Origin of the sequence: Bacteroides sp. 14(A), from assembly GCF_000526555.1 — a bacterium.
GTDB lineage: Bacteria > Bacteroidota > Bacteroidia > Bacteroidales > Bacteroidaceae > Bacteroides > Bacteroides cellulosilyticus.
Genome location: NZ_JAGH01000002.1, coordinates 1,211,099 through 1,268,769, shown reverse-complemented (window position 1 = coordinate 1,268,769; position 57,671 = coordinate 1,211,099). Strand labels below are relative to the sequence as shown.

Here is a 57,671-nt window from a genome sequence, read left to right as displayed (position 1 = left end):
TCTCAGTCCTACGGGAAGAATAGAAGGTAAAAATCTGGATGAAAAAGCAATTGAGAACAAGCTAAAAGAGATTGCTGAAAAAGAAAAGGAGAAATCACTCACCACTAATCACTAATAAACACGTGCTAATCAAAGTTTTCGGAGCGGCTGTGCAAGGCATCGACGCAACTCTCATCGCCATCGAAGTAAATAGTTCAAGAGGTTGTATGTTCTATCTTGTCGGACTACCGGATTCGGCCGTCAAAGAAAGCCACCAACGTATCATTTCCGCGCTACAAGTGAATGGATACCGGATACCTACCAGCAATATCATCATCAATATGGCACCGGCTGATATCCGCAAAGAAGGTTCCGCCTATGACCTCCCACTTGCCATTGGTATGCTTGCCGCCGGAGAAGTAATCCAACCGGATAAGCTGAACCGCTACCTGATGATGGGCGAACTGAGCCTTGACGGTAGCCTGCAACCCATCAAGGGAGCTCTGCCCATTGCCATCAAAGCACGTGAATTAGGATTCGAGGGAATCATAGTACCCAGACAGAACGCTCTTGAAGCGGCTGTAGTCAATCAGATTCAAGTATATGGAGTTGAAAACATCAAAGAGGTAATAGAATTCTTCAATGGGAAGCAGGAACTCACTCCTACCATCGTCAACACCCGCGAAGAGTTTTATGCACAACAAAGTAGCTTTGATCTGGACTTCGCAGATGTAAAAGGACAGGAAAACGTAAAACGTGCACTGGAAGTGGCAGCGGCAGGGGGACATAATATTATTCTGATTGGTGCCCCGGGAAGCGGAAAATCCATGCTTGCCAAAAGATTACCATCCATTCTTCCCCCGCTGTCCCTGGGAGAGAGCCTTGAAACTACAAAAATACATTCTGTGGCAGGAAAACTGCAAAACAATACGGGGCTTATTTCAAAACGCCCGTTCCGCGATCCGCATCACACCATCTCCACAGTAGCCATGACTGGTGGAGGCAGTTACCCACAACCGGGAGAAATCAGCCTTGCCCATAATGGTATTTTATTTCTGGACGAATTGCCGGAATTCAATCGCAGCGTACTGGAAGTCCTCCGCCAACCGCTGGAAGACCGAAAGATCACCATTTCCCGTGTGAAAAGCAATGTGGAATACCCTGCCAGTTTTATGCTGGTAGCCTCTATGAACCCATGTCCTTGCGGATATTACAATCATCCGACAAAAGCTTGTGTATGCAGTCCGGGACAAGTACAAAAATACCTGAATCGTATCTCTGGTCCTCTACTTGACCGCATCGACCTACAAATTGAAGTAGTTCCTGTACCTTTTGAGAAAATGTCCGATGCACATCCGGGAGAAGCAAGTTCCATCATACGGGAGCGTGTAATCTCCGCCCGACAAATTCAGGAAAACAGATATGCAGATATTCCGGGCGTTTACTGTAATGCACAAATGAGCAGCAAACTACTTTCCCTATATGCTCGTCCGGATGACAAAGGTCTTACCTTACTAAAAAATGCGATGAACAGGCTTAATCTTTCCGCCCGTGCCTATGACCGTATACTAAAAGTGGCACGTACCATTGCCGACCTTGAAAACAGTGACCTGATACAGCCCTCACATTTGGCAGAAGCCATCGGATACAGGAATCTGGATAGAGAAGACTGGGCGGGATAATCCAGAAAAAAACAATAGTTCACTATTTTCCCCCTAATTTGCATCATTTTCTCCCTAACTATAACTTCATTGGCTTAGATTTGCAGTAATCAAAATCTAAAATACTATGGAGGCAAAGACATTATCCCGTTTTTTCCCAAAGTTGTCACTTATAATAAAGGACAACATGGAACGACCGCCTTTATTCTTTACATTACATCTATCCAAAGATAGTAATATAAAGCAAATATCCTTTTGTCTTCCATTCATCTCAACTAATTGTATATCAAAATGTTACAATAATCTTGTAATACACTTGAAATATATCTGTAATAAGTACAGCCTACTTTTGCAGCCAGAATAATATTTATAAATATACAGAAGAAGAGAACATAATTTATAACTAAAACTTTATTTTATGCTGAATGTACAATTAAAAAGAAAAAGGACATTTGCGCAAAGCGTGCTCTTTGTAGTGTTCTTGCTAAGTAGTACCTTAGCATTTGCCCAGAACAAGGTTACCGGTACTGTTACAGACAAATCCGGTGAGCCATTGGCAGGCGTCAATGTATTAGAAAAAGGCACCACCAATGGTTGTATCACCGATCTTGACGGTAAATACTCTATAGAAGTGAAAAGAGGGCAAACCCTCATATTTACTTTCATTGGCTTTACTAAAAAAGAGGTTCAAGTGAACCAAAGCGCTATTAATGTAATAATGGAGGAAGATTCCCAAACATTAGATGAAGTAGTAGTAGTGGGATATGGTAGCATGACGCGTAAGGATGTTACCAGCTCTATCACAACAGTGAAAGCAGATGATTTGAACGTAGGTGTCTACACTAATCCGGCGCAACTGCTACAAGGAAAAGTTCCGGGATTGACCATTGCCAATACCAGTGACCCTAATGGCTCGGCATCTATCTCTCTGCGTGGTACATCTTCTTTACGCGAGGGTGCAGCCATGGAACCATACTACGTAATCGATGGCGTCCCGGGCGTCAGCCTGTCGCTTATTGCTCCGGAAGACATTGAAAGCATCGATGTTCTTCGTGATGCCAGTGCCACAGCCATCTATGGTTCAAAAGCCGCTAATGGTGTAATCATTGTCACCACCAAGAAAGGTAGCAAGAATGGTAAAACCAATGTAAACTACAGTGGTTATGTAGCTATAGATAATACTTTGAAAACTCTGGACATGATGAATGCCAGCGAACTTCTGGCCTATGCCAACGCAAATAATGTCGACCTTTCCCCCTACTACGATGTAAACAACCCGGCCGACACCAATTGGCAGGATGAAGTATTGCGTTCCGGTTTCAGCCACAATCATAATATCTCCATCAACGGTGGCAATGAAAAAACCACCTATAGTGCATCTCTCAACTACATCGACCGAGAAGGTGTTGTGAGAGGAACTTCAATGGATCGCATCACAGCCCGTTCTTTCTTGCAAACCAAAACTCTGAAAGATCATCTGGATTTGTCGGTTAGTGTAAATGCAAGCATAACCAACAAACAAACGGCCTCAACCGAAAATCAGGGACGGAGTGTACTGGATGCCATGTACTATTACAATCCGCTGGTTCCTGTAAAGAATGCAGACGGTTCCTGGTACGCTAATACAAGTATCTCACAAAGTTATAACCCGCTGTCAATGGTCTATGAAGATCAGTACAAAACAAAAGAGAAAATGTTGCAAGGTATTGCCAAAGCAACCCTTCACATCATTGACGGACTAGATTGGAATCTGAATCTTTCTTATCAAAACGAACAGTATATTTACAGTAACTACAATACTACACAGTCACAACTTCCCAACATCTCTTCCCGCCACGGTCAGGCTTCACGCAGCACCAAGGAAAACATCAAGAAGCAGATGGAAACTTACGTCAATTATGACCATGTATTTGCCGACAAACACAAACTGGGTTTGATGGCCGGTTACTCTTGGGAGCAGAACGATGATAATGATGGCTTCGGCTTAACTGTATACAACTTTTACGACGATTACCTGAAATATTACAATATGGGATTGGCCAACAATATGGATATTGACGGTATTAATAGCGACAACAAACTTTCAACCCTGCGCATGATTTCATTCTATGGCCGCGTAAACTACAGTTTTAACAGCAAGTACCTGTTCCAAGCTACCATACGACGCGATGGTTCTTCCGCTTTCGGCAAGAACAACCGCTGGGGTACATTCCCTTCCGTATCATTGGCATGGCGCATTACAGAAGAAAATTTCATGAAGAATCAGAAAGTGTTTGATGACCTGAAATTCCGCATAGGCTATGGTGTAAGCGGTAACTCACTGGGATTTGACGCCTATACCGCACAGCAAACTTACGGTGCATCGGGTTGGTTCACTTACGTGGATCCCGTCACAGGATCATCCTCCAGCTACCGTACACTGGCCGCTACCAAAAATGCTAATCCAGACCTGAAATGGGAGCGTACAGGCATGTTCAACGTCGGTATTGACTTCGGATTCTTCAACAACCGACTGACCGGTACCATCGAATACTACGACAAGCGCACAAAAGATCTGATCTTTGATTATACAGTTTCTACCAACCGTTATCCTTACGGCACAATGACTGCGAACGTAGGTGAGATTAGCAACAAAGGTATCGAACTGACTATCAACGCCACCCCTGTAGTAACAAGAAACTTTACCTGGAGCACTACTTTGAACATTTCACACAACAAAAATAACGTGGAATCGCTGTCTAATGATACTTACTCAGTAAATTACAAAGACTATGGTAACCCGGATTTGGGAGGTTATGCCACCACTAACGTGCAACGCCTGATGCCTGGTAGTCCTGTAGGACAGTTCTACCTTTGGGAATGGGCAGGATACAACGAGGCAGGCGGTTCCGTCTTCAACGACTATGACGAAGACGGCAATCTGGTAGGCACCACCGATTCTCCTAACGACGGCGACCGTCGCAAGGCAGGTTCCGCACAACCCAAAGTAACCTTCGGGTGGAACAATACTCTCAACTATAAGAATTGGTCACTGACCGCCTTCTTCCAGGGCATTGCAGGAAACAAGATTTTCAATGCCACACGCGCTTTCTACAATAACGTAACTCTGCTCAATACAGGTAAGAATATCTTAAGCGAAGTGGCTACCATGCAAAAGGCTACCGATACACGTGCACAAGCTCCTTCCGACCGTTATATCGAGAATGGATCTTATCTGCGTCTAGCCTCTTTATCATTGGGCTACGATTTCGGTAAACTGGGCGACTGGGTAAACAGCCTGAAAATTTATGCTACCTGCAACAATGTGTTTACATTGACCGGCTACAAGGGCGTCGATCCAGAAATCAATCTTGGCGGTTTACAGCCGGGTATCGACTGGCGTAATACCACTTACCCCCGTACCCGCACCTTTATGTTTGGTGTAAATATTAACTTCTAATCTCTTAAAAGAAGACATAAATATGAAAACAAGATACATTATTTCCAGTGCCCTGATGGCACTTGCAACCGTCGGTTGCACTGACCTGGACGTGGACATCAAATCGGTCTATACGGAATATCCCACTGATTCGGAAATTGCTATAGAAGCTAGAATCAGTAATGCTTATTTCGCCTTCCGCGATGCCATTGGCCGTCGCTACGATGAAGGTATCTCATGCAACTCTGATGAATATACAGCAGTCAGCTTTGGTGGTGACTACTTAAATGACCGCGACATGGCAAACTTCTCACTTCACAGTGTAGATCAGGATGCCTGCAAAAACCAATTAAACGTTTATAGCGAAATTCAAGGTGGTATAACTAAATGTAACCAAATTCTCATGGATTTGGGAGACGAAAATGTATCGGTTTCCGCCCCTGTACGTGCAGCGCGTGCTTTCTATACTTTTTTGCTGATGGACAATTGGGGTGACACCCCCATCATTGACTATCGATTACTGGGAGCAGATGGAATAGTAGACCGTTCTCCACGTGCCGATGTAGCCCGTTGGATTGAGACCGAACTGCTGGAAGTGCGCGATGACTGCCCTACGGAAGTATCTTCCGAAACCTACGGCACACCCACCCGTTGGATGGTAGACGCTCTTCTTGCCAAGCTATACATCAATTGGAATGTCTATACGCAAGATGTCACCAGTGCCAGTTGGTCATCTACCGCTACCAATGAAAAGCTGAATGATTGTGTTGCAGCGTGTGATGATGTAATTAAATCCGGTTTGTTTGATTTGAGCGACGATTACAAAAAGAAGTTCATGTATGACAACGGCCCACATATCAAAGATTTCATCTATGCAATGCCATTCGATGCTATTACCCAGACAGGCATGACGTACGCCCGTTTCCGCACTTGGCGTCAAGGACAGAAAGATAACGGCTTTTACTCTGTTCCATTGGCTTCTTCCGTAGGTGGCAACATGGCACTAACTCCAGAATATGCAGAATTATTCTGTCTGCCGGGCGACCGCCGCAACGATGTAATTGCCGGTGATGCGAATGCAGAGACATTTGATGTTTATCAGTACGACGCCACAACTGGTGAAAAGACGAATGTACGCAACACTTATCAGGGCACTCCTGTCGTTTTCACCAAAAAGATTACACTGGCTACACAAGATGGAGACCTCAATACAGGTAAAAATCTAACCGGATGGGTTCAAGGGTATAAATCCATCAAATTCTTCCCCAACGTAGAAGAAGTGAATGCCCATAGCCGCAACCAGAGTAACGACATACCTATCTTCCGCTATGCAGATATTTTATTGATGAAGTGCGAAGCCATCGTTCGTGGTGCATCCGCCACCAACGGAGACACCCCTCAAAGCTTGTTTAATCAGATTCGTTCGTATGTAAATGCTCCCACGATATCTTCCACCCCATCATTGCAGGATATCCTCGATGAACGTGGACGTGAATTCCTGGATGAACACTGGCGTCGCAACGACCTGATTCGTTTCGGTGACTTCGAACGCGAATGGGGCTTCAAGTATTTGAACCCGAATGCCAATGCTTTGACCAACCGCTTGTTACCGTTAAGTCGTGACATTTTGAATGTCAACACCAATTGGAAACAAAATAACGGATATTAAGTAATTGTTTTCTTTTAGAGTTTCTAAAACCTAAAGCCCCGCATTGCAACTGATACACCCAAATTAGTCAGTTGCAGTGCCTGGCTTTTTCATTCAAACAAAAACTTCTACCAATGAAAACCAAACTAATCACACTATCCTTCCTATTGTTATTCTCAACAAATACTTTTGCACAAGATACCGGACTTACCAATTACGTCGATCCGCGTATCGGTTCCGAGGGACTGGGCCGTGTCTTCATCGGTCCTTCCTGCCCCTACGGAATGGTGAAACCCTCACCGGACTGTACCCCACGTCCCAACAGCGGCTGGTTGCCCATGCCCGAACAGGTGGACGGCTTCTCCCAAGTACACGTTAGCGGAACAGGTGGCGGCCCCAAATACGGAAACATCCTTGTAATGCCTTTCTGCAACGGAATGGACCGCATCAATCACATCGACCATCGCAAGGACGAAACAATAAAATTAGGATATTACTCCACCCAATTCCAGTCTTCCGGCATACAAACAGAAATTACCACCGCTCCCAAAGCATCGTTCTATCGGTTCACCTACCCCAAAGACTCCCTGAAATCACTGGCCATCGATGCCGGATTCTTCTTAGGTGAAAGCCCCGTACCCGATGCCCGCGAAGCTCAGCAATTCGTAGGTTCCGAAATACAAATCGTCTCCGACCATGAAGTCATCGGCTACACCCGTATTCGCGGCGGATGGAACAATGGCCGTGCCTATACAGTCTACTTTTACGCAGAAACCGACAAGCCTTTCGTAAATACAGCTACCTGGAAAAGCGATAAGATCACAGATGAGAAGTTCCAATACGACTCACATCAAAAGACCGGAGCCCTGTTGCGCTTCAACTCTTCTGAAGACGTTATACAACTGAAAGTAGGTATCTCTTTCCTCAGCTCACTGAAAGCACGTCAGAATGCCCATACTGACATTCCTCACTGGTCATTCGAAACTGTACACAAACAGTTACTGGCCCAATGGGAAGATTTACTCCAAAGAATTGAAATCTCTCCCCGCACCCCCGAAGCACAGAAACGTATGTTCTACACCGGCCTCTATCATACCATGATTATGCCTGTAGACCGCAGTGGAGAAAATCCTCTCTGGGCAGATGACGAACCTTATTACGATGACTTCTACGCCATCTGGGACACTTACCGCACTTCTACTCCACTCATCACCCTGATAGACCCGAAACGTGAAACAGACATCGTCCGTTCACTTATCAACATCTACAAACGAGACGGCTACATGCCCGACGCCCGTAGCGGTAACAGCAATGGTCGTACCCAAGGCGGTTCGAATGCTGAAATCGTAATAGCCGATGCTTTCGTAAAAGGTCTGGAAGGAATAGACTACGAACTCGGTCTGCAAGCCATGCTGAAAGATGCAACCGTCTGCCCCGGCGACCGCCATGAAGCGGAAGGGCGTGGCGGACTGATCCCCTATCTGGAACTCGGCTATATCCCCTACGGCATCCCCCGCGCCGGAAACCGCACCGTAGAATATTCTTATTGTGACTATGCCATCGCCCTAGTTGCCAAAGGTCTGGGAAAAGAGGATCTTTACCAACACTACCTGAAACAATCCGGAAATTGGAAGAATCTCTGGCGTGACGATTATGAACATGCCGGTGCCAAAGGCTTTATCCTGCCCCGTGATGAAAAGGGCAATTGGCTGGATGAAATCACTTTCGGAAAATCCAAGATACAAAAACCGACTTTTACCTATACCCCCGTCACCTTTGAAGGCCCCTGGTACACTCCCTGGTGGGACATGTTCTTCTATGAAGCTTCTTCGTGGGAGTATTCTCTGAGTATTCCGCACGATGTTCCCGGACTGATTGAGAGATGCGGCGGTGCAGAGAAGTTTGAAACACGTCTGGATATTTTCTTCGACAAGGGCTTCTTCAATGTAAACAATGAACCGTCTTTCCTCTCCCCCTGTCTTTATCATTGGCTGGGAAAGCCCTACCGGAGCAGCGACCGTATCCGTGAAATCATCTCCAAGAACTACAACGATGGTCCTGTCGGACTACCGGGAAATGACGACTCGGGTGCCATGTCGTCCTGGCTTGCTTTCCACATGATGGGATTATATCCCAATGCCGGACAAGATTATTATCTTATCAACACTCCTTTATTGGAAGAAACAATCTTCCGGCTGGATAACGGAAGGACTTTCCGGATTTCCACCCAGGGGCTTTCGGACAAGAACAGATACATACAATCCGTCACACTGAACGGAGCAGCTTACCCTTACTCAGCTATACGGCATAAAGACATCATTGCCGGTGGTGAACTAATCCTGAAGATGGGAAAGAAACCAAGTGAATGGGGGCAGCAATTATTGTTGAACGAAGAAAACAAGAAATGATGAAGAAACACATAATTCTATCCGTCTTATTGTGCCTGGGCTTCACCGGAAGCCTGTTGGCACAGAGCATTGTACCCGATACGCTGCTATTTGTATTCAAACTGCACGGACAGACACGGAAGTACGAAATGTCTTTCCGCGAAAAGCAGGATTCAATCTGTCTGTATTGGGGAATAGAACGCAACCTGAAATGGCAATCGGGAAGTTATACCATGGGACCTAAGTCCACAGAGCAGGCCGTACAGCTCAGTTTCCTGCAACCGGAAGACGGTAAGCACGTACAGCTCTCTCCGGAGGAAACGGTTTACTTCCTTTCCCGCTCCGCCTATAAACAGCTGAAGGAACAGAATACACTTGTATACAATCAGACAACATACTCCGTTCTGGATAGCAATGAGAGAGCTTTGGGTTATCCACTCATTCATGTAAAAGATGCTGTGGAAGGATGCGAAATGTGGATACTGGATAATCCAAAACTTTCGTTAGTATGGAGAATGCGCAACAACCCGTTAGGGATTAACTGGGAAATAAGTACTCCTAAATTACCTTCCCTATAAAAGACTTTATTTATCACATAATCCCCTCATATAGAAGGTGGCATCTTTCGTTACAAAAGATGCCACCTTCTATCAACAAGCTTTCAGAATTCGTCATCCACTCCATCCAGTCAGCTACGTGAAAGGTTCTGTATATAAATATCCAGACTATCTGTAGCAGATAAAGCCAATTTAATCTTAATACGTTGTTTAGCCTTCAACACAGATCGGGGAGTTATATTAAAAAGGATCGAAATTGTTTTATTGCCCAATCGGGCACGAACTAAATAGCACAATTTCAACTCCCGAATATTCAATTGATAAGAAACCAAGTCTTCTGACAAACACCTGCACTCCATTCTCTATATGAAACACCTGTTCTTCCTCTCCTCTAGTCAGACAATGCAGATGAAACAACGCCCCTTTCGGCATATTATCTTGTTACATCCATTATTCTCCAACTTAGTAATGACTAAAAAATAACTTGGTACAGATTATGCTGGTTTTATTAGGTAACACTTAAAAAACAACTTGGGACGGATGAACTCGGGACTATAAAGTTATTCAAGAGTTTCGCAAGTAGCCTGAAAGGTTACATGCGAAACTTGAGTAAAGTTACTTTCTTACTTTGTCAGGACATACTTTTATTTTCATTTTTATCTTTCAGTTCTTCAGCCTATTCCCGAATCGCCTCATTTATAAGCTTTACGGCTGAAACCTCCGCTGAATGAGCTGAACCATCCCGGAATCACTCAGTGATGCGACCGATATGTCAATATGTCAAATTGACAAATTGATAATTCTAACGTGCGAGAATGCTTTCTTTCAGTACTGTCGGAGGGGAAGAAGTGAAAAGCGCAAGGAGAACGTTTAGCAAAAACGTACAATGATTACTGTCTGCAAGAAAAAGAATCACTATGATCTTTTTATCTACCGATCCGCTTTAAATAGTCTTTATAATTAACAGTATTACTGCAAAATGAAACTTGCCGGATGGTTGGGGCTCGTGTTCAGATAGAACAGAATAAACCGGTTTTGGAGAAGGCTACACCCTTTCCTCCGGATGGTGTCACCCTTTTTGCAGGATAACTACACCCTTTTGGGCAAAAGGTGTAGCCATTTTGCAAATTACATAGTTAGTTGTGCTCAATTACATTATTAGTTATACCTTATTACATGGTTAGTTATGCTCAATTACATGGTTAGTTCGAGGCAAACAGATGGTCTGTTTCAAGGAAAATGAGGATTCATTGAGCCAGAAGAGTCTGTTTGCATCAAGCACATGTTAGCGGAATGCACATAATAATATCTTTATGCTTGCATAATGAGAATATTAGCATCATTATTATTATTCTATTAAGTCCGTTCGTTGCACACTTGCGAAACTCTTAAGTCGTTCATCAACAATAGGCGTGACCCACCTATATATCGGACCTGTTGGATCTATAGATCGGACGTGTCGCATCTATAGATCCAACGTGCCGCATCTATAGATCCAATGGCACCCATATATAGATACTAGAAGAACCGGCTGAAAGACTGAAACTAAAAATCCTGTAATTATAGTTTGCCAGTATATCCGTTTGACGGAATTCAGCCATTTGATGTTGACACAAATCTAAAAACTGATGACAAACAAAGACCCATTGATGAATCTCTATCATCAAAACAAATTTCCCATTCAACCGGATCAGAATCCGGGTTGAATGGGAAATATATTCTTTAGATTTCGTTTCCTATTCTATCACAAGAAGAGTAGCAGAATTACTGATTACTCCCACCAATTGATATTGCCGTTTTCCACTGCTGCCTGGAAATTCGGATACTTGATTTCAATGTTCTGCCGTTCATCAGTCCACTCACAGGTAGTCGGGCAGCACAGTTTCCCTGGAGCTTTCCCCACTTCTGCCGGCAATATCACATCATTCACGCGAACGGGTATATCTTTTATATCGTTATATCTGTTCTTTAGTCGGAATATTACCGGAGCTTTTGCCTGCTTGTCATAAGTATTCACCATTGTGGATTGAGAAACGCCAAACAGTTCGTGTACTTCATTGTCTTCAATATACAAAGGCATTGTACCACCGGCTGCCTGTAAGGTCACCACAGTTGCACCATTCACGGTTACGGCATCAAATACAACATCATTGAAATCGAAATCTCCACCAGATATTGTAAGATCTTCCGCCATGATTCTTTGGGCTTTTATATATTTAGCCGGAACAATTCGTACGATCCAATCGCTATAATCTCCATCCGGTGGAGTGTTTTGATTCATATAGCACTCAAAATCAAGTCCAACATAATAATCTCCTTCATAGAATATTATTATATGTTCATCATATCTGGTGCCTCCTTCGCCCTTATAGCTGAATGAACTTGTACCGCTGTCATACATAAACATGATACTTCCGGCTGATTTATTGAAATTGTAAACTTCATCCGGAGTCCCATTCTTCTCCTTATGTACAGCCAATTGATTCATATTGTCCTTATTTCCATAGTAGACATGCTGAACAAAGAAATCCGACCAATTCACACTCTCTATAACAGTGGCCTTTGAAGGATCTTTGAAAAGCTCTACAATTTTGTTTATTTTCTCAGAAGTAAGATCATCACTTGAGGGAACTTCCACGAAGTCCTTCCATTGATTGCTATTAGGATTGGAACTACGTGTTGTTGCCCCTCCAAATCCCCAATTCTGATTAGAAGCAATTGCTCCATACTTTCCTACAAAAGCTGCTTCATACTGAGCAAGCTTTACATCTCCTGCTTTGTCCGGATCGTATAGACTATCGGAACTACAAGAATACAAGGCGCCTACAATGACACTTAAAAGTCCCAACTTAAGAATTCTATTCATACGCTTCCTGTTTTTTATGTTAAACGATTCTTTTATTGCCTGTTACTTTAAAGTAAAAGCATATTCTCTGATACAAAGATATATATATTTTGCACAAGTTGTATTTATTTTAGGATAAAAAATACAACTTTTAGTCAAAACAGGAGTTGATTGCTCTATAAACGCTGAGATTGGGTGGTAATCCTTTATATATTCTTACTTTACGGCTATTCTTTTCCTATTATCTCCGCCAGGAAAGTTTCAACCTCTTTCCATGAATAATAAGGAACCATTTTGCTCTTCAGCGGCAGTGTCACTTCACACTCGTTCAACAGAAATTTCACCAGTATATCATTCTTCTTATCGCGATAGAAAATCAGTTGAAGATTAGCTCCCATAGGAGAAACCCGGTAATCTTGCCAGGCAAGATGAAACTTCTCCATATCCACCTCCTGATTACTACATCCTTCTATCTGCATCAAAGCAAGCAGACGAATGAGATGAGTATCATGCCCGAAACGGAGATCGGCCGCAGGGGTTCCTTTCTCTATGGCGGCATCCGCACTTTCCAGGATATTACGCAGCAAAGGTACGGCACAACGAGGCATCAGGCCGCCATTGAGCGGAGCAGCAGCATTGCAAACATACATGCGGGCATTCACTGTCTTCCAAACTCCTACTAATTCCTCATATTCAAAGATATCATAGAAAGACAAATCCAACTCAACATTCTGCATATCAGCGGCAATCCAATAAAGGCTGCGCATCATGGCGTCTTGATCCGTTATCGCTTCAGGCTTCACAAACAGGGAGGCCATCAGACGTTCGGGACGGACGTTCTTTTTTTCAAACTCTCTGAAGCTACGCCTCCACGGAGCCTTCTCAGAAGCAAATTTCTCACCTTCGGGGGATGTATAGGCGATATAATCCATATACCGATGGTAAGCTCTACGGTTTACTTGCAGGCCAGGATTCAGTTCTTTCAGGCGTTCGGTGAAATAACTCATACTCATGGCACAACGCAGGGAAGTGGATGAGCGGGCGTCAATGAAAGCATCCCCCCGAAATACTTGCGGAAAGTTATGATACATCCGTTCGGCTATCTCACGGTGCTGGCGCTCGCCAAGTGGGGTGATACTTCCACTACATCCGCGGGCATCTTCCCAAACCTTATGCAGACGTTCGCGGACATCCACGCCAAGGGGGGTCAGTTCGGAACATTGATAAAGGGAATCAAAGACGCAGATAACTTCCGTATAACGCTCATCCGCCGTCATCCAGCGGGAACCGTGACGACCGTAGTGACTGATGTAGAAAGGCTCATAACCAGCAGGAGCAGGAGTATAGGTGGATGAAGGAACAGGATAAGCATAATAAATACTTCCTGTCTGCTCCGGAGTTAATGCAGACTGGGAACGAGCTGTGAAAGTACACAGCAAATACAAGATAAAAATTATGCTTTGTCTCATCTTCGTGACGAATTTAAGTTATTAATATGAATCAGTAGCTTGTAGCTTATCACTTTTATTTCTTTATTTTCAGATTACGAACATCCCTCTGCCCAATGCCTTCTGCTGCCTGATCGGGACGGATATCTCCCCAAGTAACGGTGCAATCATCTATCAGAATATCAGATGCCGTATCGATATAAAAACCATACGTCTTATCATGGATAAACCCTTCGCCCACACACGGACGTTTATCATAGATACCACCCTCATAAGCCGTACGCTTTTGCAATAGCAGGTCTACGTCTTCAAAGTAGATATGATTCACTTTGTCTTGTGTATCCCCACCTACAAAGATGCCGTTCTCGCTGGTGCATTTGATATTTGTGAAGTAAATACGGCTCACCTCTCCGCAACGTCCTTCGGTAGCTCCCTTCGGGAAACGCCAGCCGGCATCTTTATGATTGCCTACGGCACGCGGATAGGAAGTCACGTAAATAGGTTCCGCCTTTCCCCACCAGACATCGGAGAAGAACATGCAATCCACAATCATATTAGAGAAAATCACATTGGTAACCGTTCCTTCATCCCGGTTCTGAATACCGATGCCACGGTTACTGTTCTTGATGATACAGTTATTGAACAGTACATTATTAATCTTATCCATATTTTCCGAACCTATCTTGATGGCACAGGAACGGGAAACCATAGTACAGTTGGTTACAACTATGTCTTCGCACGAACCGTATTCTTCAAACTCACGACGATTCTTCAGACAGATGCAGTCATCACCCGATTCGATATGGCAATTGGCTATACGTACATTCTTGGAATGGTCTACATCGATGCCGTCACCGTTGCGTATCTTCAAGTTATTCAGGATAGAGATGCCATCGATGGAGACATCGTTGCAACCGATGAGATGAACCGTCCAATAGGCACTGTTGCGGATTGTCACATCACGGATCACTGTTTTCTCTATATTGATAAGCGTCAGTACATGCGGACGGGGATCAAAGTCGGTCACCGGTTTCAGTTCATAAGAGTCTTCCAGTTCCTTACCCATAAAGGAGACACCGTTTCCATCTATGGCTCCTGTTCCGGTGATGGATACCTCTTTCAGATCTTGACCATGAATCCACATCATGCCTTCACCACGATTATCACGGAAAGCGCTCAGTGTATAGGCAGCCTCATCAGGATTGGCAAGCAGACAGGAATTAGGTTCCAGATGCAGTTCCACAAATGAGGCCAGATGGAAAGGGCTGCACATGAAAGTACGCCCTGCCGGAACCAGTACCGTTCCGCCACCCGACTTGGAACACTGATCGATAGCAGCTTGTATGGCCGCGGCGTCATCGGTGACACCATCACCTTTGGCTCCGTATTCCATAATGTTATAAATAGTCCCTCCGGTCTTCGGAGTGCCGCATGCCCCTAACAGCAAGATGCTGCACAGGACAAACAAAAATGCTTTTGCTCTCATATAAGTTATCTTTCTTAAAATTAGTAAGCTACGGGCTACGAGCTGCAAGTTACGAGCTACAAGCTACGAGTGCTGCGCTATATAGTCCTATAAGCTATCAACTATTATTTTACACTAACATACCGGAAGGCACTTGTAGCTCGTAGCATGTAGCTCATCACTCAATCACCGTCGGCGGACAGTCTTCCGCTGCTGCTCCCCACTCTTTATTCGGTTTATCCCCCATCACAAACTCCATCACACCACCGTTCACTATATCCTGATGGGTAATGTAATTACGCGTATAAGGTTTTCCGTTCAGCGTTGCCGACTGAATATAGATATTCCTCTGCGATGCGTTACGGGCTTTCACCGTGAACTTCTTTCCACTCTCAAGATTCAGCGTGAAGCTGGGGAATGAGGGGCTGGCAAGTATATAATACGGAGTACCGGGACACACCGGATAGAATCCCATAGCGGCAAACATGTACCAGGCCGACATCTGTCCGGCATCGTCATTGCCGGAAAGTCCACCCGGTTCATTCAGATATTCCGTTTCCATAACGTGGCGGACAGCACGCTGAGTCTTCCAGGGTTCACCTGCATAATTGAACATATAAGCAACCTGATGACAAGGCTCGTTTCCATGCCAGTAACGTTGTTCACTGAACATGGAATCCAACTTGGTTACATACTTATCTTTCCCTCCCATACTTGCCATCAGTCCGTATGGATCTTGCGGCACGTACCAGGTATAGTGACAGGGGGCACCTTCAGTAATAAAACGGGCAAAATTAAAAGCATTGGCATCATTCAGAAAAGTACCATCGGCATGGCGCCCCTGGGCATATCCCGTACGGGGATCTATCACATTGCGATAATTGGCAGCACGCCGTATCAATACCTGGTAATCATCCGTCTTACCCAAAGCTTTTGCCATCTGTGCAAGGGCAAAGTCATCATAAGCATATTCCAAGGTACGTGATACCTGTTCCTTTGTATGAAAAGCATCAGGTACACCGTCTTCAAGAGGAATATATCCGTACTCCAGATAAGAGGTCAGAGCTCGACGCCCCATACCATTTTTATATTCATCAAGGTTAGAAGGAGTTTCAAAGGCATTCTTACGCATTCCTTCATAAGCCTTGTCCACATCGAAATTACGAATCCCCTTACAGTATGCATCGCTGATGGCGGAGATACAATGATCACCTATCATAGCGGCAGTATAGCTATTCCAACAAGGAAAGATAGGCAACCAACCACCTTGTTCATATTTATGCACCAAAGATTGCATCATATCTCCCCCCTTTGTCGGAAAAAGCAGATTGATCATCGGGTGCAGGGCACGGTAGGTATCCCACATACTATAATCCTCATAATACGTTTCTCCTTCAGGAAGTTGGCATATCGGAGTGCCATTCGCAAAAGAGGGATAACGGCCATCTATATCATTGAATGTATGCGGCAGAAAAGAAGCACGATAGAAAGCACCGTAAAACATTTCCTTGTCTGCAAGTCGTTCGGTCTCTACATCAATAGCAGAGAGATGTTTCTCCCACATCTGTCTTAGCTCTGTGCAAGTCTGTCCAAAGTCCCAATGAGGAATTTCAGCTTTCAGGTTCTTCAAAGCACCATCCCGGTCGGTAAAAGAGGAGGCAGCTTTCACCAATACCTCTTCACCTTCGGTCACATCAAACTCCACATAGGCACCTATCTGCGCCGCATCTCCTATCTGAATGACGCCGGGAGACAAAGAATCTCCCCTGAACACACCGTAATCCGTCAGCTTCTTTTGGAACTGAATGATAAAATATCCGCTATACCCTGCCGATTTTCCCCAACCCTGATAAATGCGGTGAACAGGATTATATCCGTAAATCTGATTGTTAAGGGTGTCGATGCAGATATATCCCTGACCTTCATCACTGTTAGGGTTTACCACCAGATAACCTTTTCCCGCTTTGCTGTATGTGAAACGGAAAATTGCGGAACGCGAACGCCCCGTCATTTCGGCATAGATATTCTCATCCGGCAGGGAAACCGTATAATAAGCCGGTGTTGCCGTTTCTTTCTCATGGGAGAAACGGGTGGAACGTGCTTCCGGCTGGCAACGCAATTTACCGAAGAGCGGCATCAACGTCATAGAACCGTAGTCCTGCGTACATCCGCCCACAATCCAGTGGGAGTTACGAAAGCCTTGCAGCAGAGTATCTGCGTAATAATAGGGTGCTATGCATTTCTCCTCCGTGTCCCGCGTCTGCGCAGTCCAGAAGTTCATTCCGTTGGGTTCGAGTACCGCCGGGAGGGTTTGCCCGTATTCTTCCGTATCCCTGCCAAACAACCCCGCTGTATGGGTCGCACTGGGGGCGGTACCTACACGAGTATCGATATAGGATAATCGCGACTCGTCAACAGTCCCACAACGACTGGTACACGAAGTAGTACCCGGCAGCAACACAGTTGCCAGTAACAGAGAATAGCATGTATAGATTGTTCGTCTCATCATTATTATATTTTTATATAGATTTTCTTTTTATACAATGGATAGCCGCACGCTCCCATCAGCAGTGTAAAGGCAAGGGCGTAAACGGCAGATGCCAGATAAGGATCAGTTATCAGAAAATGTACCCCTTCGTAAATCGCCGGCTTACTTCCGGTGGCGCCAATGACAATAGCCGCTACCTCGCTGAGTACGTAGAGAAACAAAGGGTTAACGCCGAATATTTCAAAGAAACGACACCAGTTCTTCTTTTCCTTCATATCAATGAAATAAATCAGCACAGACTGAAGCATGGCTGCCAATCCACATGTTACTAACACAAATGTAGGCGACCAGATACGCTTATTCAACGGTAGGGCTTCTGTCAGCACAAAACCGCATGCCATCAGAATAAAACCTGCAACAAACAATTTCAGTGTTTTCTGTTCCAAAGCTTCCTTAGCCAGAATGATTTTCCCACAACAGAAGCCGATCAATGTATGAGCGATAGCAGAAAGGGTACTGGTAAGTCCTTCCGGATCTATCGGGCTTTTATGATAAAGGTGGTCTGCACCTAATACATTCCGGTCTATGATAGCCAGAAGGTTTGTATCATCCGGTGCATATCCGTTGCCTATACAAAGCAATACGGCATATCCGGCAATAAGGCAACCAATGATCCAGCCGATATATTTATGATTGACATACAAGGCTACAAAGGAAACTACACAATAGCACAAGGCTATACGCGGCAGCACTCCCGTAAGCCGAAGATGGGCAAAAGGAAAGAAATCTCCATCACAAATAAAGTGAAACCAGTGAATAGCCCAGCCGATGCATAAAATAACAAGAGTACGTTTCAGTACCTTACGGACCACTGAACCAGATGCTTGAAAATGGAACTTGCTCAAAGCAATATAAGTGGAAACTCCCATGATGAACAAAAAGAACGGAAAGACCAGATCACAAAGAGTCAGCCCATTCCATGCAGAATGTTGCAAAGAATCATAAGATAACTTCCCACCGGAATTATTGACGAGGATCATACCGACGACAGTAATTCCGCGCAGCACATCAAGAGACAAAAGTCGCTTCTTCTGTGGGGAAGTGGAAATTGGGGGGTGAGAGTTTTCCATATACTTTCTAAATATCAATATGCACAGTTGGTTGTATCTCAGTTATACTATCTCATTGCCTTCTCAAACACTTCTTTCGCCACATCCACACAGCTTCCTTCAGGAACCGAACTATACGGATTCTTTGCCAATGTCCAGGGTTCTTCCATCGCATAATAATCCAGCTTAACTTCGGGTTTACCATCCAGTTGATCCTGAAGAGTTTGCCAATAGGCTGCCCAACGTTTATAATAGAAATCGCGCAGAATACCGTTCCATTCCTTATGTGCATAGTCACGCAGACCACCGTCATCAGCGCAAACACGATTGCCCCAAGTGGTTATCTGCACGCGGGCATTCCACTCGTACAGGTCTTTTTCTTCGGGAGTAGTCCCCAAATTGCGTGCCTGCTCTATCCAACGGCCTACACGGAATTCACTACGTGTACCCAGCAATTTATCCTGCAACAGCAATATATCCAGGAATTTCCGGGAGTCACGGGCAAAACTGCGTTTATCAAAGCTTTTGAAGTCAGCAATGGTCCGGTTATAAACAATACGTCCTTTATCGGAAAGAGACTGTCGTACGATGTCTACCAAGTCATATTCAAAGTTATTATTACCACGATATTTATCGGCTACTTCCACCATCAGCCGTGCTGCTTCTTCCGTAACGGTAGGATCATAATAGTTCTTCATCTTCGACCAGCTCGATGCCTGGAAGTTATTCAGCGAAGGACGTCCGCAGAAAATAGACTCATGAGGACCTTGTTGGTTATTTCCGAAAGGACAGTTATAAATGGTATTGGCAAGCAAAGTCCATGCTTTTTCTATCTTCTCGTCTCTTACACCATAACGGGCAAAGAGATAATCTTTCAGCCATTCTTCTTTCGTGAATTTCTCCGGTCGCCAGGGAAGTTCGCACATCAGTTCAAACATCATGGGGTTATTCTCTGCACCTTCCATGGTCAGACCTATTCCTTTCAGGTGAACAGCTAACGGATTATTCTTAGTCAGGTAGAAATTATCGAGTAACTGGTCCATACGACCGTGAAGTCCCACATTGCCACCGAAATTGAGCAACATACAGAACAGCCAATTGTGCTGTTCATACCCCTTGTCACGCTTCCAGATGGAAGGGATTCCCCACATAGGACGACATTCACTGAACAGGTCCAGTATCAGCAGATCTCCATTCTGCATATTCTTTATCATCTCGGGACGAGGATTCTCTGTCCAGCCCTGCACTACCCAGGTGGCTTTCGGATTCACTTTTTTCATAGCCGCCATAATAGCTTTCCCGGCCGCATCGAAATCTACTGAAGCGGCATTCTCAGCTTCATGAAAAGGGTCCATAGAATAATAATCGACCTTGCCGAAAAGCTTCTCCTGTTCCTGATAATATAAATCGGCAATCTCGGCAAAGCGGACATCGGTAGGTTGCAGGAAAGCAGGACGGGTAAAGCCGTTCCATAAATCAGACTTGGTCAGGTTCAGTCCCAACTTCTCATCAGCATCGTGGGGAACCATACCTGAATATCCCGGAAATACAGGTTTAATGCCATATTCGCGCATACGCTTCAAAATTTTCTTCTGCAAAGTTTCCTGCTGTACATACCAGGAATCCGGATTAGGTCCGCCCCATCCTTCCAGATTATTCATTGCCCACCAGGCAAGAAAAGCAGGGCCGGCAATGAATCGGTTAATTTCATCTTTAGAATATCCCAGTTTTTGAAGCATATTGAACCAGATACATTCCTGGCCTACGGCTGCCAAAGGGAGATTGATACCATGTAGAGCCATCCAGTCTATTTCTTTCTCCCAGCGTTCCCAATCCCAAAAGGCCATGGTGTAGGAATAGGTACAATAGTTGAAATCGTAACGGAGTGAGAGAGATGTTTCGTGACGCTCTTTTCGGGGGACAGGAGGAAGTACCTGCGGCAATTTCGCCTGCATACCATTCCATGACAGTTGGATACCGGCATAATATTTCAGATACCAGTTGATACCTGTCGCTATATTCACATAGTTATTACCCCGGACTACGACTTTAGTTCCTTTCTGGTCCAGTTCGAAAAAATCATCCGCACCTTTCTTGAATTCGATAACAAATTTCTTCGATGCTCCCTTATCAATTCTTTCGAGCAAACCGTTTATAGGGTTGGCTGATAACTGAACGGATAAGCCTACTATTAACAAAATGAGTAAACAGAATTTGGTTTTCATGGTATTCATTCTTCTGAGTGATGTGCAAAAGTAAGCGTTTATTTTTTTATGTAAGGAGAAAATAGAAAAGTTTGGGACGAATATAGTAAAGAATGACACACCTTCTTACCCCTTCTTCCCCAACTTCGAGCTCGGCAAATATCCGAAGAACTCTTTGAAACACTTCGTAAAATATTTAGGATCGTTGAATCCTACAGCATAGGCTATTTCGGAAACATTCACATCTCCCGATCCTTCCTGTATCATCCGTTGCGCCACGTTCAGACGGTAGTTCTTCATAAACTGTCCGATGGGCTGTCCCGTCAGGTCCTGCATTTTCTTGTTGACCAATGTCTTGCTGTAGCCCATGTCGCGTACAAAGCGTTCCAGGTTATATTCCGCATCGGCATAGTGTTCCTTCATCAGGTTGACCGCATTCGTAATGAATGTCTTGTCTCGCGATTCTTCCTTTACATGCAGCTCTTCCACATTACTGCTGGATGAGAACATCTTCTTATATTTCCTTCGCAGACTCAGTATATTACGGATACGAAGCCGGAGCACTTCTTCATCAAAAGGTTTGCAAAGATACTCGTCCACACCTATTTCAAAGCTTCTTTTCTCTTGTACGTCCGAGCGAAGCGCCGTAAGCATTAGGAAAGGAATGTGCGAAGTCGCCAGATTCTCCTTGATACGGCGGGACAACTCCATACCATCCATCACAGGCATCATCAAATCACTGACTATTAAGTCGACGGTATGTTTCTGAACGATTTCAAGGGCCTCCTGCCCGTCACCTGCCTCAAACAAACGATAATCCCCCACAAGCAGTGTGCGGATATACGAACGCATATCTTTATTATCTTCCACAATCAGGATAGTCTCTTTCTTCTGGGTATCCTCCGGTTGCAAAGTATCCGGTAGATATACACTATCAGGCTGTACCCACTCCCCATTCGTCTCTACCCGTTCTCCGGGAATCAGCGGCATCAACATACGGAATGAAGCCCCCTGCCTGTGATTATTGCGGGCAAAGATTTCTCCGCCATGCAAATATACAATCCGCTTGCACAGGAAAAGACCGATGCCTGTACCGCTCTGCCCGTAAACCGGATATTTGGTACTCTTCTTAGACTGGTAAAAGCGGTCGAAAATCTTTTCCAGATCTTCTACCACAAGGCCATGTCCCGTATCGCATACATTCATATAGAATAGTTTCTCCCCGTTCTTTCCTTTAACAGATGCCACAAATATGTCAATACGACCGCTATCCGGTGTAAACTTAATAGCATTCGAAACCAGATTCACCAACACCTTGCGCATATATCCTGTATCGATCATCAGAAAGGGATTCTCCAAACGGAAATAAGTACATATGTCGATATGCCTTTCCTTGGCAAAGACTCTGAAAGGTATCAGCAACTCAGACAAAAACTCGATAAAATTCGAGGAACGCTTATCCAGCACCACCTTGTCTATGTCCAGTTTCCGGAAGTCCATCAGTTCATTGACTAGAGAAAGCAAATACCGTGAATTTCGCTCGGCTATCTGCAACTGTGCCTTTACAGCCTCATCCTGCGTCTCCTTTAAAGCATGTTCAATGGGGCCATGAATCAGTGTAACCGGAGTACGGAATTCATGAGTAATGTTCGTAAAGAAAGCAATCTTCTCTTCCGTAATCTCTTTTACGTGTTGAGCCATGGTTTCCAACTGTTTGTTCTGGACAGCCAGTTCCTGCGTGCGCAGTTCCACTTCTTTTTCCAATCGCGCTTTCTGTTCACGATAACTCCGCATCTTCCGCTTATAGAATAAATAAATAGCAAGGCAAATAACTACGACAAGAAGCAGATAGAATCCAATGGATTTATAAAAATAAGGAGTAATCCCCACTTCTATGTCAGTTATTTCATCCGACCAACGCCCCAACTCATCCGTCGCACGCACTTGCAGGGTGTAGTTCCCCGGCGGGACAGCTGCATATCTTGCCATACAATCACCCGGTTGAGTTTCATTCCACTCTTCCTCGTATCCCTCCAGACGATAGGCAAAACGAATACGGCTGCTGTTTCCATAATTCTGTGTGGTAAATCCTACGGAGAAACGATTCTCCCTTTCATGCAGGAAAATACCGGAGGCAAGGGTGATATCCTTTTGCAGATAATCACCACTGGAAGGATAGATAATATTTCCTCCAATCGCCAGTGAAGAGAGTTTCACATGCGAATCCGCAGACGGCGAAGTTTCATTATCAGAATGAATAATGACCAGTCCGTCTATAGTAGCCATATAGATAAAGTCGTGCTTTGACGAATAATGGATGCCATTCCAGTAGAACTGAATAGCAGGCAGGCCATCAGCCTGCGTGTAGTTACTGAATGTCATCGACTGGATATTCAGACGGGACACTCCATCATTCGTAGTCAACCACAAGTTTCCCTTCCCATCTTCAGCCATACCGATAATTGTATTATTAGGCAACCCGTGACGTGTGGTATAGTTTTTAAAGACAAAATGATTATTCTTGTCACTCGTCAACTGATACAGTCCGCTTCCATTGCCACCCAGCCAGATAGTACCATTCTTGTCTTCCAAAATGCTATTAATCTTTTCCAGTTGTGTTGACTGTGGATTATCCAGTTTATACCGAAGATATTTATAATCAAAGCGCTTGTTCGACTTAGCAAAAGAAGCAAGGTCTACAATGAAGACACCTTGCGTGGTTCCCACCCACAAACGTTTATTTCTATCAATCAACAGGGCGTGAACCGCTTCGAACTCATTATCCGACTGATCGAATAATACACGGATGAAAGTATCTTTCCGCTTATCGTAGAAATGCACTCCACGTGTAGAGCCGAACCATATTCCGTGATTGATCACATCTTCACAGGCACTATTAATAAAGTCACCTTCCAATTCGGGAATATTCTCACGGGTATAGCGCTTAAAGGTACGGTTATTGGGAATATTCAGGTTCAGTTCGTTAATGCCCACACCCCAGGTATATGCCCACAAACGATTATCGGAGTCAATCAGCAGTCCGGTAATAGTGTTATTACTGATGGAAGTAATATCGTTAGGAGAAAAAAGATGATGGGCACAAGTCTTTTCCTCCTGATTCCATTTCATCAGTCCACGTTCTACTAATCCAATCCAAAGATTGCCGTCTTTATCTTCACCTACAGCATTAACAGGTGTAGGAGTATCTGTTTCTGTGACAGAAGTGCCGCATGTCCATAATTCTGTTTGCAAACGCTTCGGGGAAAGCAGGTTAATGCCTCCGGTTTCAGTACCCAGCCAGATGGTCTCTCCATCGGTGAACAGGCAGTTGATGGCATTACAGTTAATGGTTACTCCACCCCGGTCACTGGTCTGACGGATGAATGAAAAAGTATCCGTATCTTTGTTATACACATTCAGTCCATTCAGGGTAGATACGATCAGGTGCCCCCGTTCCGTCTGTTTGATATCCGTTATATAGGCTTGGCTCAACATTCCGGGACGATGAGTGGAATAACGATACCTCTTCAGGCTTCGTTCGGCATGATTATATCTGAATAGACCACGGTTAGAGCCAATCCACAAAGCATCCCCATCCGCCTGCATACAGGAAATCCGCCAATCTTCACTGAAAGAAACCAAACTATCGGACAAGATATCTGCCTTTAAGAGATGATCCGGTTGCTTCTCAACACGATATACCTGGTTGTCAATACCTGCACAAACTGTCCAGCCTATATCAAGAATGGCATGTACGGGAGATTCGCATTCGCTCTTCAGACGATACCAGGTCTTTATATCTCCCTGATCGTCCAAATCAATACACCACAGTTCTTTATTGCCGGAAATCCATAAATCTCCCTGTCTGTCTTTATAAATGGTACTAACGTTTTCATTCAATAACTTTTGCAGCGGACTATCCGGTGGAACAGGGAGTTTTACCAAAGCATAAGTATCCAGGTCGAGGATATCTATCCCACCTTCGGATGCAATCCACAATCGCCGGAAGTTATCTTCACAAATCTTATGGACAAAGTCATTCTTTAAGCGTATCGGTTCCGTTTGTGTACCATAATTCAAGAACTGATAACCATCATATCTGCCTATACCATAATGTGTGGCAACCCAGACGTACCCTCCGGAATCTTTAAAGATATCACTTACAAAGCTATAAGGCAGCCCTGCATTTTCAGTGATAAACTTAAAGTTGTACTGGCTGAAAAAGCGATCCGCACTTTTCGGAAAAAGCGCCAAAACATGTATCAGACAGATGAGAAAAAGGAAAATACGTTGTTTCATTTCTTTTCGATTCGGATACGCGCGTCTACTGCAATCACATATTTTTCCGTTGCCAGTAGTGGGTTGATATCCATTTCCTTGATCTCCGTTGCAAAACGCAACAAAGTAGAAAGGCGTACGATAATCTCGGCGAATTTATCTTCATTCACCCCCTTTTGTCCGCGTGTTCCCTTGATAATTTTGTAAGCACGAAGGGAATGAATCATGGAGTAAGCCTCTTCATACGAAAGCGGTGCCAGACCGGAAGAAACGTCCTTAAGCACTTCCACAAAGATACCACCCAAACCACACAGCACTACATGCCCGAATTTCTCTTCATACTTGGCGCCTACGAAAAGTTCCGTACCCGTCAGCATCGGTTGTATCAGGATACCTGTCACTTCGGGAATCTGCATCATACGTTCAAATTCAAACGCCAGATGCTCTTCTCCCTTGATATTAAGCACCACACCGCCTACGTCGGATTTATGAACAGGTCCCACCACCTTTGCCACTACAGGGAAACCTGTGCGACGAACAAAAGCCAGCACCTCGTCTTTATTGGCCGACACAAATTCCTCAACTATGGGGATGCCGGCAGCATGCAGCAATGCCTGTACATAATGGGGCTGAATATATCCATCTTCGGGGATAGAGTCTATAATACGACGAATACGCGGCACATCCACACCAAAGAGTTCGATCTCATTGGCGGCAGGCCGGGAAGCATTCATAATGCGAGACAATGCGGTACCCAATGTCACTTCGTCAGCAAAGTTCACATGCCCTTTAGCAAGGAAAGCGGCAACTTCCGCTCCGGCAGTATTGATGGAGGGAAGAATGGGAAAGATCGGTTTACTGCATGTCTGCATCTTCTCATGCAACACGTCATACATCTCGAACATGGTAACCAGTCCCGGTGTCCCGAAGATAGCCAGAACAGCATCAATATTATCAAATTTCTCTTCACAATATTCCAGGCAAAGACGCAAATGGTCGGGAGTTCCCGTAGCCAGGATATCAATCGGATTTCCTACAGCTGCACCGGGGAAGAGTTTACTTTTCAATTCGTCCACAACCGGGCCTTCCAGCTTGGGCACATTCAGTCCGCCTTTACTCAGCGCATCAGTCAGCATAACGCCCGGACCTCCGGCATGGGTAATGATGGCAAAATTCTTTCCTTTTAGTTCCGGTAGAGTGAAAATACAACCTACCGTCGTCAGTTCCTCGCGCGAATAACAACGTACAATACCTGCCTTACGGAACAAAGCTTCCACTGCCGAGTCCGAACTGGCAATGGCACCTGTATGCGAAGATGCCGCACGACTACCACTTTCACTGCTACCTGCCTTGATGGCAGCAATCTTACAGCCTTTCTTTATCAGAGAGGATGCATGGAACAACAGACGGTCCGGGTCACCGATACTTTCAATATAGAGCAGTTTTATTTTAGAATCTTTATCTGCCTGGAAATTCTCGTCCATATATTGCAGCACATCTTCCACACCTATCTGCTTGGCATTCCCCACAGACCAGACAGAATTAAACTGCAAACCTTTTGTTACGGCACTTTCCAAAATGAAAACAGCAGTCGCACCGGAGCTGGATATCAAATCGACTCCTTGAGGATGCAATTGCGGAATGGGTTGACTGAACACACTATGATGCCAGGTATTCATCAGTCCGATGCAGTTCGGCCCTATCAGGGAGGCACCGTACTTATTTACCGTTTCCAGAATACGGTCTTCCAGCAGAGCGCCCTCATGTGTCTCTTCACCGAATCCGGCGGAGAGAATAATAAACGCCCGTACCTGCTTCTCAGCTGCAAGCACTTCCACGGCATCAGGACACATCTGTGCGGGAATAGCGAGTATCGCAAGTTCCGTATCGGGAATGTCCTTCACATCAGCATAAGCTGTTACACCTTGTACTTCTGTCTCTTTCGGATTCACGGCACGAAGTTCACCGGTATAACCACCATTAATAAGGTTACGCAGGATAGCGCCTCCCGGCTTGTGCACATTATTGGATGCTCCCACCACTACAATACTGGCAGGACGAAGCAATTGGTTTGTTATCATAGTCTGTTCACTTTAAGTTCAGGATACAATGTGACAAATATACGTCTTTTATGCAATCCTGCAATCGGAAAAGAAAAGAAAAATAGAAGTGTAATCGGGAAAGGGGGTTTCAAGTAAGCAGTCTTTTTGGATGGCAGAATAAGAGATATTGCAACAATTCAAAATAATTGTCAGTATTCCGTATAAAGATTTCATATATTTGAAGCCTCATTCTAAAAATGGGGACATAACGAAACAGAATTATGGACATCAGAAACAGAATACAACAACTATTAACCGCCATCAACCAAGGGGTTTATGAGAAGGATACGGAATTAGGCTTATCATTATTGGCTGCACTGGCAGGCGAAAGTGTTCTTTTGCTGGGGCCTCCGGGGGTTGCCAAATCCATGGTGGCACGCCGACTGAAGGCTGCCTTCAAGGGAGCAAAGGCTTTCGAATATCTGATGTCACGTTTTTCTACTCCCGACGAGATATTCGGCCCTATCAGTATCAACCGGCTCAAGGAATTCGATAAATACGAACGTGCCATTGAAGGATATCTCCCTACGGCAAGTGTAGTATTCCTGGATGAGATATGGAAAGCAGGGCCTGCCATACAGAATTCATTACTCACCGCCATCAATGAGAAAATTTACCGGAACGGAGACAGAGAAATCAAACTACCGCTTAAACTTCTGATTGCCGCCAGTAACGAGTTGCCCGCGCACGGCGAAGGACTCGAAGCATTGTGGGACCGATTTCTGTTACGCATCATCTGCACCTGTGTGAAAGATGAAGCGACCTTCTACAACATGCTGCTCGATGATAATGATAAAGAAATAAACATACCCACAGATCTGCAAATCAGTGAAGAAGAATATGCAGACTGGCGCAGAAAGATAAACCAGGTTTCACTATCCACCGAAATACTACATTATATTACGAATATCCGCCATCAATTGAAACGTCTTCCGCTGGATGATGAAGACACAGTTCGAAACGTATACATAAGTGACCGACGCTGGAAGAACATCGTGCAACTATTGAAAGCCTCAGCCTTCATCAACGGACGCACAGCCGTGAATTCGGCAGATTTGCCGCCTCTATACCATTGCCTATGGAACGAGATAGACGAGTGCGAGCCCATTCATCAATTAGTTCTCCGTGAACTGTTCACTTCCTGCCTTGAAAAAATGGAAGAAATCACCGAAGCGATTAAGAGTGATATACGAATCAGCCGGGTGCGCCAGGCGCTGGAAGATTTTAAAAACAATTGCTCGCCCAAGAATGACCTTGAAATTACGGATTACTTCTACTATCATGTAGCAGAACATGGCACAGGTCATACCTATATCTTCGCCGTAGACTATCTGGCACTGAAAGAGCAGAAGAGAGAGAATGCTCCGAGACAAGCCGTCATCTATCCCGATCCGTTGAATCCGGGACGCTCAATTATCCGTTGTTATCCGGGTGGAGCACCCTCAGGCGCAGTTCAACAACGGGTGAACCTGTACAGAGAGGGAACAGAATACCTGTTAATAGATGGTGTGCGATATCCAATGACGCAAAGGAAGAAAGGAGAAAAAATGACTAAAGCATCTCACCAGTCCGAACAAACTTCCCAAAACCTGTTCGACAAACTGCCCCAGATCACCTCCCGCAATTACCGGGATGAACTGAACCGGCTCTTTCAGCATCTTCTCACCCTTACCAACTCCTTATGCACGAACAATCTGTTCGTCAGCCCCGCTGACAAAGAGTTAATCACCCATTACTCGGACGAAGTGCTGAAAAAACTGCGGAACGTAGAAATCGAAGAGGAAAAGTTACAATTCAACTTGCAGCAATATGGCAGGGCTGAGCAAAAGGAAGTATGATATCCAGTTCTATGTAAAAGTAGTCGAGAAGTTCGTACAAACGGGAGAATGTGCCAAGACGCTATACGGTGAAACGGAAGATCCCCTGCTTCTCTATCTGCTGGCCATCATGAACGATCCGTCCATCAGGGTTCTGGTGCTAGGCGATGAGGTCCGTGCACGCATATTCTACGATATCACCACGCAATTTGTCTGGCAGTTTCTGGAACAAGAGAAATTTCAGATGCAAAGAGCGCAATCCGAACTTGGAGAAATGGAAAGTGCCCTGAATTGGATTAAAGAGAAACGGGATGGATGGCAGGCTCTACTGAGAAAAATCAAAGATGACTATAAAGAGAATGCCTTCGATGAACCATTCTACGAACATATGTTCGGGGACAAAGACAAGCAACATGATTCCACCGTTTGGGAGAAGATGCTGAAAGACTGGGAAGATTCTTTTCAGCAGAAGCAGCAGGAACAGAAAGAGAAAAATCTGGATGCCAAGAAAGACTTTCTGGAAAAGAAACTGAAAACCAGCCTGAACAAGATACCGGAATACCTGGAAGAGCACCAAGTGGACAAGGAGGAATTCTATCAGGCATGGAGCATGATGAACGGATTGTGGAATACCATCGATTTTGAGAATATCCGGAAGATTGTAAAACTGCAAAAGGAATACCCCGAACTGCTGAAGGTAGCCAACCGTATGGGAAGAATAGCCGACGATGAAGGCAGCAAACAGGTATATGTAACGGAAGGCAGTGTCTACAAACTGGCTCATTCCCAAAAGAGCGATATTCTGGGTGTCACCATCGGTAACGACCTGAACGCCCTGCTTCCTTCGGAATTGCTATATTATGCAGACAGCGAACTGCAAGATGTCTTCATACTGAAATACTTCACGCAGAAGCTACAGACCTTCCGTTATAAATCGGAAATCATGCAGCCTTCCAGACGTCTGGAAGCAAAACCGGCAGTTCTGAAAGGGCCTATGATCGTATGCCTCGACACTTCGGGCAGCATGACGGGGAAACCGGAGCGAATGGCCAATTCCTTGCTGATAAAACTGATTGAAATAGCTGAACTTCAAAACAGGGAATGTTTCCTCATCACATTCTCCGTATCCACCAAAACCATTGACATACGCCGCGACCGGCTGAAACTGATGGAATTCTTCAGCCACCCCTTCACCGGTGATACGGATGCCACCCAAATGCTGAAAGACACTTTCAGAATGCTCGACGAGAACCGCTATATGAATGCTGATGTCTTACTTATCAGCGATTACCGCATCCCCAAATGCAAACCTGAGCTATTAAAACAAATGAGCGTACACCGGGAAAAGGGTACTCTCTTCTATGGTCTACAGATTGGCATTGCTCCGAATGAATGGACAGAGCATTTCGATCACATCTACAGGATAGAGTATCATGTAGATCGCAAATATTAAAGCCAATCTATCAGTTCCGCAATAGCCATATTCCCATAAAACGGTCATAAACCATATATCCACCGGTCGATTTATAGACAAGTTCTTTCTCTACCAACGACTTCAAAGCGGCATTGACACTGCTCGGAGTTTTCAGCCCATGCCCCAAAATGAAATCTCCACTGTTGGGTGCCGTCACTTTCCCTTCATGCGCAATGGCTTTCATCAGTGCCAACTGATTGTCCGTCAACATAATAATCAGGTTCTGATAGACAGGTGTATTCTCTTCAAGAAGCCCCATCAGCACTTGCTCTGCCTGAGTGATATCTACAACCGACTCATTTCGCTCATACAACCGATTCAACATTGCCTGCATATACCAGGTATGTCCCTCAAAACGGGTATATATCCAATGAAATACAGATTTGTCCAACTCTTGCCCCCGCAACTCAAAAAAGTTCCTTGCAAACCAATAATAAGATTCTTCATCAATCTCACGCAGCACCATCAATTGCGTACTCTGATAGAAAGGACGCTTGGCGGAAACAAACATTTCCTGCATCAAATGCTGACTGCTACCTGCAAAGATGAAACGGACATTCGGGATAAACTGGATATAAGAGCGAAGCAAAGCCTCTGTACCTTCTTTAGGATAAGAAGTGATCTGCTGAAACTCATCAATAGCCAGATAGCAATTCCTGCCGGAAGCAGTCATATAGTCAAAGATTTCCTTCAATGTCTGTTCAGACTTGTCGACAACAAAGTCTAAGGTTACTGTAGGAACTCCCGTCAACTCATCTGCACTAATCACCGGTCGGCAAGAGCGAAAAAAAGAAGTCAGCTTATGCAAAGCACTTTCGCTGAGCGTATCAAGCTGCCCTAGTACGGTTTTTGCCAGCAGGCGAACGAAAGAAGCTAAATCGCGCGTTGCAAAAATATCCATATAGAAACTGACAACTTCCGGTTTCTCCTCTTGCAGGGTATAGAAGACATTTTTTATCAATCCCGTCTTACCCATACGCCGAGGCGCTATCAATGTCAGATTCCGTTCATTCTCCAAAGCCGACAACATCTGTTGTGTTTCAGCTTCACGGTCACAAAAATAACGAGGGTTCGCATAACCATACACTAAAAAAGGATTCCGGGGTTGCATCTTCTGAGGTTTCATAAGCAACATTACATATTTTACGTTACACTTTTTATGTAACACAAAATACGGAATAAATATCGGATAAAGCAAATAGATGCGAATATTTAACCTGCATCATTAAAGCCAGTCCATCAGTTCCACCAGACTTTTCATCTGTTTCAATCTGGGATGAGCGAATGTATCCACCACCTCATGCTGCCACATCACCTCAAAAGGAATGTGTACCCCATATCCTCCAATAGCCAGTACCGGTTGAATATCGGATTTCAAGGAATTACCAATCATCATGAATTCTTCCGGAGCGACTTGAAGGATTTGTAGCAGACGGGTATATTCTTTCTCCGTCTTATCAGACATTATTTCAATATGATCAAAATAAGAGGTCAGCCCGGAGCGGTGCAATTTACGTTCCTGATCCAACAAGTCGCCTTTCGTAGCCACTACCAGACGATAACGGCCTTGTTCCTTCAGAACTTTCAAGGTTTCTTCCACACCGGACAGCAACTCAATCGGCATCTGAAGTAGAGATTTACCTAAAAGAATAATCTGTTGCATCTTATCTGCTGACACCTTCCGTTCACTCACCCGCAAAGCAGTCTCAACCATTGAAATAGTAAACGCTTTGGCACCATAGCCCAAACATTCCAGATTTTCCATTTCTGTTTTAAACAGTTCTACCGAAATCTCCTTTGCGTTACCATATTCACTTAATAGCTCCGTATACTTTCGTTCCACCTCCTGAAAAAAAGGTTCATTGCTCCAAAGAGTATCGTCTGCATCGAAAGCAATGACTTTAATAGTATGTTTCATTTCCTGAGTCTCCATCCGGTTCATTACATATTTTACATTACATCATTTATGCAATGCAAAGTTCCAAAGAAATTACAGATAAAGCAAAGGAGTATGGACTTTTAACGTCTTTATACTCTGAAATAAGAACAGATCAAAAGACTATCCAGCATAACCTGAGCCGTACTTGCTCCGTACCAACTCCGTAGTTTCTCCATATAGAGGTACCTCTGACCGAAGAAGGTACGGAGCAGGTACGGCCCAGATACGGTTCGGGTACGATTCGGATATGACTCACATCGAGTTTACACAAGACTTATATATATTTTAAAATATAGTTACATTATCATAAAGAAGTTTTATTATCCTGTTTTTTATAAAAAGCTACCTATTTTTGTATGTATTAAAGCATTAACAACAAAAACAAACGAATACATGAAACTAATCAAGCAATCACTTATCATTACCTTTTCACTATCGCGACTCCACTCATGTGAACGTATATAAAACTCAAACTATGGAACACAGAATTAAAGAACTGGACTATCTGAAAAGCATCTTTATCCTCCTAATGATCGTTTTCCATCTGGTATACATTGGCGATAAGTATCCTTATATAAAGCAAATCGTATATACATTCCATATGTCCGCTTTCTTAATCATATCCGGTTATCTAGATAATGTTCAGAAAGACATCAGAAGTTTTGTAAGGAAACTATTCTGGATTTTTGTTCCATACATGTGCATGGAGGCAGGCTACGTAATTATGTCACATATCTTACCGGTCAGGGAAAGTATACCAGAAGTTACTCCAATTATATTATTACACAAGATATTTATAAAACCATTAGGTCCCTACTGGTATCTTCACACCTTGATTATTTGCAGTCTCCTACATTATCTGGCCTTCCGTTATACTCACATGAAAACAATATCACAGTTGATATTGCTTGGCCTTGGTTTATTTGCTACCGCATACTGGGGTGGACTCATAGTATTTGCCAATGCCATTTATTTCCTTGCAGGAATCATTATCAAACAAAGTAAATTACCATTCACTCAAATCTTTCAGCCCTCTTTTTTAGCCCTTATTCCTATTATGTTACTATGCTACTTCCCTAACAATCTGGACAGAGGTACATTAGCAGGCATTGCAATTACTTATCTGGTCATCATTATATCATTATATGCGCACAACTATCTGCCTAAAGATATCAAAGAATACTCTTATTTTATAGGCAGGAACACTCTTGTCATATTCCTGTTCTCCCCCATTTTTACAATTTTATGCAAGCTTTTCCTACCCTTCCTATTCTTTGATTCCACCGGAATGCTTTTCATGGTGATATCTGTCATTGTTACCATAAATGGATGCATAGCGATAGCATGGAGCATGGATAAACTGCACTTTTCCCGTTTCTTTTTTGGACAAGACAACATATTAAATTAACAGTCGCATAAACCCGATAGAATCTAAAAAACAAACTTAATATAAATATCATGCAAGAACGACAGAAAAACAGAAGATTGTATTTTGAGGAACTTTCCATAACAAGCAGGAAATATTACATTCCATATATATCAAAATACAAAAAGATTAAAAAGGGAATGAATATTTTAGAAATAGGGTGCGGAGATGGAGGTAATTTATTACCTTTCACCGAACTGGGATGCAACACGACAGGAGTCGACTTATCAGCAGGAAGAATAAAAGATGCCATCCTGTTTTTTGAAGAAAGACAAATAAAAGGGAATTTCATTGCCTCGGATATTTTCAAATTGAAAGGACTTGAACATAAATTCGACTTAATCATTTGTCACGATGTTATAGAACATATAAAGGACAAAGCGACATTCTTATCAAATCTTCCCAAATACATTAATCCTAAAGGGATTATCTTTATGTCGTTTCCCGCGTGGCAAATGCCTTTTGGAGGACATCAGCAGATATGCAAAAGCAAAATAATTTCCCACTTCCCTTTCATTCATTTACTGCCAGCACCTATATATAAAGGCATTTTGAAATTTAGCGGTGAGAGCACCGGTTGTATTGAAGAACTTCTTTCTATAAAGGAAACTAAAACCTCAATAGAATTATTTGAAAAATTAGTGCATGAGAAACACATTACAATTATAGATAGGCAACTGTTCTTCATAAATCCTCATTATGAAATAAAATTCCGATTAAAACCCCGAAAACTGTATGCCATAATTGCCGGCATTCCATATCTGAGAAACTTCTTTACTACCTCATGCTTCTATACTCTAAAATGAAATTCTCCGTATTACTCATTCAAAGTAAACTGCCAGGCGCAACAGCAGCTATTATCGGTAATATCCGGATAGCAGCTAAGACATTCGCAAGTAATGCGTTCATCTATTGTTTTAGCAAAACCGCTATATTCAATTATACCTACCGATTTACAAGGATGATACTCCATCTGTTTTCGTTTGCGGGCTGTTTGCACATGACATTCAAGCGTGCGATACACCAAAGTTTCATTGTCTTTCCCCAGAATAATCTCATCATTATTTATATTCGCATAAAAACGTAGCTGCAAGGCTTTTGCCAAGCCCTCCAGTCCTGCATGTTCCGGCAATCCGAGGAATTGTTTTATTCTTCTCGCCTCTGTTATCGTGAAAGACTTCCATGCTTCCCTATCGTGATGCATGGCTTCATCCATTCCAAATTTCCGTTCTATTGATTGAAACCACACGCCATCCATAGCCAACCAATTTTTGGAATAGGCTTCGATGAGTTTTATCAGTTCTTCTTTAGTGAGGGAACTTAAAAAGTTGTTTTGTTTCATTGCAAAAAAAGATTCGTACAAATAACCATACAAAATGGTTGAATAACAATACTGAATTATCAGACCAAGCATGCAAATGTATAAAATTAATCTAAAAATTAAAGAGAAATGCAGAGCAAATACATGATAAATTTCGACAAATATAATTACAAGAAAAATATACAAACTTATATTCAATCACCCTTCTTAGACAAACTCAGAATTCAGGAAAATTTTGAGCTCAGAAATAAGCCATAAATCTAGGCTTTATACAAATTAATTTTATACATTTGCATGATACTTTATTAATTATGAAGTAAACGTCAATCTATACAAACTTTATAAACACACTAATTATGATGAAACTATCGCATTTCTTTTTCCTGATATTAATACCGGTTCTGTATTCTTGCTCATCCGATGAACATTATCTTGATTTCACCATTGAAAAACAAGATATAAAAATAGCAAAAGCATTTTGGGGAAGAATAAAAATAATAAGCGGTAATATGGATTATAGTATAAATAACTTGAACTCTGATATAGCTGAAGCATATATCTATGAAGACGGGGAATATGGCAACATAGTCATAAAACCGATTCAGAAAGGTAAAGCAACTATTGAAATAACAGATAACATTTGCCACACCAGTATTATTATAAAAGCAGAAGTTGTAGACAATGAAATCGGAACCATCATACGTGAAAGCAATCACCCTTTATTGAAAGAAGGCGGCTTTTTATGGTTCAAAGAGGATGAAAAGCGCTCATTTCGCATAACCGTTCAAGATGTGGACATTGCAAAAGGGCTATATTCAATATACAAATCCGAGAAGAAATACTACCTCTCACTCGCCTATAAGAACGATGATGGCAATGAGGCTACGGAAGTTTATGATATAGGAGAAAGCGACTATGTAGCGTTGTATATGTTGAACACTGTTTTAAACTTAGGTTTATTCGAAACAACAAGATCGGCTCCTCCTCCTAAGGCTCACTGGCTAAGAATGAAAGGGATTAACAACGAATATAACATCAATTGCATAGCTTCTACCGATGAAGGATATGACATAGAAGGGGAAACTCGATGAAGCACCCAATTTATCGCTTTTTATCACTGTCAATATAAAAATTAAAATATGAGACTGAACTACACTTTATTTGGGGTACTGTTACTGCTTTGGAGTGGATGTGATTTTTCGGAACCGGAACCGGAACCAGAAATCGAACCGCCGACTGTAGTAGAGAAAGATCCTGTTGATATAAAAGTATTTATAGAAACAGTAACGAACGATAAAACCTATGATTACATAGACTTATTGGGCAGAGGATTTGACTGTAAAAAGAGTACCATAAAGGGATATATAAATGTAAAAGGCAAAGTTATTGATGTAGAACGTCTGTTAGCAGGTGACGGATATGATTATGTAAAGCAGGAACCAATTAAACTATACCCTTATTCTACAGTAGAAATATTTTTGCTTTACAATGGGGGAGGTTGGGTTATAAGTGAAAATCGAGACTTGAATAAATATATAGATAATATCTATTTAAATAGCCAAGTGGAAACAAAGATAGGGGATGATGTTCTTAGGCTATTTACCGAAGATATAGGAAATATAGAGGAAAACTTGCAAGGCAACTATTTTCACAAAGCGGAATGTTTTCACCCTACCAGCAGATATACCCTTCCCCATGTTTGGCCACATTATTTGTGTTTTTTCTTGTCTAAAGAGTTCCTGAATGATTTAGAGAAGAGTAACGGGGATGAGATAGTGAAAAAATATGGTACCCATGTTCTTACCGATGTACTCTTGGGGGGATATACCTCTCTTTCTTATGTTGCTCAGTATAGCTATATGCTATCTGATGTGGATTTTAGGAAGCGGGTTCAAGCTTACACCAACTATTTTAATGCATCTCGTTATCCTCTGGATGTAAACCCAATTTTTGAGGAATGCAGTAAAGTAAATATTCATTTTAAAGCAAATGGAGGAAACCCGTCACATTTTGTTGCCGAAGGCGATAAAATCATGGGCTTTGACAAGTGGATTAAAGAAATTAATAATCAGGTGGGAACTTTAATCGGAATCGGACAATCTACCACTCATATATTTTTAATAAGTGATTTTGTGAAAGATGAAAAGAAGAAAACCGAAATAGAAAAAGCGATTCTACGGTATTGCAATCAATAACCGATACACAATTTCTGAATCTTTTTGAATACATCATTGGACATTTCATTGTCTTCTCTTTTTCTTTGAGTGGAAAACCGTTATCTTTGCACACCAAAATGCGCTCATAACAAAAGAGATACATATATCACAATGGAAAAGAAATTCAAACGCACTACCGTTACGTCGGCATTGCCCTACGCTAACGGACCCGTTCATATCGGACACTTGGCAGGAGTTTATGTACCCGCTGATATCTACGTCCGCTATCTGAGACTGAAAAAAGAAGATGTAATCTTTATCGGAGGTTCGGACGAACACGGAGTACCCATCACAATACGCGCCAAGAAAGAAGGCGTAACACCGCAAGATATAGTAGACCGTTATCATACGCTTATCAAAGAGTCTTTTAAAGAGTTCGGCATCTCATTTGATGTATACAGCCGCACAAGTTCAAAAACTCATCACGACACCGCTTCGGAATTCTTCCGTAAGCTGTACGATAAAGGCGATTTTATCGAAAAAACAAGTATGCAGTATTACGACGAGGAAGCCAAGACTTTCCTTGCCGACCGCTATATCACAGGCGAATGTCCCCACTGCCATGCAGAAGGTGCCTACGGTGACCAATGCGAAAAGTGCGGTACAAGCCTCAGCCCCACAGACCTGATTAATCCGAAAAGCGCCATCAGCGGAAGTAAGCCCGTAATGCGCGAAACGAAGCATTGGTATTTGCCGCTTGACCAACATGAAAGCTGGTTGCGCCAATGGATTCTGGAAGATCATAAAGAATGGCGTCCCAATGTATACGGTCAGTGCAAAAGCTGGCTTGACATGGGCCTGCAACCCCGTGCGGTAAGCCGTGACCTTGATTGGGGTATTCCTGTACCCGTAGAAGGAGCAGAAGGAAAGGTGCTGTATGTATGGTTTGATGCCCCTATCGGCTACATCAGCAACACAAAAGAGTTGCTGCCTGACACTTGGGAAACCTGGTGGAAAGATCCCGAAACCCGTCTGATTCACTTCATCGGTAAAGATAATATCGTATTCCACTGCATCGTATTCCCTGCCATGCTGAAAGCAGAAGGAAGCTTTATTCTACCTGATAACGTACCGAGCAATGAATTCCTGAACCTGGAAGGCGACAAGATTTCGACTTCACGCAATTGGGCCGTATGGTTGCACGAATACCTGGTAGACTTCCCCGGCAAGCAGGATGTGCTTCGCTATGTACTGACAGCCAATGCACCTGAAACTAAAGACAATGATTTCACCTGGAAAGATTTCCAGGCACGCAATAACAATGAATTGGTAGCCGTTTACGGTAATTTCGTGAACCGTGCCCTGCAACTCACCAAGAAGTATTTCGATGGTGTAGTACCCGCTGCCGGTGAATTGACAGAGTACGACCGCGAAACACTGAAAGAATTCTCTGATGTAAAAGCAGAAGTAGAAAAGTTACTGGATGTATTCAAGTTCCGTGATGCACAGAAGGAAGCCATGAACCTGGCCCGCATCGGAAACAAATATCTGGCAGATACCGAACCGTGGAAGATTGCCAAAACGGATATGGATCGTGTAGCCACTATCCTGAACATCTCCCTGCAACTGGTTGCCAATCTTGCCATTGCATTCGAACCATTCCTACCGTTCAGCAGCGAAAAACTACGCAATATGCTGAACATGGACAGCTTCGACTGGGCTACTTTGGGCAGCACTAATTTATTGCCGGCCGGACACCAGTTGGCTACTCCTGAATTGCTTTTCGAAAAGATAGAAGACAGCGTTATTGAAGCACAGGTACAGAAGTTGCTCGATACGAAAAAGGCTAATGAGGAAGCCAACTACAAAGCCAATCCTATCCGCCCGAATATCGAATTCGACGACTTCATGAAGCTGGATATTCGCGTGGGCACCGTATTGGAATGTCAGAAAGTTCCCAAAGCCGATAAATTACTGCAATTCAAGATTGCCGACGGACTGGAAAACCGTACTATCGTCAGTGGTATCGCACAGCACTACAATCCGGAAGAATTGGTAGGCAAACAAGTATGTTTCATTGCCAATCTTGCTCCGCGTAAGTTGAAAGGCATCGTCAGCGAAGGTATGATCCTCTCTGCCGAGAACTTTGACGGTTCACTCTCCGTAGTTACAACCATGAAGGAGGTGAAGCCGGGTAGCGAAGTGAAGTAAAAATAATCTTAATGCCGAATGACAACTCAAGAACTCATATCTGCACGTAGCAACGAAGCCAATCTTGGCCAAGAAGAATTTGCGTGGTTGTTATTCGGCATTCATGATAAGACTCACGCTGTTTTAGGCAGCTCATATAAACCGACACGTCCCTCGCTTGACGCCCTAAAAAGAGAAATAGCCGAAGGGACCAACTGTGGCATTACTTTTACGGAAATACATGAAATCATGTATCAAGGGAAAAGAGTTATCATGTTTCAAATTCCGGCAGCTCCTAAAGGAATCCCGACTTCTTATAAAGGATACTATTATGGACGCGATGGCGAATCATTATCAAAAGCTTATTGAAGGAAGAAAGCCGAACCTATTTATAGCAAAACCGGTTGCTCAGCAATTAGATCAGAAAACAGCCTATTCCAACAATAAAGGATTTGAGGACAGTTATTATTGTGATTTAATTTTAAAAGCACTCACTGAACACGGTACGCTTACAAAAAAGGAAATAACAGAATTACTTTGGAATAAGTTGCCAGATGTATTGAGCGAAAGCCAAAAACACTCAAAAGTCAGAAACCTACTTACCAAACTGAGGAAGCAGGATAAGATTAGAAATGTATCCAAAGGCATACACTCGGATTGGTTTCTTAATGCGGATAATTTAAACGCAATTAAATGATATCTTAATCATAAATCGAACAAGGAATGACAGAAGCATCACTCAAAGAGAAAACAGCAAAAGGATTATTCTGGGGCGGAATAGGCAACGGCGCCATGCAACTGCTAAACCTCGTCTTCGGCATATTCCTTGCTCGGTTGTTATCCACAACAGACTATGGCATGGTGGCCGTATTGACCATCTTCTCCGCCATGGCCGGAATTTTCTCGGAGAGTGGCTTCATCCTGGCACTTGTCAATAAGAAAGAGGTAAAGCATGAGGAATATAATTCCGTATTCTGGTTCAACATCAGTATCGGCGCATCACTTTACCTCATACTTTTTCTTTGTGCTCCTTTCATCGCCGATTTCTACCATACACCCGAGCTTACCCGGCTGGCCCGTTTCCAATTTCTGAGTTTCTTCATCGGAAGTTTCGGTACTGCCCCTACAGCCTATTTTTTCCGTAATCTCATGGTGAAAGAGCGTAGTCAGATACAGATAGCCGCCATCCTCATTTCTGGTATTACAGGTGTCAGTTGTGCCTACCATGGCTGGGGATACTGGGGAATTGCCGTACAGACCGTTGTGTATGTCAGCACCAACACTATCCTGCTTTGGATATTCTCTCCCTGGCGGCCTACTTTTTCGTTCCGCTTTCACCCATTACTGGAATTATTACCTTTCAGCAGTAAATTACTCTTTACCTCGCTCTTCACTCATATCAATAACAACATCTTCTCCGCATTGCTGGGACGTTTCTACACCATCCAGCAAGCCGGTTACTACTCACAGGGAAGCAAGTGGACGACGATGGGATATTCCACCATTTTCGGAATGATAAACAGTGTAGGGCAACCTGTGTTCAGGGAAGCCTCGGAGGACAGGCAACGATTGCAAAACATATTCCGTAAGCTGATGCGCTTCACCGCCTTTGTCAGTTTCCCCGCTATGTTGGGGCTCGCCATTGTTTCTCAGGAACTGATCGTAATAAGCATTACAGAGAAATGGCTACCCTGTGTACCCGTCATGCAGATACTGTGCGTATGGGGAGCCTTCATGCCTATTTCAACTCTTTACTCCAACCTGATGAATAGCATCGGCCGGCCGAACGTATATATGTGGAACACCATCGCACTGGGCATCTTCCAGCTATTATGCGTGTGGGGTAGTTACCCGTACGGTCTGAATATCATGCTGATAGTCTATACAGCAGCCAATATCTTCTGGCTACTCATCTGGCATTATTTTGCTCATAAACATATCGGAATTTCCCTGCTTAATACACTGAAGGATATAGCTCCCTATCTCATTATATCTGTGGCCGTAATGACTTTTACTTACTGGGTAGCAGGTTATGTGAAGAACATCTATCTTTCCTTACTGGCGAAAATCGCTTTAGCTGCCTCACTCTACATATTCCTGATGTGGAGCCTGAAGTCGACTGTATTTAGGGAAAGTCTTCAATATCTATTTAAAAAGAAAACCATACAATAATGACACTGCAAAATGTAACTGTAATCATCCCTGCGCACAACCGTCCCGAGCGCTTGCGCAGATTGCTCGACTACTATAGCCGCACAGATATCAAGATTCTTGTTCCCGACTCATCCGACCATCCGTTTGCCGATGCGGAGAAGTACCCGGACATCACTTATCTGCACCGTCCTAAACTACATTTCCTGTTGAAGCTGAAAGAAGTGCTTCCGATGATTAGTACACCCTATGTGCTTTATTGCGCTGATGATGATTTCGCTGTTCCCTCCGGCATTGCGCAGATGACCGCCTTTCTAGACGAACACCCAGATTACAGCACTGCACAGGGACATTACCTGACCTTCACTCCCCATAAAGGGAAAATATCATTCTACCCTCGCTATATCCGCTACTTCGATAAACAAGTAACGGGCGATACTCCCCGGGAAAGACTTTTGCAAGAGAAGAATATGTATGCCTCATTGCTCTACTCCGTCATCCGGACACAAGCTTTTCAGAGGATGTATGCAGCTTGTTTCAACCCGGACGGAAGCCTGCGTTTCCGCAATCTTTTCCTGGCTGAAGAGTTCTTTAACCATGCTGCACTTATCTTCGGCAAATATGCTACACTACCCTATTTCTACAGTGCCCGCGAGCGTATCAGAGGTTCCGCCACGGAAACCACCGTACCTGTTTCAGTTATCAAAACCTCTCATAAATATCGGGAGGAATATCAAGGTTTCCTTCTGGCGTTATCAGAATTACTGGCAGCCCAGGAAGGTGATACGCTTGAAGATGCTTTCTCCTTTATTTGCAGCATCAGCGATATGCCTAAAGACACTGCCGAAATCTCTGGCAAAAGGAAAATTATGGAATTCACTCATAAGCATCCCCTGTTACGTTGGGTAAACAGGCTGGCTGACTGGAGATATACTCAGAAAGGATTGAAAGCGGTACAAGGTATGCAAAGCTACCCCTGTACATTCTCCACACCGGAAAAAGAAGAAATTATCAAAGCTATTGAACAATCTTAAAGACACGCAAAAATGACAAATAAAACTGTTTCCATTGTAACAGGTACTTATACGACACCTACCTCTTTCCGGGAAATCAAGGTCTACAAAGTAGGGAAAAAACCTCAGGATAGAAACTGCTGAAGCACTCCTTCAAGCATCCCATTATCAGAAAGCAGTTTCTCCACAAACTCACGAAAGGCACCAAAGCCCCCATGCTGTGCGGTGACGTAATCGACCTCACGTTTCACATAATCCGGTGTATTACTGGGGGAAGCGCTGAATCCAACCTTACGGAGCAGAGCCAAGTCGTTCACATCATCACCGATGAAGGCAACATCCTGCAACGTAATGCCCAACTCACGACATAATTCTTCCGCCTGTGCCACTTTATCTTTCACCCCCAGGTAGCAGTAATCTATCTTCAGTTTATCAGCACGCTTCTGAACAATCTGCGTATTCTCACCCGTCATAATGGCTACAGGTATATTCAGCTTGCGAAGGAAAATAACTCCCCAGCCGTCTTTCACGGAGAAGCGTTTCATCACATCGCCCTGTTCGGTATAGTACATTCCACCATCAGTCCACACACCATCAATATCAGTAATCACTAACTTTGGTAACATAGTTTTTTCTTTTTATTCAGATGATACAATCATTTATTTCCACTTCCCACTCTTTCCCCTCAGCCCATCGCGATAGCCACACAACAATGCCCACAACTTACTGAACTTCTGCCGCTCATACAGTATGATAAAAACCACACGCTTATAAAAATGATAGCGCAAATGCGACTTCAAATTCAATGCCTCTGGATACAGACGATGCAGAAGAATACCATTGCGCACATTATAGTAGGAACGGGCCGGACCGTATTCATTAGGAAATACTTCTTTTCCCAGCAAACGCCTTTTCTTCTTCTGATAACCCAAATCGTGTGTCAGCAGAATATTCTTGAAGCATAAAACGGGAATATCTTTCCTTTTAGCCCTCCAACAAAACTCACAATCCACTCCCCAGACAAAGAGGGATTCCATAAAGTCGCCCAAAGTATCGAACAGGCTAACCGGATATATACTTCCCGAAGTCATTGCCGAATACACTTCATCCACAGAGTCCGTTGGCGGATACATGGTGGTTTGCTGGGATTTAATGAAATAATTGGTAGAGAAAATGGCAGCCTTGTCCTCACCATAGTTACGGATTGCCCGAAGGTAGCTTTCGAAGTTCCGCCCACCGAAACAGCTATCCTGATCCAAGGTCAGCAGATGCGTAAATCCATTTGCACGGGCATACGCCACCGCCTTATTCAGCGCAGAACCAATGCCCAGATTTTCACCGCAACCATCCAGAATGATTTTCCCTCTCCCGTCTCCCAAAGAATCCAAATCCAGATCCCTGCGATCTGTTGCCGGAGTATTATCCCACAACATCAATTCATCCAGTTGAGCAAGATAGGTAGCGATATTCTTTACTACCGAATCATCCGGATAATATAAGATGACTATGCCTAAGAGTTTCATAAATTATCGGATGACATCCGGATAGATAATCTCATTCCGGGGAATTTCTTTCAGTACTTTATGCCCTACCACTTTCGCACGCTCCACCCACTTAAAGCCGTCACCGGGACTCAACAGATGGATATCTTGTTCGGTAATGATATCTCCGGGATGCAGCGTCTTATTCGTTGCAATGGAACGCTCCAGTTTCACCTTTGCCGAGGCAACGGAAGAGTCGATATACAGTTCTTCTTTTCCCAGCCAACGTTCGGCAATACGGATATCACGTATCATGCGGTTCACACCGTCGGGGCCAAGAGAACCTTGCTGATCGGTTCCCTTCATACGGCGGTCGATGGTGACATGCTTCTCTATGATTTCCGCACCCATACCCACGGCAACGATAGGAGCGGCAATACCGATGGTATGGTCGGAGAAGCCGATGCAATACTGCCCGTAGTGCTGTTTCAGATAGGTGATAGTCTTCAGATTCAGATTATCAGGCTGGGTAGGATACTGGGATACACAATGCAAGATAGATATGTTGTTATGATAACGGGTAATCACCTCCAAAGCATCATCCAGTTCTTTTCCGCCTGCCATGCCGGTAGACAGAATAATGGGTATCTTGGTTTCAGCCATCACTTCCAGCAACGGCAGGTTGGTAAGATCGCGGCTTGCCACTTTCAGACGGTCGGGCGTGAAGAGTTTCAGCAAAGAGAGGCAGCCTTTGGAGCAAAGTGTTTCCACGAAATCAAGCCCTAAAGACTTGGCGTGCCTATACACTTCGAAGTGTTCCTCGTCCGTCAGCTCCAGAAAAGCACGATGTTCGCCATAGGTACGTCCGAAAGAATGGGGAGAATCATACGGACGGTTCATCTGTGAGTCCGTCAGTTCTTCATTCAAATCCCGTTTAGTCAATTTCACCGCATCCATCGGACGAAGTTCTATATTGAACACTTCTTCACGAACAGGGCGGGACACCAGGTCTACGATCAGTTTGGCTATATCGACGGAACCGTTATGGTTCTGTCCGATTTCTCCTATTATATAAGTACTATTCATTTACGAATTATAAATTACGAATTACACTTGGCTGCACGACGGTAGAAGGTATACATGAGCTATTTTTCATTTCTTGCAATATTCTCCAACATTCTGGCACGATAGTCGGGATGCGATTGCACCAGTTGCAACAGGGCATGCACACTACGGTCGGTCTTCTCATGGAAGGTGGCATAAAGTTCCTGTAGCAAGGTGAAGTCTTCCATCGTATCGAGAGTGAAACGAAGATCGAAACGCCCTTCCAACTCAGCCGGCAACGGAAGCAGACGCACCTTGAATTTTTCGGGATGCGTATAGAGATAGATAGTGACATGCTCGATGTAAAGTTTCTCTTGCGTAGAAACGGCGGCACGACGCAGAGCGTCAATCGTTGTCAACTCGGAATATAAGCCCAAATGGGATTTGATGGTAGGACGCCCATCGGCAAAGCCATAGGCGATATAATCTGCCGGACAGAAATTGTGTTCGGCAAAGAAGGTATTGAAAGTTTCGGGACGAAGGAACGGATTATCCGAACAAACACGGATAAAGCGGTTGATACCGAAAACTTCGGCAGCACGGATAAAGCGGTCGAGTACATTGTCCTCGTCGCCACGAAAACTGAGGATACCCGCCTGACGGGCGGTTTCGGCAAGCACGTCGTCCTGCGGGCGATTGGTGGTGGCAAGTACAATACATTTGTCCGGACAAGCCTGTTTGATATTGGCTATCAGAATGTCGATGATGCGCTGTTCGCCATAGAAGGGGAGCAGAATCTTGTTGTGCAGCCGGGTAGAACCGGTGCGTGCCTGAATGATTATTCCATCTTTCATAATTTCATCCGTTTAAAAGCGTCGATATAAGAGCCGGGAGTGACATTGACAATTTCCTTACCCAGCCGGCGTGCGTAGGCTTCGAGTATAAAATAGGACTTGAAGGCTACGTGCATGTGATAGAGAATAATGTGAAGCCGGGCACTGTTCAAGTTTTCCTGTTTCACGGTTTCGGCCTGCGATTTATTCTGGTCGTAGAAGTGCTTTTGGTGCATCAGTACTACGTTGTCGTCCGTTACGGTGATCTCCGGCAACCAGGAATGGTCAGCACCTGCCAAATAGATTTTCTTGAAAGGCAGGCGCAATCCCATAGCGATAGAAGGTATCAGCACATTATGCGGACGGGGAACGCCCCAGCCTTTGCGGAATATCCAGTTGCAGAAACCCTGGAAGCCTTCGATAGGCGTTGTATTATAAACATAGAGCTTGATGTGGGGATTACCCGCCAGTAAGGGTTGCCATTCTTTATTCTTCAGGGCACGGGCAGGGACAAAGAAGTTCATGTCCCAGGTAGTCTTCTCGGCCATTGTCTTGAAAAGCTGTATACGCTTCTCGGGAACGATCCAGAACAGCGGGTCTGCAATCAGATAAAGTTCGGGGCGGAGACGCTCGAACATAGGAGAACTTACACAGAAGTTCACTGCCAACAAGGTTTTTCCCTTGATGAAATCCGTCGAATCTTCTACCGTGCGGTTCAGCGAAGGGCCGTTAGCCAATATCAGCAATTCATCCGGATTACTGAAAGAAGACGGCAAGCGCGTGCGCCACTTGGACTGCAACAGGATTTTCACTATACTGAGGAAGCACTGCCAAAGCTGTTCCAACCATTTCAAACCTTTTTCTCCCATATTGTTATAAAAGTTACGAGCTATAGTTTATGAACTACAAATACCAAGTACTTTCAGACTACCTGCGAACAATTATTCGCCCTACCATGTGGCATCATTTAAACGGCAGATTCACAACGCTTATTCGGTTCATTTGCAACACTTGCAAAACATTTACGTAACACCTGCAATACATTTCCACAACACTTGCACGGTACAAATCAAACACTTGTGTCCCGTAATCATCCTCTTGAACACTTATAAACAGAATCTTTCCCCTCCAATCACAACGCAGCCACTCGTAGCTCGTAGCCTGTAACTTGTAGCTAATTTATTCTCCTGCAAAGATAGATACTTTAGCGGTTACTGGCTAAAAAAACCGCGAATTTGTGGATAGAAAGCGGTAAAAGCTGTACTTTTGCCAAAACATTCCGCAACATGAGAGTACTTATAATCAATACGTCCGAGAAAACAGGCGGAGCCGCCATTGCCGCCAGACGCCTGATGGAATCGCTCCATACAGCGGGAACAGACGTGAAGATGCTCGTCCTGCACAAGGAAAGCCAATCGGAACAGGTGATCCCTGTAGGCAAAGACTGGCAAAAGAAATGCACTTTCCTCTGGGAAAGACTGGTTATCTGGACGAATAATCTCTTCAGCCGGAAGAATCTCTTTACCGTCTCCATAGCCAATACAGGCTTCAACGTCACCAAACTGCCTGCCTTCCGGGAAGCCGACATCATACACCTCCACTGGATAAACCAGGGAATGCTTTCACTGAACAATATACAGGAAATCTTCGAATCGGGCAAGCCCGTTGTCTGGACCCTGCACGATATGTGGGAATGTACCGCCATCTGCCACCATGCCCATACCTGCACCCTCTTCAAAAGCGAATGCAGAAACTGCCGCTTCCTGCGCTTCCCAGGCAACAACGATCTGGCGCACCGGGTATTCAAGAAGAAACAAAAACTATTCAGTCATGCCAGCCCCCTGAATATCGTCGCAGTCAGCACATGGCTTTCCTCACAAATACAGCAAAGCACCCTACTTAAAGAGAAACCTGTATCTGTGATCCCTAATACACTCTCGCCTACCGACTTCCGAATGATGGACAAAGAACTGTCCCGAAAGGAACTGTCCCTGCCCGATAAACATATCATTCTGTTCGGAGCCGCCCGCATCGACGATCCGATCAAGGGAGTGGAATATCTGCTCCAGGCCATCCGGTTATTGATTGAAAAGAAGCAATTCCCGCAGGAAAAACTTCACCTGGCACTGTTCGGCAAGATCAAATATCCGGAGAAACTTCTCAACTCCATCCCCGTCAGCTACACCTATCTGGGACGAATAGGCGATACAAACAAACTCTCGCAACTATATTCCGCCGCAGACGTCACCGTATCCGCCTCTTTCTATGAGACATTCGGTCAGACTCTGATCGAGGCCCAAGCCTGTGGTTGCATTCCGGTTTCTTTCGGCAACAGCGGACAGGCCGACATTATCCGCCACAAAGAGAACGGCTTCCTGGCCGACTACCTCTCTGCCGACAGCCTGGCAGAAGGCATCCGATGGGGAATATCCGAAGCCCGGACAGCCATCTCCAAAGAAAATATGCGAAGCGAAGTATTCAGGAAATACTCCGGTGAAGTCGTTGCAAAGCAATATCTCAATCTCTACCAAAACTTAATCAGAAGAAAGGTAACACAATGAGAATACTACTTATCAATACAACAGAAAAGATAGGCGGCCCCGCCGTAGCCGCAAGCCGCCTCATGGAAGCCCTCAAGAATAACGGCATCAAAGCCAAGCTATTGGTGCGCGACAAACAGACCGAACAGATCACCGTAGTGGAGTTGCCCCACAACCTGCGCATGGTATGGAAGTTCGTATGGGAGCGAATCGTTATCTGGAAAGCCAACCATTTCAACAGAAACCACCTCTTCGCCGTAGACATTGCCAACGCCGGCACGGACATCACCAACTTGCCGGAGTTTCAGCAAGCGGACATCATACATCTCCACTGGATCAACCAGGGGATGCTTTCTTTAAAGAACATCGAGAAAATTCTGGCTTCGGGCAAGCCCGTAGTCTGGACCATGCACGATATGTGGCCCTGTACCGGCATCTGCCACTACTCCGGCGGATGTACGCATTACGAAGAGGAGTGTCATCATTGCCCCTTCATCCACAACGGAAGCCGGAAGAAAGACCTCTCCCACCGCATCTTCCTCAAAAAGCAAAAGTTATATGAGGGCCGTCATATAAACTTTGTAGCCTGTAGCCACTGGCTGGAAGAACGCGCTCGGAAGAGTGCCCTTTTCAGCGGACATGCCATTACCAGTATCCCCAATCCTATCAACACCAATCTCTTCAAGCCGCACAGCAAAAAAGCCGCACGGGAGAAATGCAGGCTTCCGCAGGACAGCAAACTGGTTCTGTTCGGTTCAGTGAAGATAATGGATACCCGGAAGGGAGTGGAATATATGATTAAAGCCTGCAAACTCTTGGCAGAGAAGCATCCGGAACTGAAAGACCAACTGGGTGTAGTGGCCTTTGGCAACCAGTCGCAACAGTTACAGAATATGTTGCCTTTTAAGGTTTATCCGCTCGACTTCGTCAGCAATGAACATCAGTTGGTAGATATCTACAACGCCGTCGACCTCTTCGTCACCTCATCGCTGGAAGAGAACCTGCCAAACACCATTATGGAAGCCATGTCCTGCGGTATCCCTTGCGTAGGATTCAACGTAGGCGGCATACCGGAGATGATAGACCATCTGCACAACGGCTACGTGGCACAATACAAATCAGCCGAGGATTTTGCCAACGGCATCTACTGGATACTGACCGAGCCCGAATATACCACCCTCTCCGAGCAAGCCTGCCGGAAAGCCGTTTCCAATTATTCGGAAAGTGCCATTGCCAAGAGATACATCGACGTTTATAACAAAATAACCGGAAGACATGCATAACCGTCCCACACCCACGTTCAGCATCATCACCGTGACCTACAATGCCGAGGCCGTATTGGAAGACACGATACAGAGCGTTATCTCACAAACCTACCACCACGTAGAGTACATCATCATAGACGGTGCATCCAAAGACCGCACCCTCGCCATTGCCGAAAGGTATCGCGACCGTATCACCCTGCTTGTCAGCGAACCGGACAAAGGATTGTATGATGCCATGAACAAAGGCATCCACCTGGCAACGGGCGACTACCTCTGTTTCCTGAATGCCGGAGACAGTTTCCATGAAGACGACACCCTGCAACAAATGGTGCATACTTTAGGAATCGGCGAACTGCCGGACGTACTATATGGCGAAACCGCTTTAGTAGATAAAGAAAGGCATTTCCTACGTATGCGCCGCCTCTCCGCCCCCGAAGTGCTGACATGGAAGAGTTTCAGGCAAGGTATGCTCGTTTGCCATCAGGCATTCTTCGCCAAACGGAGCCTGGCGGTACCATACGATATGCAATACCGCTTCTCCGCCGACTTCGACTGGTGCATCCGCATCATGAAAAAAGCGCGGACGCTGCATAACACGCATCTCACGCTTATCGATTATCTGGAAGAAGGTATGACGACGCAGAACCAAAAGGCTTCCCTGCGGGAACGCTTCCGCATCATGGCGAAGCACTATGGACTGATAAGTACCGTGGCGCACCATGCATGGTTTGTATTCCGTCTGCTGCTGAAGAAATAGTACCTGGCTTTCAACACCTTACGGCAAGTAATCCGCAACCCCGCATTCAAGTCTTAGTTTCATGCCGTGAAACTCACAGTTTCAAGGCATGAAACTGTTGGTTTCACCTATTGAAACAGGAAGTTTCACGGCATGAAACTAACAGTTCCAAATGGAGAAACTGATAGCATCAAACAGACAATAGTTTCTTCAGCTCCTTCACTCCTTCCGAAGCACCCTTCTGAATGATATGTATCTGCCTCATTGAGTGCGTATCCACCGGTTTCGGATCAATCAGATATACTTCTGCCGTTCGAGGCACATAGTTCAGCAGTCCCGCTGCCGGATATACATTCATCGAAGTACCTATAATCACAAAGATATCCGCTTTCTCTACATAGTCGACAGCCGTTTCTATCTCCGGCACCGCCTCACCAAACCAAACAATAAACGGACGCAACTGCGAACCGTCGCCCGCCTTGTCACCCATCTTCACCTCATATTCTTCCGGTTTCAATTCCTTTACGTAGCGAGGATTGTAAGGGTCACGACTGGAACACACCTTCGTCAGTTCACCATGCAGATGAATGATGCGCGTGCTCCCGGCGCGCTCGTGCAGATTATCCACATTCTGCGTAACCACCGTCACGTTGAAGTCCTTCTCCAGCTCGGCAAGTCCGATGTGCCCTGCATTGGGCTCCACATCAAGCAACTGCTTACGGCGCTCGTTATAAAAGTTTATCACCAGCTCCGGATCGCGCACATATCCTTCGGCACTGGCTACCTGCATCACCGGATATTTGTCCCACAATCCGCCTGCGTCCCGAAACGTACTGATACCACTCTCGGCACTCATACCGGCACCGGATAAAATCACTAAATTCTTCTTCATACCAAAATCTCCTTTCTATTATAGCAGTTTCTTTTCTACAAAAATACAGAAGATTGCCGAAGTTGCCACAGATATAAGAAAATTTAAAACCTAAAAGCATAAATCATTCAAATAAAACACTTACTTTTGCGACTTGTAATTTTGCAACTGATTGAAAGAGATAATACTTTCAGTCTCAACCCCAAAGATATATGGATAAATTCAGTTACGCTATCGGCCTCGGAATAGGTCAAAATTTATTAAGTATGGGTGCAAAAGGCATCGAAGTAGATGACTTTGCACAAGCTATCAAAGACATACTGGAAGGAAACAAAACCGCCATCTCACACGCAGAGGCACGCGATATAGTAAACAAATACTTCGCAGAACTGGAAGAGAAAATGAATGCAGCCAGCATAGAGCAAGGCGTACAGTTCCTGGAAGAAAACAAGAAACGCCCTAATGTGGTTACTTTGCCAAGCGGCCTGCAATACGAAGTCATCAACGAAGGCAAGGTAGGCACTTATGCAAAAGCCACCGACCAAGTGAAATGCCACTACGAAGGCACACTGATTGACGGAACCCTGTTCGACAGTTCTATCAAACGCGGACAACCCGCCGTATTCGGTGTGAACCAGGTTATCCCCGGCTGGGTGGAAGCGCTTCAGTTGATGCCCGAAGGTGCCAAGTGGAAACTTTATATTCCTTCCGATCTTGCCTATGGCGCACAAGGTGCGGGCGAAATGATACCGCCTCACAGCACATTGATTTTTGAAGTAGAATTACTCGAAATATTATCCCAAAAATAAAAATAAACAGTAAAAGCAAAATGAAAAAAGTAACATTTATCATGGCTCTTGCAGTAGGCGCAGGTTTAGCTTCCTGTACTGCACAAAGCCCGAAAGCAAATCTGAAAACAGATGTTGACTCATTGTCTTATGCCATCGGTATGGCTCGTACAGAAGGTCTGACTCAGTACCTGATGCAACAAGGCGTTGACACTACTCAGATGGCTGAATTCATCAAAGGTTTCAACGAAGGCGCTGCTAAAACCAGCAAGAAAGACGTTGCTTACATGACCGGTATGCAAATTGGTCAGATGGTAGGCAAACAATGGGTAGAAGGCTTCAACCAACAAATCTTCGGTGGCGACTCTACTCAGACTATCAGCCGTGAAAACCTGTTGGCAGGTTTCATCGCAGGTATCACAGACAAGAGCAACGTTATGACTAAAGAAGCTGCTACAGCTTACATGCGCGACGGTATGGAAGCCATCAAGGAAAAAGCTTTAGCTGTCAAATACGCTGACAACAAAGCTGCCGGTGAAAAATACCTCGCTGAAAACAAAGGTAAAGAAGGTGTTGTAACTACTCCGAGCGGTCTACAATACAAAATCATCACCAAGGGTACAGGCGCAATCCCTGCTGACACCAGCAAAGTGAAAGTAAACTACAAGGGTACTTTGATTGACGGTACTGAATTCGACAGTTCTTACAAGCGCAACGAACCTGCTACTTTCCGTGCCAACCAAGTTATCAAAGGCTGGACAGAAGCCCTCACAATGATGCCTGTAGGTTCTAAGTGGGAACTTTATATTCCGCAGGAACTGGGTTACGGTGGCAGAGAAACCGGCGGTCAGATCAAACCGTTCTCTACCTTGATCTTTGAAGTAGAGCTCGTCGGCATCGAAAAATAAGTATCAGCCGAAGATTTTTTCTTCAACGGTACAGACTTAGCGGGCGAAACGGATGTAAACAAAAACATCTGCTTCGCCCGCTTCTTTTTTACTCTTTCCCTATTTTTTCCTCCTTTTATATAGAGAAATTAAAATAAAGTCCTATATTTGCTTACTATTTGATAAAAACAAGAACTTACACAAATTGTATTATGGAAAAAATAGACAATCTTGACCGGCAGATTCTGGAAATCATCTCTCAGAATGCCCGCATTCCTTTCAAAGATGTAGCTGCTGAGTGTGGCGTATCACGTGCTGCCATTCATCAACGTGTGCAACGTTTGATAGATTTAGGCGTCATTGTCGGCTCCGGTTATCATGTGAACCCAAAATCTCTGGGCTACAGAACCTGCACGTATGTAGGTATCAAGTTAGAGAAGGGTTCCATGTACAAATCAGTGGTTGCCGAAATGGAGAAAATACCGGAAATCGTGGAATGCCACTTCACTACGGGTCCTTACACGATGCTGACGAAAGTATATGCACGCGATAACGAGCATCTGATGGACTTGCTGAATAACAAAATGCAAGAAATTCCGGGTGTAACCGCTACCGAAACGTTGATTTCACTGGAGCAAAGTATCAAGAAGGAAATTCCTATTTGCCCGGAGAAATAACAGATAATTTATGGAATTCTTAAACGAATATCATCTTTCGGGACTGTTCATCGGCATTTGTACATTTCTTATCATTGGATTGTTTCATCCTGTGGTAGTGAAAGCCGAGTATTATTGGGGTACCAAGTGCTGGTGGATTTTTCTTGTATTGGGCATCGGGGGCGTTGTGGCCTCGCTTTGCGTAGAGAATATCTTGATTGCGTCCCTCTTGGGCGTATTTGCTTTCTCTTCGTTCTGGACCATCAAGGAGGTCTTTGAACAAGAAGACCGCGTAAAGAAAGGTTGGTTCCCCAAGAACCCCAAACGTACGTATAAGTTCTAAAAACAAAGCAACAAACAGTATATTTTGCCCGAAAGGTTTGCATATTTCAACTGAATATACTATTTTTGTGCCCGCTATCCGATAGGATAACACCGGACTTGTAGCTCAGTTGGTTAGAGCAACAGACTCATAATCTGGAGGTCCCTGGTTCAAGCCCAGGCTGGTCCACGAAGAAAAAGGCTGATTCCTAAGGGAATACAGCCTTTTTTTTGTAATACCCCTCCAGTTATAAGTCCGTTGTTTTAGTAGTTTTAGTCTCAAGTTAGGCAATTGTTGACCTATTGTTGCCCCCAAACCAAGCAATTTAGAATTTACTCCTAAAAAGTATAATAAGAGAAAAAACTCATTTTATGAGTTGCTTATCATTCTAAACTTATTATATTTGCTCCCATAATCTAAAAAATGAAAGGTGATACTAGAGAAACAACATATTGATTTTGAACAGATTTATCTTTCTTATTTCTCGAAAATGAAACGTTTTGCCCGAGAATATGTCTTATCGGATGAAGATGCAGAGAATATAGTACAAGATGTTTTCCTCGATTTTTGGGAAAAGAAAGAACTATTGCCACTACCTATCAATATTCTGGCCTATTTATTCACTTCTATAAAAAACCGTTGCATTGACTTTCTACGGCACAAAATAGTGCAGAAAGAAGTAGAAAATAAAATGCAGGAAGAATATAGATTGACCTTACAAATGAAATATTATTCTTTAGGAGAATTAGATGAAGGGATTTTTGAAAAAGATGATGTAGAACAATTGCTCTCTAAAGTAATAGATTCGCTGCCTGAAAGATGTAGAGAGATATTTTTGAAAAGTAAGATAGAGGGCAAAAAGCAAAAGGAAATAGCAGAAGAGATGAACATTTCAATTAATACGGTTGAAACTCAGATGGGAATTGCCTATAAAAAGCTACGAAACGAACTAAAAGACTATTTTCCTCTTTTTATCTTTCTGTATTATTTGTAACCTGAACAAAAAAAGTGATTTGCTTTTAGCGGATTCTTTTTCTACATTCGTCTATACTATGAATTAAGTCATAAAAAGATGGATGAACGTATATTAAAATATTTCCAAAACAGCCTAGCACCCAATGAGAGGTTGCTACTTCTTCGTGAAATAGAGAAAAATGAGGAGCTAAAAAAGCAGTTTGCCGAGTATCAGAATATCCAGGCATTACTGAACTTATCCTCACACACAGAAGATAAGAAAGAGGGAGAAACAAGCTATCAGCATTTCCAAAAACGGATAAAAAGCAAAAAAATGCGTATTTGGCTGGTGAAAACAATGAAATATGCAGCTGCAATACTCATTTTAATGATAAGCACATATCAGCTATCTATTTGGCAGATGTCACATAAGCTACAAGATGACTTCCAAGTGCAAACCAATACTTTATATGTACCAGCCGGGCAACGTGCTTGTATATCTTTGCAAGATGGTACCGTGGTCTGGTTAAATGCTCAATCGACCTTGACCTACCCCTCGCATTTTTATGGAAAGGAAAGAACTGTTTCCATTATAGGCGAAGCCTTTTTTGAAGTAGCTAAAGACAAAAACAGACCTTTCATCGTAGCGGCTCAAGATGCGAAAATACAAGTATTAGGAACAAAATTCAATGTATATAGCTATCCGGATAGCAAACAAATCAGGACAAGTCTGATTGAAGGTGCCGTTCAAGTGTTCTACAAGAGTAAGCAAGTTATATTAAGGCCCAATGAAGAAAGCATTGCACAAGACGGGAAATTGACAGTCAGCAATATAAAAAATCCTGATATGCTATTATGGCGAAATGGCATCTACAGCTTTAATAATGAACGCTTAGCTGACATTGTTAACAAATTGGAGCTATATTATGATGTCACAATCAATATTGCAAATCCCAAATTGAAAGATATAAATTATACATGTAAATTCCGTCAAAGAGATGGAATAGAGAAAATACTACATACCATTCAAAAGATACATCATTTCAAAATTGAAATAGACAAAGAAAATAACGTGATCACCTTAAAGTAATACAATTGTTTAACCCTTAATACATTATCCACATGAAAACATAGAATTATAATCAAGAAGGCGACAAGTGCACCACCACCTGTCGCCTGTAGAAAGTAAACACCGGAAAAAATTTTAGTATTCACTCTAAATACAAAGATATGAAAATAAATCCTTTGTTATCACTCTTTATTGTCCAAAATCAAAGCTTTAAAGATTATTTTAGAATTATGAAAATCTCTTTATTCTTGCTATTTGCTTGTGCCCTCCAATTACTGGCAATAAATACAGAAGCACAAAACGCAGTCATAACCTTTCCTTCTAATTCTATATCTGTAGGTCAGTTAATAGAAGAGATAGAAAAGCAGACAGATTACTTAGTTGTATATAGCAATCGCGAAATAGATACCAACCGGCAGGTCATTATACAAAATAAATCTGCTAAGGTATCTTCATATTTGAAAGAGACATTGGCGAAAGTAGGTATTGGCTATAAATTCGAAAACGATTATATTATTTTATCGAAAAATACCAGCTTATTAGATCAGATACAACAAGAAAAAATAACAGGAATAGTGACTGATGTAAAAGGAGAGCCGATTATAGGTGCAAATGTCAGTGTTATAGGTAAATCAATAGGTACAATTACAGATATAGATGGCAAGTTTACCATCCAAGCTTCACTAGGAAATACCCTTCAAGTTTCATTCATTGGCTACAAAACTCAAACCACCAAAGTTGCAAACAAACATATCACAATTGTTTTACAAGAAGATATGGAAATGCTTGATGAAGTGGTTGTAATTGGCTATGGAACTGTGAAGAAGTCAGACTTGACAGGTTCAGTTTCTTCCATTTCACAGAAAAATATAAAGGACCAGCCAATGACTCGACTGGATCAAGCTTTAAGCGGAAGAATTCCCGGCGTCGTTGTTATAACAAACTCCGGTGCACCAGAGCAGAGTACCCAAATTCGTATACGTGGTGCAAATTCTATTTATGGTGGAAATTCACCACTTTATATTGTAGATGGGGTACCTAACACCGATTTATTTAACAATCTGGCTCCTAATGACATACAATCGATAGAGGTCCTGAAAGACGCTTCGGCAACTGCTATTTATGGTTCTCGCGGTGCAAACGGAGTAA

General features: G+C 43.8%; 44 protein-coding genes, 1 tRNA gene and 1 pseudogene (2 of these 46 running past the window's edge). 28 read left to right on the top strand and 18 right to left on the bottom strand.

Annotated elements, in window-relative coordinates:
- From K429_RS0112215 to K429_RS0112190, 6 genes are all read left to right on the top strand, one after another.
- Positions 1–115 carry the final stretch of a TlpA disulfide reductase family protein gene (locus K429_RS0112215; RefSeq protein ID WP_026367103.1) on the top strand. Its footprint begins 938 nt before the window's first position, so only the last 115 of its 1,053 coding nucleotides appear in the window; the start codon falls outside the window, past its left edge; the stop codon is at positions 113–115.
- 7 nt (positions 116–122) lie between these two features.
- Positions 123–1,661: a YifB family Mg chelatase-like AAA ATPase gene (locus tag K429_RS0112210; protein ID WP_026367102.1), complete on the top strand. Its 1,539-nt coding sequence runs from the start codon at positions 123–125 to the stop codon at positions 1,659–1,661.
- Between the two features lie 397 nt (positions 1,662–2,058).
- Positions 2,059–5,079 (top strand): TonB-dependent receptor, encoded by a 3,021-nt coding sequence (locus K429_RS0112205; RefSeq protein WP_026367101.1) that lies wholly within the window; start codon positions 2,059–2,061, stop codon positions 5,077–5,079.
- Between the two features lie 22 nt (positions 5,080–5,101).
- Positions 5,102–6,727 carry a RagB/SusD family nutrient uptake outer membrane protein gene (locus K429_RS0112200; protein ID WP_007211741.1) on the top strand — a complete coding sequence of 542 codons (1,626 nt, stop codon included), beginning with the start codon at positions 5,102–5,104 and terminating at the stop codon, positions 6,725–6,727.
- A gap of 113 nt (positions 6,728–6,840) precedes the next feature.
- Positions 6,841–9,114, top strand: a complete 2,274-nt coding sequence (locus K429_RS0112195) for a GH92 family glycosyl hydrolase (protein ID WP_026367100.1) — start codon at positions 6,841–6,843, stop codon at positions 9,112–9,114.
- On the top strand, positions 9,111–9,671 hold the full coding sequence (locus K429_RS0112190; RefSeq protein ID WP_026367099.1) for a hypothetical protein: 561 nt from the start codon (positions 9,111–9,113) through the stop codon (positions 9,669–9,671). The genes K429_RS0112195 and K429_RS0112190 overlap by 4 nt, the downstream gene beginning before the upstream one ends.
- A 110-nt stretch (positions 9,672–9,781) precedes the next feature.
- Here the strand turns inward: K429_RS0112190 and K429_RS30900 are convergent.
- The 9 genes and pseudogenes from K429_RS30900 to K429_RS0112140 form a co-directional block, all read right to left on the bottom strand.
- Positions 9,782–9,997 (bottom strand): annotated as a pseudogene (locus K429_RS30900) (helix-turn-helix transcriptional regulator); the annotation flags it as partial.
- A 1,424-nt stretch (positions 9,998–11,421) separates the two neighbouring features.
- Complete coding sequence (locus tag K429_RS0112175; protein WP_026367097.1) at positions 11,422–12,516, bottom strand: hypothetical protein; 1,095 nt, start codon at positions 12,514–12,516, stop codon at positions 11,422–11,424.
- A 206-nt stretch (positions 12,517–12,722) separates the two neighbouring features.
- Positions 12,723–13,964, bottom strand: coding sequence for a histidine-type phosphatase (locus tag K429_RS0112170; protein WP_026367096.1), 1,242 nt, complete (start codon positions 13,962–13,964; stop codon positions 12,723–12,725).
- Positions 13,965–14,019: 55 nt separating this feature from the next.
- On the bottom strand, positions 14,020–15,429 hold the full coding sequence (locus K429_RS0112165; protein WP_026367095.1) for a glycoside hydrolase family 28 protein: 1,410 nt from the start codon (positions 15,427–15,429) through the stop codon (positions 14,020–14,022).
- 157 nt (positions 15,430–15,586) lie between these two features.
- The gene (locus K429_RS0112160; protein ID WP_026367094.1) at positions 15,587–17,914 is read right to left on the bottom strand and encodes a GH92 family glycosyl hydrolase; all 2,328 of its coding nucleotides are present in this window, start codon (positions 17,912–17,914) and stop codon (positions 15,587–15,589) included.
- 5 nt (positions 17,915–17,919) lie between these two features.
- The gene (locus tag K429_RS0112155) at positions 17,920–19,026 is read right to left on the bottom strand and encodes an acyltransferase family protein (protein ID WP_026367093.1); all 1,107 of its coding nucleotides are present in this window, start codon (positions 19,024–19,026) and stop codon (positions 17,920–17,922) included.
- 47 nt (positions 19,027–19,073) lie between these two features.
- Positions 19,074–21,230, bottom strand: a complete 2,157-nt coding sequence (locus K429_RS0112150; RefSeq protein ID WP_044096810.1) for an alpha-N-acetylglucosaminidase — start codon at positions 21,228–21,230, stop codon at positions 19,074–19,076.
- A gap of 105 nt (positions 21,231–21,335) precedes the next feature.
- Positions 21,336–25,508 (bottom strand): two-component regulator propeller domain-containing protein, encoded by a 4,173-nt coding sequence (locus K429_RS0112145; RefSeq protein WP_026367091.1) that lies wholly within the window; start codon positions 25,506–25,508, stop codon positions 21,336–21,338.
- Positions 25,505–27,568: an acetate--CoA ligase family protein gene (locus tag K429_RS0112140; RefSeq protein WP_007219240.1), complete on the bottom strand. Its 2,064-nt coding sequence runs from the start codon at positions 27,566–27,568 to the stop codon at positions 25,505–25,507. The genes K429_RS0112145 and K429_RS0112140 overlap by 4 nt, the downstream gene beginning before the upstream one ends.
- A gap of 242 nt (positions 27,569–27,810) precedes the next feature.
- Here K429_RS0112140 and K429_RS0112135 point away from each other — a divergent pair, with 242 nt between their 5' ends.
- Positions 27,811–29,427 (top strand): AAA family ATPase, encoded by a 1,617-nt coding sequence (locus K429_RS0112135; RefSeq protein ID WP_026367090.1) that lies wholly within the window; start codon positions 27,811–27,813, stop codon positions 29,425–29,427.
- Positions 29,399–30,859, top strand: coding sequence for a hypothetical protein (locus K429_RS0112130; RefSeq protein WP_026367089.1), 1,461 nt, complete (start codon positions 29,399–29,401; stop codon positions 30,857–30,859). Before K429_RS0112135 ends, K429_RS0112130 begins: the two co-directional genes overlap by 29 nt.
- A 10-nt stretch (positions 30,860–30,869) precedes the next feature.
- Here K429_RS0112130 and K429_RS0112125 read toward each other — a convergent pair whose 3' ends face one another.
- Together K429_RS0112125 and K429_RS0112120 are read right to left on the bottom strand one after the other, a co-directional pair.
- Complete coding sequence (locus K429_RS0112125) at positions 30,870–32,006, bottom strand: ATP-binding protein (RefSeq protein ID WP_081750909.1); 1,137 nt, start codon at positions 32,004–32,006, stop codon at positions 30,870–30,872.
- 99 nt (positions 32,007–32,105) lie between these two features.
- On the bottom strand, positions 32,106–32,798 hold the full coding sequence (locus K429_RS0112120) for an HAD family hydrolase (RefSeq protein ID WP_026367087.1): 693 nt from the start codon (positions 32,796–32,798) through the stop codon (positions 32,106–32,108).
- Positions 32,799–33,294: 496 nt separating this feature from the next.
- Between K429_RS0112120 and K429_RS0112115 the strand changes: the two genes are divergently transcribed.
- Positions 33,295–34,227: an acyltransferase gene (locus K429_RS0112115; RefSeq protein ID WP_007211707.1), complete on the top strand. Its 933-nt coding sequence runs from the start codon at positions 33,295–33,297 to the stop codon at positions 34,225–34,227.
- Positions 34,228–34,277: 50 nt separating this feature from the next.
- On the top strand, positions 34,278–35,051 hold the full coding sequence (locus K429_RS0112110; protein WP_026367086.1) for a bifunctional 2-polyprenyl-6-hydroxyphenol methylase/3-demethylubiquinol 3-O-methyltransferase UbiG: 774 nt from the start codon (positions 34,278–34,280) through the stop codon (positions 35,049–35,051).
- A gap of 11 nt (positions 35,052–35,062) precedes the next feature.
- Here the strand turns inward: K429_RS0112110 and K429_RS0112105 are convergent, their stop codons facing one another.
- Positions 35,063–35,587: a DUF6125 family protein gene (locus tag K429_RS0112105; protein WP_026367085.1), complete on the bottom strand. Its 525-nt coding sequence runs from the start codon at positions 35,585–35,587 to the stop codon at positions 35,063–35,065.
- Between the two features lie 335 nt (positions 35,588–35,922).
- On the opposite strand from K429_RS0112105, the gene K429_RS0112095 reads away from it, so the two are divergent.
- The 7 genes from K429_RS0112095 to K429_RS0112065 all read left to right on the top strand — a co-directional run bounded on the left by K429_RS0112095 (position 35,923) and on the right by K429_RS0112065 (position 43,097).
- On the top strand, positions 35,923–36,657 hold the full coding sequence (locus K429_RS0112095) for a hypothetical protein (protein WP_026367084.1): 735 nt from the start codon (positions 35,923–35,925) through the stop codon (positions 36,655–36,657).
- Between the two features lie 48 nt (positions 36,658–36,705).
- Positions 36,706–37,761 carry an MAC/perforin domain-containing protein gene (locus tag K429_RS0112090; RefSeq protein ID WP_022208367.1) on the top strand — a complete coding sequence of 352 codons (1,056 nt, stop codon included), beginning with the start codon at positions 36,706–36,708 and terminating at the stop codon, positions 37,759–37,761.
- A gap of 132 nt (positions 37,762–37,893) precedes the next feature.
- Positions 37,894–39,933 (top strand): methionine--tRNA ligase, encoded by a 2,040-nt coding sequence (gene metG / locus K429_RS0112085; RefSeq protein WP_007219228.1) that lies wholly within the window; start codon positions 37,894–37,896, stop codon positions 39,931–39,933.
- An 18-nt stretch (positions 39,934–39,951) separates the two neighbouring features.
- Positions 39,952–40,281, top strand: coding sequence for an ATP-binding protein (locus tag K429_RS0112080; RefSeq protein ID WP_007211700.1), 330 nt, complete (start codon positions 39,952–39,954; stop codon positions 40,279–40,281).
- On the top strand, positions 40,244–40,609 hold the full coding sequence (locus K429_RS0112075; protein WP_044096638.1) for a hypothetical protein: 366 nt from the start codon (positions 40,244–40,246) through the stop codon (positions 40,607–40,609). Before K429_RS0112080 ends, K429_RS0112075 begins: the two co-directional genes overlap by 38 nt.
- A 26-nt stretch (positions 40,610–40,635) precedes the next feature.
- Entirely contained in the window at positions 40,636–42,084 is a 1,449-nt protein-coding gene (locus tag K429_RS0112070; RefSeq protein WP_007219225.1) for a lipopolysaccharide biosynthesis protein, read from the top strand.
- Entirely contained in the window at positions 42,084–43,097 is a 1,014-nt protein-coding gene (locus tag K429_RS0112065; protein ID WP_026367082.1) for a TIGR00180 family glycosyltransferase, read from the top strand. The genes K429_RS0112070 and K429_RS0112065 overlap by 1 nt, the downstream gene beginning before the upstream one ends.
- 104 nt (positions 43,098–43,201) lie before the next feature.
- Here the strand turns inward: K429_RS0112065 and K429_RS0112060 are convergent, their stop codons facing one another.
- Genes K429_RS0112060 through K429_RS0112040 form a run of 5 tightly spaced genes read right to left on the bottom strand, consistent with a single transcriptional unit; the run spans position 43,202 to position 47,303 of the window.
- Positions 43,202–43,702 (bottom strand): HAD family hydrolase, encoded by a 501-nt coding sequence (locus tag K429_RS0112060; RefSeq protein ID WP_026367081.1) that lies wholly within the window; start codon positions 43,700–43,702, stop codon positions 43,202–43,204.
- Between the two features lie 33 nt (positions 43,703–43,735).
- A complete protein-coding gene (locus tag K429_RS0112055; protein ID WP_026367080.1) occupies positions 43,736–44,599 on the bottom strand; it encodes a glycosyltransferase in 864 nt (287 codons plus the stop codon).
- Positions 44,600–44,602: 3 nt separating this feature from the next.
- Complete coding sequence (locus tag K429_RS0112050; RefSeq protein WP_026367079.1) at positions 44,603–45,643, bottom strand: N-acetylneuraminate synthase family protein; 1,041 nt, start codon at positions 45,641–45,643, stop codon at positions 44,603–44,605.
- 59 nt (positions 45,644–45,702) lie between these two features.
- The gene (locus K429_RS0112045; protein ID WP_007211693.1) at positions 45,703–46,455 is read right to left on the bottom strand and encodes a cytidylyltransferase domain-containing protein; all 753 of its coding nucleotides are present in this window, start codon (positions 46,453–46,455) and stop codon (positions 45,703–45,705) included.
- On the bottom strand, positions 46,452–47,303 hold the full coding sequence (locus tag K429_RS0112040) for a hypothetical protein (RefSeq protein WP_007211692.1): 852 nt from the start codon (positions 47,301–47,303) through the stop codon (positions 46,452–46,454). The genes K429_RS0112045 and K429_RS0112040 overlap by 4 nt, the downstream gene beginning before the upstream one ends.
- A gap of 417 nt (positions 47,304–47,720) precedes the next feature.
- Here K429_RS0112040 and K429_RS0112035 point away from each other — a divergent pair, with 417 nt between their 5' ends.
- From K429_RS0112035 to K429_RS0112025, 3 genes are read left to right on the top strand one after another with little or no spacing between them, the layout of a single operon-like run.
- Positions 47,721–48,995, top strand: coding sequence for a glycosyltransferase (locus K429_RS0112035; protein WP_026367078.1), 1,275 nt, complete (start codon positions 47,721–47,723; stop codon positions 48,993–48,995).
- Positions 48,992–50,257, top strand: coding sequence for a glycosyltransferase family 4 protein (locus tag K429_RS0112030; protein ID WP_026367077.1), 1,266 nt, complete (start codon positions 48,992–48,994; stop codon positions 50,255–50,257). Before K429_RS0112035 ends, K429_RS0112030 begins: the two co-directional genes overlap by 4 nt.
- Complete coding sequence (locus K429_RS0112025) at positions 50,250–50,996, top strand: glycosyltransferase family 2 protein (protein WP_026367076.1); 747 nt, start codon at positions 50,250–50,252, stop codon at positions 50,994–50,996. Before K429_RS0112030 ends, K429_RS0112025 begins: the two co-directional genes overlap by 8 nt.
- Positions 50,997–51,165: 169 nt before the next feature.
- Here K429_RS0112025 and K429_RS0112020 read toward each other — a convergent pair whose 3' ends face one another.
- On the bottom strand, positions 51,166–51,867 hold the full coding sequence (locus K429_RS0112020; protein WP_007211688.1) for an NAD-dependent deacylase: 702 nt from the start codon (positions 51,865–51,867) through the stop codon (positions 51,166–51,168).
- Positions 51,868–52,058: 191 nt separating this feature from the next.
- On the opposite strand from K429_RS0112020, the gene K429_RS0112015 reads away from it, so the two are divergent.
- The 8 genes from K429_RS0112015 to K429_RS0111980 form a co-directional block, all read left to right on the top strand.
- On the top strand, positions 52,059–52,655 hold the full coding sequence (locus tag K429_RS0112015) for an FKBP-type peptidyl-prolyl cis-trans isomerase (protein ID WP_007211687.1): 597 nt from the start codon (positions 52,059–52,061) through the stop codon (positions 52,653–52,655).
- 20 nt (positions 52,656–52,675) lie between these two features.
- Positions 52,676–53,542 (top strand): FKBP-type peptidyl-prolyl cis-trans isomerase, encoded by an 867-nt coding sequence (locus K429_RS0112010; RefSeq protein WP_007211686.1) that lies wholly within the window; start codon positions 52,676–52,678, stop codon positions 53,540–53,542.
- Positions 53,543–53,733: 191 nt separating this feature from the next.
- Positions 53,734–54,198: an Lrp/AsnC family transcriptional regulator gene (locus K429_RS0112005; RefSeq protein ID WP_007211685.1), complete on the top strand. Its 465-nt coding sequence runs from the start codon at positions 53,734–53,736 to the stop codon at positions 54,196–54,198.
- Positions 54,199–54,208: 10 nt separating this feature from the next.
- A complete protein-coding gene (locus K429_RS0112000) occupies positions 54,209–54,520 on the top strand; it encodes a DUF4491 family protein (RefSeq protein WP_007211684.1) in 312 nt (103 codons plus the stop codon).
- A 94-nt stretch (positions 54,521–54,614) separates the two neighbouring features.
- Positions 54,615–54,688, top strand: a tRNA-Ile gene (locus K429_RS0111995).
- 241 nt (positions 54,689–54,929) lie between these two features.
- Positions 54,930–55,493, top strand: coding sequence for an RNA polymerase sigma-70 factor (locus K429_RS0111990; RefSeq protein ID WP_007211674.1), 564 nt, complete (start codon positions 54,930–54,932; stop codon positions 55,491–55,493).
- 78 nt (positions 55,494–55,571) lie between these two features.
- Complete coding sequence (locus tag K429_RS0111985; RefSeq protein ID WP_007219208.1) at positions 55,572–56,543, top strand: FecR family protein; 972 nt, start codon at positions 55,572–55,574, stop codon at positions 56,541–56,543.
- 140 nt (positions 56,544–56,683) lie between these two features.
- Positions 56,684–57,671, top strand: the beginning of a protein-coding gene (locus K429_RS0111980; RefSeq protein ID WP_026367075.1) for a TonB-dependent receptor. The gene runs 2,360 nt beyond the window's last position; only the first 988 of its 3,348 coding nucleotides appear in the window; its start codon is at positions 56,684–56,686; the stop codon falls past the right edge of the window.

What these genes read in the sequence shown, in the direction of transcription:
- K429_RS0112205 (WP_026367101.1), top strand. Translation starts at nt 2,059, where the DNA reads ATGCTGAATGTACAATTAAAAAGAAAAAGGACATTTGCGCAAAGCGTG.
- K429_RS0112200 (WP_007211741.1), top strand. Translation starts at nt 5,102, where the DNA reads ATGAAAACAAGATACATTATTTCCAGTGCCCTGATGGCACTTGCAACC.
- K429_RS0112195 (WP_026367100.1), top strand. Translation starts at nt 6,841, where the DNA reads ATGAAAACCAAACTAATCACACTATCCTTCCTATTGTTATTCTCAACA.
- K429_RS0112190 (WP_026367099.1), top strand. Translation starts at nt 9,111, where the DNA reads ATGATGAAGAAACACATAATTCTATCCGTCTTATTGTGCCTGGGCTTC.
- K429_RS0112175 (WP_026367097.1), bottom strand. Translation starts at nt 12,516, where the DNA reads ATGAATAGAATTCTTAAGTTGGGACTTTTAAGTGTCATTGTAGGCGCC.
- K429_RS0112170 (WP_026367096.1), bottom strand. Translation starts at nt 13,964, where the DNA reads ATGAGACAAAGCATAATTTTTATCTTGTATTTGCTGTGTACTTTCACA.
- K429_RS0112165 (WP_026367095.1), bottom strand. Translation starts at nt 15,429, where the DNA reads ATGAGAGCAAAAGCATTTTTGTTTGTCCTGTGCAGCATCTTGCTGTTA.
- K429_RS0112160 (WP_026367094.1), bottom strand. Translation starts at nt 17,914, where the DNA reads ATGAGACGAACAATCTATACATGCTATTCTCTGTTACTGGCAACTGTG.
- K429_RS0112155 (WP_026367093.1), bottom strand. Translation starts at nt 19,026, where the DNA reads ATGGAAAACTCTCACCCCCCAATTTCCACTTCCCCACAGAAGAAGCGA.
- K429_RS0112150 (WP_044096810.1), bottom strand. Translation starts at nt 21,230, where the DNA reads ATGAAAACCAAATTCTGTTTACTCATTTTGTTAATAGTAGGCTTATCC.
- K429_RS0112145 (WP_026367091.1), bottom strand. Translation starts at nt 25,508, where the DNA reads ATGAAACAACGTATTTTCCTTTTTCTCATCTGTCTGATACATGTTTTG.
- K429_RS0112140 (WP_007219240.1), bottom strand. Translation starts at nt 27,568, where the DNA reads ATGATAACAAACCAATTGCTTCGTCCTGCCAGTATTGTAGTGGTGGGA.
- K429_RS0112135 (WP_026367090.1), top strand. Translation starts at nt 27,811, where the DNA reads ATGGACATCAGAAACAGAATACAACAACTATTAACCGCCATCAACCAA.
- K429_RS0112130 (WP_026367089.1), top strand. Translation starts at nt 29,399, where the DNA reads ATGGCAGGGCTGAGCAAAAGGAAGTATGATATCCAGTTCTATGTAAAA.
- K429_RS0112125 (WP_081750909.1), bottom strand. Translation starts at nt 32,006, where the DNA reads ATGAAACCTCAGAAGATGCAACCCCGGAATCCTTTTTTAGTGTATGGT.
- K429_RS0112120 (WP_026367087.1), bottom strand. Translation starts at nt 32,798, where the DNA reads ATGAAACATACTATTAAAGTCATTGCTTTCGATGCAGACGATACTCTT.
- K429_RS0112115 (WP_007211707.1), top strand. Translation starts at nt 33,295, where the DNA reads ATGGAACACAGAATTAAAGAACTGGACTATCTGAAAAGCATCTTTATC.
- K429_RS0112110 (WP_026367086.1), top strand. Translation starts at nt 34,278, where the DNA reads ATGCAAGAACGACAGAAAAACAGAAGATTGTATTTTGAGGAACTTTCC.
- K429_RS0112105 (WP_026367085.1), bottom strand. Translation starts at nt 35,587, where the DNA reads ATGAAACAAAACAACTTTTTAAGTTCCCTCACTAAAGAAGAACTGATA.
- K429_RS0112095 (WP_026367084.1), top strand. Translation starts at nt 35,923, where the DNA reads ATGATGAAACTATCGCATTTCTTTTTCCTGATATTAATACCGGTTCTG.
- K429_RS0112090 (WP_022208367.1), top strand. Translation starts at nt 36,706, where the DNA reads ATGAGACTGAACTACACTTTATTTGGGGTACTGTTACTGCTTTGGAGT.
- metG (WP_007219228.1), top strand. Translation starts at nt 37,894, where the DNA reads ATGGAAAAGAAATTCAAACGCACTACCGTTACGTCGGCATTGCCCTAC.
- K429_RS0112080 (WP_007211700.1), top strand. Translation starts at nt 39,952, where the DNA reads ATGACAACTCAAGAACTCATATCTGCACGTAGCAACGAAGCCAATCTT.
- K429_RS0112075 (WP_044096638.1), top strand. Translation starts at nt 40,244, where the DNA reads ATGGACGCGATGGCGAATCATTATCAAAAGCTTATTGAAGGAAGAAAG.
- K429_RS0112070 (WP_007219225.1), top strand. Translation starts at nt 40,636, where the DNA reads ATGACAGAAGCATCACTCAAAGAGAAAACAGCAAAAGGATTATTCTGG.
- K429_RS0112065 (WP_026367082.1), top strand. Translation starts at nt 42,084, where the DNA reads ATGACACTGCAAAATGTAACTGTAATCATCCCTGCGCACAACCGTCCC.
- K429_RS0112060 (WP_026367081.1), bottom strand. Translation starts at nt 43,702, where the DNA reads ATGTTACCAAAGTTAGTGATTACTGATATTGATGGTGTGTGGACTGAT.
- K429_RS0112055 (WP_026367080.1), bottom strand. Translation starts at nt 44,599, where the DNA reads ATGAAACTCTTAGGCATAGTCATCTTATATTATCCGGATGATTCGGTA.
- K429_RS0112050 (WP_026367079.1), bottom strand. Translation starts at nt 45,643, where the DNA reads ATGAATAGTACTTATATAATAGGAGAAATCGGACAGAACCATAACGGT.
- K429_RS0112045 (WP_007211693.1), bottom strand. Translation starts at nt 46,455, where the DNA reads ATGAAAGATGGAATAATCATTCAGGCACGCACCGGTTCTACCCGGCTG.
- K429_RS0112040 (WP_007211692.1), bottom strand. Translation starts at nt 47,303, where the DNA reads ATGGGAGAAAAAGGTTTGAAATGGTTGGAACAGCTTTGGCAGTGCTTC.
- K429_RS0112035 (WP_026367078.1), top strand. Translation starts at nt 47,721, where the DNA reads ATGAGAGTACTTATAATCAATACGTCCGAGAAAACAGGCGGAGCCGCC.
- K429_RS0112030 (WP_026367077.1), top strand. Translation starts at nt 48,992, where the DNA reads ATGAGAATACTACTTATCAATACAACAGAAAAGATAGGCGGCCCCGCC.
- K429_RS0112025 (WP_026367076.1), top strand. Translation starts at nt 50,250, where the DNA reads ATGCATAACCGTCCCACACCCACGTTCAGCATCATCACCGTGACCTAC.
- K429_RS0112020 (WP_007211688.1), bottom strand. Translation starts at nt 51,867, where the DNA reads ATGAAGAAGAATTTAGTGATTTTATCCGGTGCCGGTATGAGTGCCGAG.
- K429_RS0112015 (WP_007211687.1), top strand. Translation starts at nt 52,059, where the DNA reads ATGGATAAATTCAGTTACGCTATCGGCCTCGGAATAGGTCAAAATTTA.
- K429_RS0112010 (WP_007211686.1), top strand. Translation starts at nt 52,676, where the DNA reads ATGAAAAAAGTAACATTTATCATGGCTCTTGCAGTAGGCGCAGGTTTA.
- K429_RS0112005 (WP_007211685.1), top strand. Translation starts at nt 53,734, where the DNA reads ATGGAAAAAATAGACAATCTTGACCGGCAGATTCTGGAAATCATCTCT.
- K429_RS0112000 (WP_007211684.1), top strand. Translation starts at nt 54,209, where the DNA reads ATGGAATTCTTAAACGAATATCATCTTTCGGGACTGTTCATCGGCATT.
- K429_RS0111985 (WP_007219208.1), top strand. Translation starts at nt 55,572, where the DNA reads ATGGATGAACGTATATTAAAATATTTCCAAAACAGCCTAGCACCCAAT.